The sequence below is a fragment of the Legionella nautarum genome, assembly GCF_001467895.1.
Classification (GTDB): domain Bacteria; phylum Pseudomonadota; class Gammaproteobacteria; order Legionellales; family Legionellaceae; genus Tatlockia; species Tatlockia nautarum.
Map to the genome: position 1 here is coordinate 23599 of NZ_LNYO01000027.1, position 52383 is coordinate 75981.

Genomic DNA, 52383 nt, shown 5'->3' on the forward strand with positions numbered 1-52383 from the left:
CTTGGATTTTTAGGGATAAGCCCTTCAATGCCTAATGCTCCGGAACTTGCGCTGTGACGCAAAAATGCAGCACAAATTTATTGCCAATAATACTTTATTAAGTCAAATACTGCGTAATATGCAGGTGGTTTAGTATTTTGCTTCGCCTAAAACTGGCCTCAATAAGCCTGATTGAGTGAGATATAGAATATCGGTAATCCCCCCATCTAATTTATAATGCTGACCATTTTCTATCTGCCAGTGGCCTCTAATAGGATTTTACAGATATTTGTTTATTTTTCATTCTTATGATGTAATTTTTTACTCTTTAGGAAAATAAAGAGATATCATGACTAAATTTGCGTCTATTCCAACCAAATCCAATTTACAAAATTCCCCTGCTCAAGACACTAGCAACGAAACAGAAAAATACGAATATCAAAATATTGTTCTAAAACTTTCTAATTTAACTAAAAAATACCAAGACAATTTAAATAAAGAAAACCTTCAAGAAAAGCAAATTAATCAAATACTTCAAAGACTACTTATTAACTTAGAAAATCCCAGTACAACTGACAAAACCAAAATTCGAGAGTTCTACGATTTTTTGAATTCCCGCCATCCTAAGGCCGGAATTAAAAATATAGATGTTATTCAGCAGGATGAAAACATTTCTGCCTCAAAGTTTATATTGGGGACTTTTTTTATTATGGCCAGTATTATGACCGGTGTATTTCCTTTTATTCTTATTGTTTCTGGATTGGTATACCTTGCCACGGATAGAAGTCTTTTTGATATATTTAATACAAACGGTGAGCAATATGCAAAGGAAGTAACTCTGGTGGAAGCGCGAGATTTGAAGAAATATGGGGTTTTCTTTAACCCAGCGCCTCCTACCGAAGAAGAGGAAACTGATTTACCCTTTATGGGCATAAAGATATAACTTTCTTCTAAACTTCGTCAGTAGTTGAAGTAATAAAATATTCAATTATCTTGTGGCGATTTTTAAACTAAACCGCCATAAGATATAATGAACTTGCATTGACCTTCCCCCCGAGTTAGTACCACTTTTTCGATGAGATTTATTAGCTTATGCTACCTGCTTAGCGTATTCAACAGGCGGCATATAATTGAGTTGATAAGACGAAGTATCTTTCCATTTTGCGGGTACAAGAGAAGTCCCCGTTGTGGTATTTATAAAATTAACATTTTTTTCAATCAACCACCCTGACCAATACAATTTTTCTTCAATCATCCATGACTTAGAAAACCAATGTTGCAAGCCTAAATAGCCAACGGGGGCTTGAATAATATTTAAGGAAAAATTAGGAGTGAACGCATTGTCTAAAGAACTAGTACCATACCCATAAGTATTCACACCCGTATAGAAAGCCAAGGTTAGATAATTGCTAGAGTTAATTTTATAATAAAGCCCTAAATCGCCAGTGTAATTTCTTCCTTTTATCTTATTAATTTGATTCCCTCTCTGACCAATAAAAAAATCAAGTTCACCAAGCTTGTTGTACTCTAGATTAATTCCCAATCCAATGGCTAAACTATTATTGATTTGATAACTCAGAAGTAGACCACCCCGATAATAAAGAAAATAAGTTCTTGTTGAATTATTCCTAAGAATTGAATTTTTTGGCCATTCTAAGTATCCATACACACTTGGCGTGATATTGAGTCCTATAACAACGCGTTCATTTAAGCGATAAGAGGTTAATAGAAAAGGCAGTGAATCATGAACACGACTTTTCACTTTTCCAGTGCCAAGGGTGGTTTTTCCTTTAAAATAGAGGTGCGGCATCATAAAAAGATTACCACCAATCACCTGAAAATGTTCTGTTTGTTTTAATTCGGCCGGATTGAGAAAAAAATTCAAAGGCTGATCAACTGCACCATATACTCTATTAGAGATAATACTTACATGGCTTAATAGAAAGATGACAAGAAAGGATAAAAAATTAGTTCTCATTAAAGTCCGTTTTTGGTCTTTACATCGATGCAATAAGTCGGTTTTTAATTAACAAATAAGTCTCTGCTAACACTTCTAATAACTGCTGATATAGTTTTTCTAAGGAATGTGAGTGGCCTGCTTTACGATACCGTTCGAGGTATTGACAGGCATATTGCATTCGTATGGTACCTACATAAGAAGCACCTCCCTTCGCTTTATGAGCTAATTTTTCAACTTCGTTCCAATCTTTAGCTTCATGCGCTTTTTGAATATCGCTTTGAATTTTGGGGATTTCAATAAGCATTAATTGTAACATTTCATTTAAAACACTCTCATTTGACATTGTTTCTATGCCTTTAGCGAGATCAAATAAGGGAAACTGCTCAAGCTCAAACAATTCTTTCTCGGTGTTAGGTAAATCTATCCCTAATCCTTTAGGAAAGGTAGGATCTGTATTGTCTTGAGAAACCGAAATGTTTTGCACATTTCTTTCAGTATCAGTAGATTTAAATAGATATTCATCAAAAATTTTCCCTAAAAATTCGATGCGTAAAGGCTTTTGGACTACTTTATCAATTCCAGAATTGACACCAGATGCCTCCACCTCTCGCTTAGCATGGCCTGTTAACGCAATGATAGGAACCCGCTTCTTATGATGACTTTTTTCCCACTTTCGTAAATGTTGAGAAAACACCAAACCAGAAATATTAGGTAGACCGATATCGGTAAGAATTAAGTCAAATACATTTGAAGTCGCTAGAGCCAACGCTTCGGTACCATCCATCGCTGAAGTAAAACGACAACCGGTTTCCTTAATCATTCCCTCAAGGACTCGTAGAGCGACCAGGTCATCTTCGACTAAAAGAAGATGAGGCCTATGATTTTTCTTCATTAACCCTATTTTTTCTTTAATGCGACTATTTACTGAAGTGAGTGAAGCTGCGCTTTTATCAACAGGCACAGAATCAGGATTACCTATTTTAAAGGGTAAATCAAAAGAAAAAGTGGAACCTTTATCAACTTGACTCGTTAAGTGAATTTTTCCTCCTAAGCGCTTTACATATTTCTTTACAATGTGTAACCCAATACCATGCCCCTTGTACATTCCTTTATAGGAAGGGCTTGCTCTATAAAATCGTCTAAAAATTTTCTCTCGAGCCTCATCAGGGATCCCAATTCCCGTATCGATAACCATAAAATTAAGCTTTACTTTATGAGTAGCTCGCTGAATCACTTTAATATTTATTTCAACATAGCCTTTTAAGGTAAATTTAATCGCATTGCCTAATAAATTAAGTAAAATTCGATTGAGTTTGACGCGATCTCCAATCAGATAAGTAGGAAGTTCATTATCAATGTTCACTTTAAACTGAAGATCTTTTAACTTAAGGGTTGGCATTTCAAGCGCTACAATGGCTTCAATCGATTGACGTAAATCAAAACATTCTTCATGAATATCGTCTTCAGAAATGTTCTCAGCAGAGATAATATCAAGCACTCCATTGAGCAAATCTAATAATTGTTCACCACTTTCATTAATTAAATGAGCATCTTCTTTGGCAATTGCATCTTTAAGATTAAGTTCTAGGTTTCTTGCCATACCAATGATACCCGTTAGGGGAGTCCGAACGTCATGACTCATGTTGGCAATAAATTCTGACTTTGCGCGACTTGCTATCTCTGCTTGTTCTTTCGCGTTTTTAAGAGCTGTAATATCTGTAGAAATACCGGCCACCCCAATGATTTCACTATTTTTATTTCGTAAAGGAACACGGCTTGTTAAAAAATGAAAAACAACACCATTGGTGCCGGGTAAAGGGGGGTCTTCAATACCGTAGATTGCTTTACCTGTCTCAAGAACGGATAGATCATCCTTTTTTAATTTATTAGCTAATCCCTCAGGCCAATCGCAGAGAACAGATAATTCTTCATAGGTTTTACCCCGAAATTGCTCAATGGTCATACCAAGCATAGTCAATACGTTTTGATTACAACCAAGCATGAAACAATTTTTATCCATCCAATAGACATTACAAGGCATGTTTTCAATAAGCGTTTCCATTTGGTAAATGGCATTTTTGTTTTCGCTTTCTGAAAAATTAACAGTCTTAAAAACATGAAATAAACCCTCTGGCGTTTCAACGGAAAACGCTTGCCATTGGTATCGTGTGTTATTGATGATAGTGTCAATCGTTTGATTAAAGGTCTGAATATGCATAGGAACACGCGCATAATCAGAAATAAAGCAAGGAATCAGCGCCTGGTGGCAAAGCGTTTTAAATGACTTACCTTGCGCTTCTAACAGCGTGCAATGAAACAATTTTTCAGCACCTTGATTCAAAATAGAAACATTAAATTGCTCATCCAAAATCACAAGGATTTCTTGCAGTTGGTTTGCGATTGAAAGAAGTAAGGGATTTTGTTTTATAAAATTAAGATAATTTATGGACATTCTGGTATCATATCCTATCATTGAAACATCATTTGCCCACTTTTTATTATGGATCAAACGTGCTATTTAATTGGCGAAGATAGCCTCTTAATCCAATGTGGGAACCTACTTCTCTCTAATCACTATAATATTAGCCTAGTTATTTCCCCAATCAAATCCATTCACCGATGGGCAAAAAAAAATAAGATTTCGGTGATTAAAGCTATTGATGAGCTGGATTTCGATAAAACACCTCAGGTTGATTATATTTTTAGTATAGTGAATAGCCATCTTTTATCGTCTTCCTTCCTAAAATTGGCTCGTAAGCACGTGATTAATTACCATGACTCTCTACTACCCGATTATGCAGGCCTAAATGCAACAAGTTGGGCTTTAGTCAATGGCGAGCGGCAACATGGCATTACCTGGCATATCGTCAATGAGCAAATCGATGAGGGAGATATTCTTATTCAACGCTCTTTTCCTATCGAAAACAACGCTACAGCATTAAGTTTGAATTTGCGTTGTTATGAGCTTGCCATCGATAGCTTTAGTGAGCTACTCCATTCTCTACAATCTGAATCTTATGTGACTCAATCGCAATCTTTAGCCAATCGGCGCTATTTTTCAGCGACTCATCTTTTGCCTGAGCTTGGTTTTATTAATTGGCAAACCATGTCAGCCGATTTCATTGTGAGGCTGCACCATGCATTACTACTCGGACACTACAAAAATAATATTGGACTATTAAAAATCTATCTAGGGCAAGATTTTTTAATTGTTTTAGACGCGCAGCTTATTAATAAGCCAGCCGATAGAAAAAATCCAGGAACAATCTTAAATGTCAGTTTAGGCGAGATGCAAATCTCAACCTGTCAGGGCATTGTTAATTTGCACTTTAAACTACCTAGCGCTAGAAAAATAACAACGGAGATTATTGCTACCTATAATTTATTGCCTGGAATTGAACTTCCTTCGTTACCCGAAAACTTAATGGCACTGCACACTAAAAGCTATAAGGATGCCTTAACCCATGAGGGATTTTGGATAAAACAATTACAATCTTCAACCGAACATAAGCATTATGCGTCTTTTTCTCATCAAGAAAGAGAATTTGAACAAGCCGTTAGTGTTTTACAATTGAATCAATTACCTCTTAACTCAGCCATAAAAGACCTTTTTATCCTATTATTAACAAGCTTTTTAATTTATTTTTTTCGTCTCAATAATTATGAAAAAACCTCCTTGCACCTAATTCCTAATACTCGCTCCTCTTCACAAAAGAATCTACCGAGTCTTTTTCCGTCCTTTCTCCCCTTCAATTGGCCAGAGCTTGATGAAGCTTATTCCTTAGAAAAGATGATGAAGCGTGTAGAAAAAAAATACCAAAAATTACTCCTCCATGTGGGCTACCTAGGGGATATTTTTTTAAGACAGCCTGAACTCGAAGATTATGTTGCCCCATCCATTGCCATCAGTTTTTCACCAATTGAGTTATATCGCCTTCCTAGCAGCATCACTATTTACATTCAGGTAGATGAAATAAAGGGGAATATCCATAGTTACCATCGCCTAGATGAGGAACATAATAAAACGGAGCTGCAATCGTTTCGCTATTTCAACAGCCATATTTCAAAGATAATCGAGATTTTGATTAATAGTCCTAAAACTCCTATTAACGAGTTTTGCTTTCTTAGTGCGAGTGAAATAAATATTTTAAACGAATTAGCCACAGGGAAAACATATCCTCTCCCGCCAGATTCGCTCACTACTTTGTTTGAAAAGAAGGTCAATGAACTACCTCACGCCACCGCCCTATTAATGAACAATAAGGCTATTTCTTATTTACAACTTTGGCAAATGGCTGAAATTATTGCCGATTTAGTCCGAACCACGGTTCCTGCACAAACGTTTATTGGCCTTTATACTTCTCGAAACCCTATTATGCTAGCAATGATTTTCGGGATATTAAAAGCAGATTGTGTGTATGTCCCTTTAGATATTAAATACCCTCTTGGTAAAATTGAATTAATTGCTAGTCGTGCAAAATTGGACCTAATCTTCACCACAAGCGAATTTACCCAACCATTAATTGATTTTTTTAAGACCCAAAGCCTTTCAATTATTGATATTGAAAAGCTATTAGACAACAAAACACAATCCTTAAAAACCTTCAACACACCAATTCTGCGTCCCGCTGAAAACCGTCTTGCTTATATCATGTTTACCTCAGGAACAACCGGTGAACCTAAAGGCGTTATTATCAGCCAAAACAATGTGATTAACTATTGTTTTTGGTTCATGGAAACGACCCAATTTAACGCCGAGTCAGTAATTGACTTCTCATCCTCAATTGCTTTTGACCTATCCGTTCCTTGCACTATTGCGCCTTTACTCGCAGGAGGAACTATCGCAATTTGTACAGAAGAAGAAAAATTTAACCCCAAATTATATTTAGCGCATCTACTAAGGTATAGAGTCACCCATACTGAACTCACTCCTGGTTATGTCGAGCTACTACTCAACCACCCTGAAATGATTCAGAATTTAAGTCAACTTAGATATCTTTTGCTCGGTGCAGATACAGTGCATACCAATGAAGTCAATCATTGGCTATCACTCTGTCCTCACACACAAATAGTCAATGAATATGGACCAACCGAAGCAACCGTTTCTGTAACGTCCTATTTTGTTACCCCTCATTCACCCCTTCACACCGCCACAATCCCAATTGGTAAACCTGCTTTTAACAGTTTTTGCTATGTACTCGATAAATTTAATAATTTATGCCCTTTTGGCATGAAAGGCGAGCTTCATGTGGCCGGCAATCAAATTGCTCTAGGGTATCTCGAAAAACCTCAAATTACCGCTCAAAAATTTATTTCTTTATGTTTCAATGACAAGGATTCGATTCGTGCCTATAAAACCGGTGATGAGGTTTGCTGGAATGCTGATGGGCAATTGCAATTTTTTGGTCGCAATGATTTTCAAATCAAGCTTCATGGATATCGAATCGAACTTTCTGCTATAGAAGCCTTATTAATGCAACAGGATTCAATCCATCAAGCCGTAGTAAGGCTTAAAAAGCAGAATAAAGAAAAATCCTTATGTGCCTATTTAGTGGCTAAACCTAATAAAACGATAGTATTAGATGAGTTACAACATTATTTAGCTAATTATCTGCCTTCATACATGTTACCTAAGGATTTCTTCTTAGTGAAAAGTATTCCCTTAAAGGAAAATGAAAAAATTGATCTTGAACGATTAGAAAACGAAATGGATAAACAACTAATCGCTCCTCCCACTATGCCCTACAATAGCTTAACGTCAACGCAAGAATACTGCTTAAAAACATGGCAGAATGTTTTTAAAAAGACCGTGCTAATTGAGGACAATTTTTTTGATTTAGGTGGGGACTCGTTAATTGCACTACAAATTATAACTGTTCTTAAAGCACATTATTCAATTCCTCTTTCCCTAAGTTGTTTATTTGAAAGCCCAACCATTTTGTCTCTTTCAGCGCAAATAGATAGGCTTCTAAAACAGCACTCCCCTCAAAAACTTATCCTCAATTACTCCAACACATTAATTAAACTGTCTACTGGTAGCTATCCTACTCCTCTTTTCTTAGTCCATCCGGTCGGCGGCTCGATTTTTTGGTATCAACAATTAGCAAAGCAACTAGAAGGCAAATACACGGTTTACGGTATTCAAGATCCCAATCTTGAAGAAGAGCAATTTAAATTTCAAAATATTGAAGAAATGGCTGCTTTTTACCTACAAGCAATCTCGTCTGTTTATCAAGGAAATCAGTTTTGTTTAGGAGGTGCATCATTTGGAGCAACAGTCGCCTTTGAAATGGCTTATCAATTACAACAAGCCGGTTTTAGCATTCCATTCTTAGGCTTATTAGATGGCTGGGCACATTACCCCTCTAGTCTAATGAAAGAAGATTCATTAAACCTAATTTCCCAAAACAACCAATATATTACGGAAGAGCAACGGCTTCGTCTTTTAAGCCAAGAGGAATACAGGAAAAAATTGCTTAATCAATATGCTATCCCTACCCTATCGGCCAATGTCTTATTATTCAAAGCGCAGAAATTATGGAAAAGTTTTGCAGAGATTAATGATACTTATAACGGATGGCAAAGTTATGTCCACGGAAAAATTACTGTTCATCTTGTTCCAGGGGATCATGAAAGCATGTTCTTTCATCCTAATATCGAAAAATGGGCTCATTTGTTTTTTACTATTTAATATATTAATGGCTCACTATCAAAATTCACTTCACCAAAATTAACAAATAGCTTTGGGCCGCTTCTTCATTCAGACTAAAGTGCCTTCCCCGTATTTGTTTTAAATCTAGGTTAAATTTTTCACAATGGGTAAATCAGTCCACCGTGTGGTATAGGCTGGTGACTTAAGCTCAGCCCGCATCGCCCATGGTTTAGAAGCCCCTTCTGATGCTAAGTGAATCGTTTCGCGCCCAAAACGTGCATTAATGGCATCAAAGGTTTTCAATAGCTTGTCTTTTTTTTCTATTTCGCTATCTGATAGCTGATTAAAGAGGTCGATTTGTTTAAATTGTTTAGGAATAAGCCCTTCAAGGCAAACTCCGACTTTCTTATAGCAAAAGCCTGCTTTAAATAATTGTTTCAGGCAGCGTTTGGCAATTTTAGTAATGACCATTAAATCATCGGTAGGATTAATCAGTTTAAATTGCAGGCTTTGACAATATTGCGCTAAATCATGACGAAAGCGATTGGTTTGTACAAACACATAAACATATTGGGCGACTAATCCTTCCTGCCTTAATTTTTCATAAGCTCTCGCACAATGAGAACTTATCGCTTCGGCAATAACCGACAATTCAGTTTGCATGTCCCCAAAGGATTTAGACGACATGATGGATTGTTTAGGCTCCCTTATTTCTAATTCGTTACAAGCAATGCCGCGTAACTCCATGGCTGTTCGCATCAAGACCACATTAAATTTTTGTTTTAAGAGATGCGGATTTAAATGAGCTAAATCTGCCGCAGTCGCCACCCCTCGCAACAGTAATTTAGTTGACCATTGACGCCCTATTCCCCAAACATCCCCTATGTCAATTTTATTTAGCCAATGGCGCTCATGAGTGACATTAAAAACAGGGATTTTTAATACCTTCTTACACAGATGATTGGCAATTTTAGCCAGTGTTTTAGTTGGACCTATGCCGATGGAGGTAGGAATGCCGGTTTCTTTTAAAATACGCTGTTGCAAATTCAAGCAAAAACGGTCGTGCTCTAATTCAGGCAGCGAACTTAAATCTAAAAAAGCCTCATCAATGGAATAGATTTCCACATCCGTCCAGTTTTCAAGAATAACGGACATCACCCGATGCGACATATCGCCATAAAGGGTATAATTCGAAGAAAAGACGTTTACTTTGTGTTGCCGGCAAAGCGCTTTCACCTCAAAAAAAGGACAGCCCATTTTTATACCGAGCGCTTTAGCCTCATTCGAGCGCGCAATCACGCAGCCGTCGTTGTTGGACAAGACTACAATGGGTTTATTGCGCAAATCAGGACGAAATAGACGCTCACAGCTCGCGTAAAAATTATTACAATCAATCAATGCGTACATGAGTCACCCAAAGGTATGAATGACATGAATAACCACACCCCAAATCACTAAGTCTTGTTCATCAGTGATATCGATAGGTTTGTATTTATCATTGGCTGGCAAAAGCTTGATACGCCCATTGACACGGGAAAGCCGTTTCACGGTGAGCTCACCATTAATCGCTGCAATCACGACTTTACCATGAGTTGCTTCAATACTTCGGTCGACAATCAATAAATCCCCTGATTGAATACCCACATCAGTCATGGAGTCCCCTGAAGCCCTCACCATGAAGGTGGATGCCGGATGATTAACTAAATACTGATTTAAATCGAGAAAGTCTTCGATGTAATCATCAGCGGGCGATGGAAAGCCTGCTCTGACGGTACTTGAGTACAAAGGAATGGGATAAGGCATTGAAGGTTGATGCTCAATGAGCTTTATCACCTCGTTGATGCGTGAAAGAGGAATGCGTATCGCTTTAGTTTGTTCTCCATATTTGCCCTGACCTTTTGGTCGTCCAGCACCAGGTCTTTTTCCGCCTCGTACCATGATTTTTTATTCTATGATTGGTGTACATCAATCAATAGTAGAATAAAATGAAAGCAATTGTAAGAAGAATTTCCACCTAAATGGTCATATTTTGAATTATTCCTATTAACTCATAGAGTTACTTATACAAAAGAGTTAGCCTACTTACCCACAAATTCTGTGGATAAGTTACTAGGCCGACACTAACCATTCTTAAGGATTACCCTCCCCTAGACTAGGCATTATCCTCTATCCTCAGGCACAGCGCTTTTCTTCCGCTTCAATTTCTTGCTCAATGCGACGTTGTTCAGCCCATAAAGCCTCAAGCTCTTTTCGATGCAATCGAATACGCTCACGAATGGTATTTATCACGTCCTCGTCTGAGTGTTGATAAATACTGTTCGTCAGCTCATCAATTAAATCGTTCTTTTCTGTCATTTGAGCCTCCACTCGTTGAAGGCGCTCATCGTTTACAGTCTCAAAGGCATAGGCTTTTTGCTTCATTTCCTTTTCTTTTTCCCGAAGCCAGCGTTTTTCACGCAAGTCTTCTTTGTCTTTAAACGATTGACCTAAATAAAAATGCTTGTAAAACCCTTTAGGCGTTCGCCAACTGTTGTCGCGAATCATTTTGGACAAAATGTTATTTCGATGTCTTAAGCAAGAAATCTTAGGTAAGTAAAAATCAACGTTCAATAAAGCGAATAAGTATTCAGCTGCTAATTGTTGAGGCGATGAGAACTCCTTTCGAGACTTAATGATTAAATTGAAAAAAGTGCCTGCAACTAAATTTTTGATAGCGTCTGGAACTTCTTCCTTTACCTCTTGTGAGAGGAACTGTTGGACTGAATCAAAGGCTTGAGTCAACCGATGAAGGGTTGGTTTATCCACAGAACAGGTTTTACCAAAGCTAATAGTATTAATAGGAGAAGAAATATAAAGATCTCTTATATAAGATTCCCTCAAAATGAGAGAATCAATTCTCTCATTTTGTTTTAAATCAAAGCGGTCTTGATTTTGCTTATCTCCTTCTAACGGAGTTTCTTGCTCAGATCTCCTATTATCGTCGTTAGTACTATTGTTAACAGGCGCAGGAGCAACTACGGCTGGCGCTGGTGAAATTTCAGGTTCAGTCTTAAGCTTTGCGAGCAGTTTATCGGTCACATTGATATAAGCGCCTATCGTTGAATTAAATTCCCCATCTTTTTTTGTACGACAGTATTTAGAGCGCCTGCGCTCAATAAAACCCTCCTCCTCTAATTCTTTGATATAGCGGTGGAGAGTGCTTACGGGAATATCAGTGTCTTGTGCAATTTCTTTATAGGGCTTCATAAACCATTTATTAGTAGAACCCTTTAATTTGTAAGTGCTGGTTTGCCAACCAAGTAAAATATAATCCATCAACTGCGCCTTACGAGCCAATGGAATGACTTTGCGGAGACGTTTAAATCTCGAGTGAAAAATTGAACAAAGGTTCCCCATAGATAATATCCTTATCTTTATTGTTTTTTTTAGGGAACAAAGCTAAAATATAACTGGATTACTCAAAAAAATATTAAGAAACTGATCCCTTTATATTTTTTTGAATTTAGCTTCGTACCAAGCTGGATTTACAGTTATGGAGAGTTGCAGCTCTTCATAACTGGCTTCACACATCAATAGAGTTTTACACTATTTCCTCTCTTTATTTTCTTATTCTTCTAAATCATTTGTTATAAATAACCTAATTATTAAGATTATTTAATTCATTCATAACCTTTAAAATACGATTTATACGTGATCGAAAGATTATTTGTCAATACTCAATACAAAAAATAAATCAATCATATTTTATTCATCTAACATCCTGATTTTATGCGGGATAGCAATGTTTTTCCCTTCAAGATTTATTATTGAAACAATACTCAATACGGTATTGAAAATAAGTTGTAAATTCATTATTTTTACGATAATGTAATTGTAAATTTTTAGCTTATGGAGAAGATATGCCTACAAAAAATCCTAAAGTGTTAGTTGTTGCGAATAATAAGGGTGGAGTTGGAAAAAGTCTTATTAGTCAATTGATTTCAACCTATATCGCATTCAAGAAAAATAAAAAAGTCTTGGTTCTTGATTTTGATCCGCAAGGAAATATGTCATATAGATTCCTCAGAGATACCCGCATAAGAGAAATGTCTAATTATAAGCCTCCTTTACATCCTGATTATGACCCTAATAATCCCGAAGATGATGGATGGGATGGTCGCTCTTCGGCGTTAGATATGTGGACGGAGAACCCAGTCGTTCCTTACCCAACAGATTTAGATAATTTAGATATTCTTCCAAGCAATGCAGCTCTTATAAAAGGTATCGAATCTTTTGAATATTCAGATACCCTTGAAAGTATCGTACAACGCCCTTACGATTTTTTTGCCATGGATGAATTTATATCTTGTGGGTATGACTTGATCATCATCGATACCCCGCCTGCAAAAGGCCCCTTAACACAAAGTGCTATCAGAGCTGCAACACATGTTTTAATACCTTTGGAGCTCAGCAATAAATCTCTTCAAGGTTTAGCAGGTATGGTTGATCTTGTTAATCGCCAGAATATCTACCGTCCAGCTGATGTACAGGCCAAAATCATTGGATTATTGAAAAATAAAGTTGACTACAATAAAAGAACGCCTCAGAACCGAATCATAGATACAATAAAAGATAATCCGATGTTAAACACGTTGCTTATTGAAGATGTTGAGATTCATGATTCTCCAAGAGCAGTGGATATAGATGAAGATCAGGCTCCAATTACTGCACCTTATACTGAATTAAAAGATAATGATAGGTTTGCTATTGAAGCTGTCGCATTAGGTGAGTTTGTATATAACAAAGTCTTAGGAGAAAAGGACCATGTCACTAAAAAAGAAGATAATCACGAGTTCGCTAACATCTAAGGCAAAGAAACCGGATACAGTTATCCGTGCTGGAATTACCGCAAGCTTAAAATATACACGTGGAAAACAACTTGTCGAACACGACCCTTTTTTGTTGATTCCTGATCCGCAGAATCCTAGGCCAGGAGAGGTCATCGATGAGGCATGGTTAAAAGAATATTTAAAATTAGGAGAGGAGAATTCTCTTTGTAGAGTTAATCCTGAAACGGGAGAATATGAGATTCCAGAGTTTTCAACGTTACAGAATATTGACGATGATAGAGCAGAGGATAGTTATAATTTCTTAAGGGATCTTGCATTTTCCATAAGAAATGATGGGTTGATTGAGCCAATTGAGATTTTTTTGGCAGATCGTCAAAATGATCTAGAATATTTTCGTAATAACAATTTGGAGTTTGGGTATGTAATTTTAGAAGGACATCAGCGCCGTCTTGCTGGAATGATGGCTGGTGTTCCTACGCTTACTTGTATTGAAATCACTGATGAAAGTATCCTTGCGAAACTAAAAGTAAAACATAGAAAATTAAGAAGACAGTTGTCTGAGAATAACTTAAGAAAAGGATTAACTGTTTCACAAAATTTTCAAATTATTCAAGAAATATTGTCTGATCCAAGTACTAAATCTCTAACTAAAAAAGAATTGTCCTCTATCATTGGGCTTAATGAGAGTATAGCGAGTGCTCTGCGTACTATTTGTACAAAACCAAATAATTATCCACCAATTTTCTTTTCTATGATTAAAGAAAATAAATTAACTTTTAAGATGATTCGAACTCTTGTTCCTAAGTCATATACAGATATTGAAAATGCTTTAATGAACAATTCTAAATTACCAGAAGAGCCATCCAAAAATAAAATAAAGGCACGTGGCAGAGAGGGTGGTGCCAAAAAGAAATATGCTACTTTTAAAGTAAGTGATGAACGGGAGTCTTTTATCTTGCAAAAATTTCTACTATCAAGATTCCCTGAAATTAATCAAATTACTAACGAGATGAATTTCAAAAGTCTAGAAAATATATTAAATAAAGTTAAAGAGATAGCGTTAACTGAAATAGTGTGACCCGGGTCACTATTTGCGTAACTTATTGTTTTTAAATAATAATTTAATCATTTTTGATTTTTTTGATTTAACAGGATCTCTTATGAATGAGAAAAGAAAGAGTAAAAAGTTATTCTTTGCGGTTCCGCAAAAAAAAGAAAAATGGCTTGTTTGTATTCGCTTTCCTACAGATATAAAAGAAAAATTAAGAAAGCAAGCAGACAAGGATTACACTGGTAAAGGAAAGCAATCTAAATTAGTAGATGATGCTGTGAATTACTATATATACACACTTTCAGAAATTAAATGGGGGGAATATGAAAAGGACCCTGACTATGCAGAATTAATAGATGATATCTATGAGGGCTTAAATCAAGAGCCTTTAGAAGGAGCTACCCAAGTGTTTTTCACAGAAGAAACAAAAAATAAAATTCTTGAAATAGAAAAAAAGGTTAAATTAACTAAACCACTAATGAAGGATGTTAGAACTGGTTTAATTAGAAAAGCTGTATCAATTAGACTTAGCTTAGGTGATAAAATGTTTTTTGATTCGATAATGAGTAATTCTGGTGATTAGATTATATTACAGACTGTTTGATGCTGTATGTTTTCTTAGAATAGAAAATATAAATCTAGTTAATGATATTTTAAATACAACTGATTACAATTACTTAATAATAAGTGTGAGCAAATTAAATGGTAAGTAGGTGGATGAATTTGGGGAATTGTACAATTTTCACTATGTAATTCAATTTATTCCTTGTTTATTATCTATATCTGAAATTATTGGTGCCTCAAATTTATTATGAAGTGTTTTGAGTGATTTGTTGTAAGTGTACCGGCAAAAAACTGAATTTTAGAATGTCAGATTATGAGATTAGTATGATAAAATCCGTCAAAAAAATTAAAAATATAAGCAATTTTTTGCAGGTAAAAAACTTTGTTAATTTATCATGTATATAAAATATAAAATATAAAATATAAAATATAAAATATAAAATATAAAATATAAAATATAAAATATAAAATATAAAATATAAAATATGGAATTGGATAGGTCATGAATTACACAATTGATTTAGAACAAATAAGAGAATATAACACGCACCACTTTGTAATAAATCCAAAAAGAGCAGCATTGATTGTTATAGAAATGCAGAATGTATTTCTAACAGATTTAAAATTAATATCTGATAGACAGATTAACAATATTAAATCAATAATTGAGGCATCTGAGAAAGCCGGAGTAAAAACAATTTATGTGCGCCATAATGATAGCTCTGAAATTTCAAAGTCAATGATAGAGTGGTGGGGTGGTGATAAAATTGAATATGGCAGCGAAGGTTGGAAAATGCTCGAAGGATTTAATACGACAGGAAAGACTATTATTGATAAAAATCAATACAGCGCTTTTTTCAAAACAAATTTAGATAACATCCTTCAGGAAAATAATATTACAGATGTAATTGTAGTAGGTGTTATGGCTAATTGTTGTTGTGAAACAACAGCTAGAGATGCTTTTATGCATGGTTATAAAGTATTTTTTATTAGCGATGCAACATCTACATTAAACGAAGATTTACACCTATCTGCAATAAAGAATTTATCTTTTGGCTTTGCATGTATAAAGAATACAAGTGAGATAATTAACGATTTAAATTATGATAGAAAATGATTTATCGAAATAAGAAAATAGCAATATTATTTGCTTGTATAACTATAATAAATAATACGCAAGCGACTGAAGTTATTCATACTGATTCTAAAAAAATTGTTAATGTAATTGCATTTTATGGCTTTTTGGAAGATCAGAGAATTAAAAATGCAGTAGAGAGTCAATGTAATGTAAATTTCTCACATGATTCTTATTATACAAATGCAGAATTCTTACATACTTTTTATAAACAAAGAAACTACTACGATGTTATGATTTTCAGCAACATGGTTTATGGTAGTATAAAAAATCAACTTCCAAATATTGAAAATAGTAATCTCTGGAAATCATCTAATGATTATTATCCATATTTTAAAAACTATTATCGGACAAAAAATTACACAAAAAACACGGCTTTTTTTACCCATTCAATAGTTGGATTTATGTATAATCCCGAGTTAATCAATATTACTCCAGATCAAAAAATGAGTGATATTTTTAAATCAGCTAAAGAGAATAATGTAATTTTAGTAGATGACTCTGGGGAAATAGGAAATTTATTGACAATTGGCTTCAGTAACGATCAAGCTATTCAAAAAAATAGTGATGGAACAGTTTCATTGACTTATGAAAATTTAAAGCGAATGACTCAAAATAGTAAGGTCTATATTACCAGCGATTTTAATAGAATTTATGACAGTAAAAATTTTGCGCTTAGTTACATCTGGTCAGGGGACGCATTGTTGTATATTAAAAAATCTGGAAAACCTTATAAATTTGTGATTCCATCAAATGCTAGCTCCATTTGCACAGATTTAATTGTTCAAATGAAAGATACGCCCGAAGCAAATTGTGTAGCAAATGTATTGCAAAATCAGTCTACCTTAGAATATTTTGAAAATAACACCTATTTTTTTTCCCCATATTTTAAAAATCATATTAATGATAAATCGTATAGAGAATTATATGAAAAGACAAAAAAGACTTTACCAAAGTTACGAATGATCCAACCAGTAGAAAACTTCGAGAAAGAATATAATGATAACTGGAATAAGATAAAACTTAATATCAGTAAAAATAACTTTGATTAATTATGATAAATAATTCCCTTCAAAAGTTAATTTTGTATATTACAAATGTTACAGACATAGATTCTTATAAAAGAGTAATAAATCATTTAATGACATTTTTGATTGTATTTGGATTATGTATAAGTTTAATAGCTATGTATACAAGTTATTATAGATTTGAAAAAAACTCAAAAAAGGTCAATAAAGAATTACTCGCTAATGCCAATTCGATTCTACAATCAAATATATCAGAAAAACTAAGTATAATTGTAAATAATCAAGACTTTGTAAGTTATATTAACGAAGGTGAGTATAGTAGAAAATTGAATGCTGTTAGCATGATGTTCCTATTCAATAAGTTTATTGATAATGATTTAATTTCAGGTTTAAAAGTCTATAAGAATGATAATGGAATAATTCTAGATATTGGAAACAGTGATTCTTCTTTTCATGTAAATCTAAACCTTTGTTACTTAAATGGACAGATAAATAACCGTTATGGGAATTGTTACGCAAGAATAATTATTTTTATCTCAAAAAATTCATATCTTAATCGTCTAGCTAAACTAAATTCAAATATAAAACCTTGTGACTATAAAAATAGTAAATGTGATACATTTAACCCTTTTTTTTTTGGAAAATTTGGATCATTCTCTATAGTTAATTCTTCAAAAGAATTAGTTTCGATAAAACAAACTACTCCTAGTCGTTATCAATTATTCATACCTGCAATTATAATTTCTATTATTTCAACCTTTGGTTTATTAATTGCTCAGAGGCTAATTAAATTATTAACTAATAAATATCTTGCTAATCCCATTAAAGAAATTGAAACAAATCTAAAAGATAATGTCCCTTTGAAAAATGAATATATAAAAGAAATACATTATCTTGCCAAGGAAATTGAAGAATATAAAGAAAATAAATTTGAGATCGAAATTGGAAAAAATTTAGCTCAGGTTGCTCATGATATGCGTTCTCCACTGCTAGCGGTCGATTCATTTTTTCGATTGGTAGAAAAGAAGCTAGATGAGTCTGAGCGATATTTCGGAAGAATTGCCATTAGAAGACTAGATGATATTGCGTGGAGTTTACTTTCAAAATTTAAAAATAAAAATATAAATGAAGACGAAAATAATTATGTTTTTCTACATTCTTGTATACAAGAGATCTTATCAGAAAAACGCATGGAATATGCTAAACAAAATATAGAATTTGAATTTATGGTTAGTCCTGGTGATGCCTTCACCTTGGTTTACCTTAATTCGATAAACTTAAAAAGAATGTTATCTAACATTATTAATAATGCTGTTAACGCTATTATGCCAAAAACTGGTTTGGTAGAAATATGTCTCGAAGTTAATTTTGCGGGTGCCTTAATTTCAATTAAAGATAATGGAAAGGGAATGAGTCCAGAATTTATTAAAGAAATTTTTGCTAATTGTAGAATGGAGAAAGCCAAAACTAATTTAGGGTTACCTCATGCAATTGAATTCGTTGATCAGGTTGATGGTAAATTAGAAATTATTTCAAATGAAGGGAAGGGAACTACAGTGAATATTTCTCTACCACCTTGTGATACTCCATTTTGGTGTATAAGTGAGTATCATGCACTGAGCGATGAACTATTAATTTTTATTGATGATAGTAAAGCAGTACACGATGTTTGGGATGATATGCTCAGGAATTTTAAAGATCTCAATCCTAAACATTTTTATAATGCGCAAGATGCATTAAGCTTTATGGTAGCTGAGCAAAAAAAATTAGTGATTTTTTGTGATTATGAATTTTTTGATGAAGATAAAAATGGACTTTATATTTTAGACAAAGCGCCTAAAGACGCAACAAAAATTTTAGTCACAAGTTGTTTATATAATCAAAAAATAATGAAGGAAGCAATTGAAAGAGGATTTAAGATTTTACCAAAAGATCTAGTACCCTATTTTAAAATACGGAAAAAAGTTCAAACTTCTGAAAAGCAAATTAGCTTGATATTTATTGATGATGAACCTAGAAATACCCAATCTTGGGAATTTTTTGCGAAAACTAAAAAACTAAAAATTGTAACTTACAATGATATTCATGCGTTTTTAGTGGATGCAAATAATTTTGAAAAAGATATTCCTATCTACATTGACTTAGATTTGCAGTCCGAACGAAGTGGTATTGATTACGCGAAAGACATACATAAAAAAGGTTTTCATAAAATTTATATTACTACTGGTGCAATTGATTTTGAAATTGAAAACGCAAAGTATCCATGGATTACTGAGATACAAGAAAAGAGGTTTCCGTTTATCTAAAGTTTTTCAAATCTTCGCTTTCTCGATATTGTTTTGTTGGGCTTCTTTATCTAGTGTAAGTAAATATTTTTCTATTAAAAACGCGTTGTTTTCAGCTGCATCAAGCAAATTTTTATGATCAATTGCACTTTTCACACTACGTAGAAGTGTTATCTGGTCGCTTATATCTCGTATTATAGGTAAGAGATCATGAGGTACATTTTTAATAGTTCTAATTGTCATATTAACCCTTTTTCTATTTTTCTTTCCAAATATATGGCTACCCCGAGCAACTGATCTCCCTTTCTAAAATCAAAGCAATCATTTTCATTATAAATTACTAAATTTTTTTGATTGTATTTTAATTTGCCAATAAAGATCAATTTCTTATTTTTTATAAATGCAATTCCAATTTTTCCTGCCATATCAATAGGTAACAGTGTGCTGAAAATTAATAAATCGTCTTTGATTATTTGAGAGTTTATACATTCTGTAAGCTCATAACCAAAAAAATAATACTCATCTGAAATTATTGATGGCCAGGTTTTAAAGGTAAGGTGCTTAAGATCTTCAAATGAAGATAATCCATCTGATAAAGATTTTATAAATTTTTCTGTTAGAATGGGTATGTTTATTATTTTATCAAATTCAACTAAAGACTCTTCCATCCCTAAAATTTCAGCTATCTTAGGCAAATATTGGCTTTTCTCTTGTTTTTTGGCAAGAATTTTATTGAGATGTTGTGGACTTATACCTAATTTTTTTGCAAGATGGACTTGCTTAATCCCTGTTTCTTTTATTTTTTTTTTTATTTGATCACTAGGAGTTTCAGTAGGAGAGGGCACTTATTCTATTACTCTATAAATAAAAACAGGTTGTCTATAAGCTAAATCATCTTGTTAACAAAATCAAATTTAAAAAAGTCATATGATTCATATCTTGATCTGCAATTCGCCAAATTATAAAACCTAACATCGATATTGGCTCGAAATTATTTATCCAAAATCTACCCCCTATCTCTCCTGTCAATTAATAGCTGATTAATTAGAGCATTAATATAAATCACTATCGTGTGTGTTGTAAAAATAAATACCCTAAAGTAGTTTATATTTATTGACACTTAATTTTTTTAAGGCAGAATAGTTTAAAAAAATAAACCATTTCGATTTAAAGCTTTAGGATAGGAATTATTAAATGGAAGACATTAAATTATACAATCTAGCGAGAGAACAAATTGAAAATCCTTTTATCGGATTACCTTGTGCTTCGAGTCGTTTAATTCAATTGTTGATAACTAGAGCAAATCCTTCTACAGGTATAGTGGATAACCTGACATATCGGGATCTTGCTACACTATTAATTGTTGACCATGCGCCGGGCAGAAAGGGAGCTGGCATACCTAAAATTGAAACAATAAGAAGCTATTTAAGAACTGTTGCTAAATGCTGTTCAAACGACTTTAGAATCATTACTGATGGCCAAAAGCTAAAATTCCAATTCACTAATATGCCAAAAATTTACGCTCTTTTTTTCGATAAAAAAGAAGTGTACAGGGAAGAGGAAAGTGGTGAGAGCAGGAAAAAAAATACAATAGACTCAATAAATAAACCCGCTCTCTTAGGACTTTCGAACACCCAGAAAAACGAGGAATTAGCCACAGATGGCTTTTTCCAAAAGCCTGTAAAGAATATTAATATTATTAACAAACAAAACAAACTAACAACAAGTGAGGGCGTTTTAAATCACAAAAAACCGATTTCAGCTGATTTTTCCCCAAATCAAGAAACGATAGAAATCGCTTTAAGCAGAGGTCTAAACCAGGTATTAAACTCCGAAGAGCTTAAAAAATTCGTCCACTACAACTTAGCCAACGGCTGCCAGTGGGTTGATTTTAATCCGATTTTTATCAAATGGCTTGAGCGCGAAAGAGAGTACAGCCAATTAAAACAACGCAATAACCAACCAACACAAGGAAAAGCAAGGAGTCGTGTGAATGAATATTCAGCCTATACCAACAGCTATGAATCAGCAATGGCAGCAGTCCTTCAAGCCAACGCCGATGCCTGTCCACCATGCAGTCCAAGTTTCACAGACTCATTCGACGAGAATGAATCTTTCTCCGTCGAATATCTCGTGGCTATGGCAACAGCTAACCGCCATATACGGCCAGTTGTTTATTAATAAATTTGGAACACATGATGCAACTGGTGTTTGGTATGAAACACTTAAAACCCTAACGCCACTAGCTTTAGAGAAAGGGCTAGAGCGACTGAGCAATCTATCAACGGGACACAAGTTTTGCGAATTTCCACCTAACTGTTTGCAATTTAGAGCGCTGTGTTTGGCTTTTTATGAAGAGCAGAATCTACCTGGTATGGACGAAGCTTATCGCGAACTCACAAGCTTAGCGTATAAAACCAAAGCCCATGGGGTTCACCCGTTAGTGAAAGTGATTGCTAAGCGATTGCCACCCGAGTATTTCGATATTGAAGCGGACTATGTTGCCTATCCTATTTTTAAAAGTGTTTATGAACAGGTGTGCTCGTTAGTGAAACAAGGCCATGAGTTGGTTGAGCCTTTTGAATTGTTTATTCCTAAAAAACAATCCGATCATGCTATTGCTCGTCACTATCTTACACAAATCAAACTTTGTTTAGGAGTTAAACCATGACTGAACCACTCGCTTTAAAAGCGTTTAGTGCGCTTGAGTTAATTCACTTGCTCTATGATTGTGCTTTGAAATTGGATTCAGCGCACCAGGCGCTTGAAGAAAAATCGCTTCATGAAACCGCAATCGAAGCTTTCAAAGCCTACGATTTTCTCTTATTTCAGCTGCAGCAAGAGCAGTTAGCGTTTACCGTACACTAATTTTAACTAAAAGGGACTTCAATGAATCAAGTTATTCAAGAAAAAATTGCTGCACTGACGAAACCTTTAGCTAAATATGGGATTGCAGGTTTTAAAATGAAACTTTTATTTAGTGATCGAAGCACTTTCGAATTGGCTAGTCCATTGAAAGAGGGCGTTCCTACAGACTCACAAATATCTGTTATTGCGATTGAAAGACTTCATAATGAATGTTCTTTTATATTTGAAGGTATTGGAGTCGGATCAAGTAGTACTCACTCTCATTGGCGAGAAAAGGATAAGGATAAATTTGCGCTTTTTTGTATCCAGTTTGTTGATGCGATGTTGGATGTGATTATTGAGAAAAATCCAGATTATCGCTTTTCATTCATTTTAAACAATAAAAGACTTAGAGATGCCGTGATACGTCAGGAATATCTTGATATGGTCACCTTCTCTGAACGTGAGCAGTTATGTTTACTTTTAGCAGCTCAAGGTAAAAAGACCAAAGTGATAGCAAAAGAACTCAATATTAGTCCTCACACTGTAGAACAATACTTAAAACGAATTCGAACGTCATTAAACTGTGACAATTTGATTCAGGCGATGTTTGAGTCCATTCAACGCGGCCTTATCGGTAAAATAAATCCTATTTCCATAAATCAATACCAGCAGTAAGCGCGGGGTGTTTATCTTTCATTTTTCCGCTTTCTTTTCTATCCCTTTTATGCCAGTTCTATTCGAAAAGCTTGGAATCAATTTTCAAGTATCTTCTAAGTTATATTGTCACCAAAAATTAAAATTAACTATCACAAATAAAATTAAAAAACAATCCCCAAATTTGGGGATTATGTGGAAGATTTTTTATGGAGAAAATACTGAAAAATAATAATGAAAGGTGGTGGTTTTCCATGACCTATAAGGAAAGAGGGGTTCAGCAAATTAATAACCAAAAGGGTGCTCATACAAAGGTGGTCACTGAGATAGAAAGAGGCATTGGCCAAAGCTTCATTATCAATCATGAGATAGAAATTATGCTCTGCGGTATGCATGAAGATTTAGTACGGTTTGGTATTGAAGGGACTGAGGATAGCGTCATTCAATTGGATTTAAGCCCAACTAAATAGAGAAATATAATTTAAGGGAAGGAAGAAAACGATGTTGATTTTATCAAGACGTATAGGTGAGGCATTAATGATTGGGACTGATATCAAATTAACAGTCGCTGGTATTAAAGGAAATCAGGTTAAATTCGCCATTGAAGCCCCTCGAGAAATTCCTATTCATCGGCAAGAAATTTATAACAAAATTGAAGAGGATGCACGAAATAGTTCAGCTCAAGACAATAAAAAGATAATAAAGATTGTTGGCTGTAAAAATCACTGATTTACTTAGGTAAATAAGTTTTATTCTCTTTCATAGATGGAAATAAGTTTAAAAAAATTTCTAGCTATGATTTAAGCACTCAGCTTAGGGATTTATTTAAAAAATAAATATTAAATTAAGGATGAAATATGACCGAAAATCGGCGATATAAACGTCTCTATACTGTGTTACTCACACTAGGATTAGGTCTTAGTTCCAATTTAGTGTTTGCTGATGACATTGACCCTTTTAATAAGGCGTCTGATTGGTTAAGTAATATATTAATAAGTTTGTCGTTATCAATACTGGCACCGGTCATTATGTTTAACTTGTGGCAATTTTATCAAGGCCATAAAGATGCAAGAGAGGTCGTAAAACCCATTTTAATAACGGCTTTGATAGTAGGAACACCTGCTGTTGTTCTCTTGATTAAACAGGTCCTTCAGTAATCATGAGCGAACAGGTTCGATATTTAGAAAAAGATATGCTTGCCAAAGGCATGACAAGAAGCGCTAAGGTACTAGGCGTCCCCATTAATTTTGTGATCCTAAATATTGGTTTTTTTGTTGTGCTGATGTTGATAGCTTACCTTAGCTCTCAAAGTGTATGGAGTATCTTTATTACCTTATGGAGCATGATCATTGTTCATCTACTGATGATGATGCTATCGCTTAAGGAAGATAAGGCCATACAAATCTTATTATCGAACTTCAGTTTATGCCAAAAAACACCTTTCGATGAGGTGAATGGTTATAGCCCATTAACGAGTTTTTTAAAAAAAACGAAACTTAAGGAAGTTTCCAGTAAAAAACATCTTCCCTGGTCACATCTTTATGATAAGCATACCGTCGTCACGAAAAAAGGAGAGTTACTGCAAATACTCACTTTGGAGGGAATGCCTTTTCATACGGAAGATGATTTTTTCTTAGATGACAGTAAAAAAATTCGCAATCGCGCTCTGTATCAAATGGCTTCTCCCCAAATTGCGATTAGTTTTTATACAATTAAGAAACCTCATCACGATTATCCACAAGGCACTTATCCAGAAGGTTATGCCAAAGAGTTCAATCGTCGTTATCAAGAAAAATTAAAAACGGAAAAGCGCTATCAAAATTTTATCTACATTGTACTGATGGTTAAAGCACCTATTTTAGCAAGGACGAATAAAAAGCGAGCACAACATAAGCCCAATGAAACGCATAAAGAACAACAGGCGTATTTTAGTCAAGGCATCAAAACGCTGAATGAACAAAGCTCGCGCTTAATCAGTTTATTTAAAGCCTACGGTTGCAGACGATTGGGTACACTTCAAAAGCCCTTTGCTCATTCTGAAGTGCTGTCATTTTTATCCTATTTAGTGAATCTTAAAGACCGTTTTGTGAACGCACCGATTCAATCCTTAGATAACTATTTAGCTTATGAATCACATCATTTTGCAAGACGAAGAGGGGTGATTCAGATTAGGGATGTCAGTGGTCAAAGTCGTTTTGCGGCGATGTTGTCGTTAAAAGAATATCCCGAAGAAACCCAAGCTTGTTTAATGGATACCTTATTAAATGCCTCTTGTGAATTGATAATGACACAATCGTTTTTCTTTAAACACAATCAACTTGCCATCGATGCGTTTGAACGACAGCAACGAAAAATGGAGCAAACCGATGATTCGGTCTTACTGGCCGACAAAATTAATAGTGCCGTAGAAGAATTGAAAGCAGGCATTGCCTCTTGTGGTGAACACCACTTAAGTCTTTGTATTATCGCTGATGAGCTAGATTCCTTAAACAAAGCCATTTATGACATTGACGCTAAATTAAATCAAGAGGCAGGGCTTGGCATTGTCCGAGAAGAGCAGGGGGTTGAATTAGCGTTTTGGGCGCAATTGCCGGGGAACCAAGCCTATCGTATTCGTCAATCATTAATTAGTAGTTTAAACCTAGCAAGTTTTGCCAACCTACATAATTATCCTTTAGGAAAAGCGTCAGGCAATCATTGGGGAGAGGCACTAACCTTACTGGAAACCCTAAGTGGTACGCCGTTTTATTTTAATATCCATGTTGGGCAAGTGGGGAACTCCATTTTTATAGGGCCAATGGGCAGTGGAAAAACACTCTTACTGTCTGCCATTTTAGCGTTTTCCCTCAAGTTTGGTGGCTGGCGATTTGTATTTGATAAAGACCGAGGAATGGAAGTTATCACTCGTGCTCTAGGTGGACAATATAATCAAATGGAGCCTGGAAAAGCCTCTGGCATGGCTCCTCTTCAATTAAAAGATAGCCCTGAAAATCGAGCGTTTAATATTTTACTTCTTAAAAAAATCCTAAGCCTTTCAAAGCCTTTATCTACTCAGGAAGAAAAACGCATTGAAAAAGCCATCCATGCGATGTATGAACTGAATGAATCAAGTCGCAGATACCGTCACTTAGCTCCCTTTTTAGGAGTGGCTGAACCGGGAAGTTTAAGAGAGCGGTTTGATCGTTGGCATTCCGATGGTCAACATGCATGGCTTTTTGATAACGAAAAAGACTCCTTTACGTTCAATAATAAAATGATTGGTTTTGACATTGGAAAGTTACTGAATCAAAGCTTTATTGAAGTGAGCACCCCGGCATTAATGTATCTATTTCATCGCATCAGTGAGTGCTTAGATGCCTCACCAACGATGGTCTTTATTCCTGAAGGTTGGAAAGCCTTAAGCGACCCTTTCTTTCAAGAGCAGTTAAAAGATTGGAGTAAAACACCGCGCAAAAACAATATGGCGATGCTTATGGATACACAAAATCCTGAAGATTTAGCCTTAAGTCCTGCGGGTTGCTCCATTGTTGCCGAAGCAAGAACACAAGTTTTTTTTGCGAATGCTCAAGCCAAATGGCAACACTATAACCAATTTAATGTGAGCGAGAGGGAATTTGAAATTATCAAAGAAGTGTTGCCTGCCATTGGCGGACATTATTTCTTGTTAAAACAGGGAAAGATCAGTGTTGTTGCGCGTTTAAACTTAACCGGATTAAACGAGGATATCTCGATTTTATCGAGCAATTTAGCGAGAGCTTTGTTACTGCAACGAATTACTGCGCGGGTAGGGGACCTCATTGAGGCCTGGCTTCCTTACTATGTGAAGTTAAACGCCATACTTGAACAAAAACACAATAATTCATTCCCTGATTTTGAGGTGCATCTCGATAGTTACTGGGAGCAGTGTCAATGAAAAAAAGACAAATCCTAATAACGCTCGTAGTCTTTTTCTTTAGTTCAGTGATCTATGCCGACCTATTAACGATTGTTGAAGACGCCAAATTGTTAGATGCAACCCTTGAGCAAATCAAGCAAATAAAAGCGATTCAATCAAAATTGAAGAATCAATTAAAAGTGCTCGATAACCAAAAAAAATTGCTAGAGTCCAGCAATAAGGCAATGACGGGTCATTACAATTACGGAACTATCGATAATCCACTGCTTAAAAATTGGCAGCATTCGGGGAAAAATTGGGACAGTCTTTTAGAGGGTACAGACAAGGATGCCTTGACCCGATTAAAAAAACAAATTGCCAGTGAATTTCCACTCAGCGATGCGAATAAACTTTTCACCCTACAAAATTCAGAACAAACCAAACTCTTTAATTTGTTGTCAAAAGCAACACTTGCTTCAAGAGCAAGTCAAACTCTAGCCTATAACAGCGTTGATGATGAACTTCTACTGCTTGAACAACTGCAAGAACGCATTGAACAAACCCCGAATCAAAAAGCCATTCTCGATTTAATCGCCCGAATTCAAATTGAAGAGGCAAAATTGAGCGCTTACCAAATTAAAGCGAATGCAGTGAATGCCCAATTGAGTAGTCTACAAAGTCAACAAGAACTGACTGATGCGAAATGGGCCAATGACTTTTTTAAATGGCATAACTAATTAATAACAAAAGGAGAACAGCCAGGTGAAAAAAAAGATAAGGAATCGTTTATTAGGTCTTTTGGTTGTGAGTTTAGCCCTTTTAGCCCTGGTGTTAGGGGCAACCCCTCTTTTAAAAGCGCAAAAAGAAAAACAACAACTCGCAGAAGAAGAAAAAAAGTTTGCCGAATTTTTTGCGTGGAGAAACCAATGAGACGTACGTTAGTAGTGATTCTCAGCTTGCATTTATGTGCCTGTGCAACGCAGCGACCTGAATTGAAAGCTCCTTGCGACCCTTTAAGGTGCATCAATCGGACTAATGTGAATACTTGGTATAAAGGATAAGTCGTGGATTTTAAAGTAGCTCCTGAGACTTTTGTGGATGATATTATTCGTATTATCGATGGTTTAACGGCTGAGTTTATAAAAACCGGATTTAATACCATTGCAAATCATTGGTTAAGCTCAGGCCTACTGGATTCTATTCTTACGCTTTATGTTCTTTATTTTTTATATCAAGCTAAATTTTACAACACCCCTTTGGCTGATGCGACAAGGCATCTTGTTAAAGTCGTTTTTGTTTTTATACTCAGTACCAATTGGAGTGTGTTTTACATTCTTATCTATAATGTGGCCACCAACGGACCCTTGCAGATCATTAAATTGTTGCTCCAAGGGCAAGGAAATACTCTACCCGATGGTTCTTTAAATGACACGTTTATTACGGGTATTAAACAGGCCATGGGGTTACTCGCTAACATGCCCATTTCGTTTAAAGGGGTGGTTTGTTCAGTGTTTGCGGCTTTCTTTCTTATCCTAGCGACCTTTCTTTTTACCTTAATCGCGCTGGCTATCATCATTATTTCAAAGTTTTACTTAGCCGTTTATTTAGCCTTAGCGCCTTATTTTTTAGTGATGTTTCTTTTTAATGGGACTCAGGGATTATCAGAAAGTTGGGTAAGAGCCTGCCTAAGTAACGCTTTAATACCTATCTTTGTGGGCTGTGTTTTATTACTGACGACCGTTTTAGCTCAAAGCTGCATGAATACGGCTTCATTTACGGGCGGCAAAAGCCCCGATTTTATTGGCATTATTCTTTATTTTGCCACCGCCTTAATCAGTGCTTATCTCATCAAAGTGACGCCTGAAAAAGCAGCCGCTTTAACCTCTTCATTAGCCATTGCCTCTGCCGGGCAGATGGCTAACTACGGGAAAAAATTAAGCTCTAGTCTCTCGCAAGCGGGTTCATCACTGAAAAAAGGAGGCTCTGCAGCAAAAGAAGCCTATTCAACTCGCCAAAATCGACTTCTTGAAGAAACGAGGCAACGGTCAGAACAAAGACGCCAGCAACTGGAAGAACAACGAGAACGCCGAGCAAGAGCAGGTTATTAAGAAAGGCTAATGAGATAAATCATGACAATAACTAATCCAATAAACACACAAGATGAGACCTATTTTCAAGAAGCACGTAGCTGGTATGAAGATATCTACACCATTAAGGAAAAGCAAATAACACTCTATCGCATGCTCTGTATGGGATTATTTGCACTTTTAAGCCTTAGTTTGGTAGGTCTTACGTCCCTCATCACCCGAGAAAAAGTACAACCTTTTTTAGCGTTGGTAGATAAACGCACAGGGGAAGTAACCACACCAACCCGTTTAAACAGTGAAGACTTAAAAATTAATTGGAAAATGGTTCGCTTTTGGGTCACTACCTATATCAATAACCGCGAATCGTATAATTTTCTTAATATTAATGAGCCATACCATAGGGTGATTGCGATGTCGAATGACAAGGTAGGGACTCAAGTGGATAAAGAACTCCGTCCCGATTTGAATGCTAAAAGTCCTATCGTTGTATTAGGTAAACATCATTACGTGACCGTCACAATTCATTCCATTAACAAGCTTAATAAAGACCATTTATTGGACATTCGTTTTACTACGAACACCATCGATTGTGAAACCCACAAAGTGGTGCGCAGTAATGAATGGCGAACTACGATGAAATGGTTGCTCTTAAATAAAAAACGAAGCTTAGATGAATGGGATAAAAATCCCTTAGGTTTTACGGTGATTTTTTATGATAAACAACCCATTGTTGCCTAACGATAAATAAGAGGTCCTTATGTTTATGATTTTAAAGTGTTTTATTGTCTTGCTTATCACAAGCTATACGCTTTCGAGCGTTGCCAATCAAACGCCTAGGGGGTTAATGACTGATAGTCGGATCAAGATAGTTAGCTATGATGAGGATGAAGTGGTCCAGGTGCGTACGACCTTTGGTTATGCCACAACCATTGAGCTGCAAAAGGGTGAATACATTACCGATAAACCAGGTACGGGTAAGGCGGAGGGCTGGTATGTCGTCTCTGAGAATTTTTCAAATCTAATTAGTATTAAACCCAAAAAAGCAAACAACACGACCAATCTTAATTTTTCGACTAATAAAGGCCGCAGCTATACCTTTCTTTTAAGCGCTGAAGAAGAATCTAAACATCCTACCTTTCGTATTCGTTTTGAGTATGAAGACAGTCACCATTTAAGCTCACCTCAAAAAGCTTATCAATTAATCAGTCATTTCGACAATCCTACGGAGGTGAATGCCAATTATAGTTTTTGGGGCGATAAAACGATCGCACCCATTGTGGCTAAAGACAATGGCAATTTCACCTTATTGCGCTTCAAACCAGGCGCTCCAATTCCTGCCATTTTAGCCGTCGATTTAAAAACAAGACGCGAATCCTTAGTGAACTACCGATTACAAAGTGGCTATGTGGTGGTGGAAGGAGTCTATCCTCAATACACCTTTCGTCTTGGAGAGCACGTCACTTGCCTTTTCAACGAAACGGCCATTAAAGAATGGAAAAACGGCATTTAAAGAGACGAGACTTTCTTATGAAACCTGAACAACCAAACCAGCAAGAGACGAAACTCATTGACGATGAGCCTGTACTTAAAGACAGCAAAGGGCCATCGAAAGGGCTATGGATGGTCGCCGCTTTCCTTATCGTGCTCGCCGTCATTACGATGCAGTTCGGCGCCAAATTTATCTTTCATCGATTCACTATTAAGCCTCCATCGTCAGAAAATATGATTTCTGATGAAGTCAAAGAGTATAAAACGCTTCCCATGCCTCAAAATAAAAAAAGTGCCGAGGAAAAGAAAGCGCCTGGGCTCGTGGCTCACAATGAAGACTTTGATGTGATTCGTTACTTACAAAGCAAACAGCGGCCAATGCCTACTGACCGGGACAATCTGAAAGCATTAATTAAACGGCAAGAAGAAAAGCAGCGGCATGACGATGAACTAAGAATGCGTGAAAGTCCTGTCTTATTATCCATTGGGGTAGGGAGTCCAAACCGCGCAGGAATGAATCAACGAAGCGCTAATCCTCAAGCTGATTTTCAACCTAATGCGAATCTTGCTTATTTAAATAGCATCAGTAATCAACCGATTCAAGAAGTCAATGCCGGTCTTTTTGGTGATTTACGTTTTCGTATTCGTAAAGGAAAAGTGTTGCGTGGTGTGACGGAATCAGCCATTGATTCGGATTTACCAGGCATGATTCGTGGCCATTTGACTCAAGATGTTTATGGTGATCAAGGTGAAATTCCTCTTCTTCCTAATGGGGCAGGGCTTATCGGCGAATATCGCTCAGGAGGAATAAGCAATGGGCAGATAACCTTATTCGTTGTGTGGACGCGAGTTCAATTATCAAATGGTATTTATGTCACGATTGATTCACCCGGAAGCGACCCACTGGGTAGGGCGGGGATGACAGGGGAAGTGGATCATCATTACCTTCAACGTTATGGCTCCTCCCTGTTAAGTTCTTTATTTAGTGTCAGTGCAGCGACTCTAGGTGTGAACTCCACCGATCGCTTTAATTCAGAAAGCGCTTACCGCCAAGGCTTATCCAATGCTTTTGCGCAACAAGCCAATCAAGATTTTCAACACTATTCATCCATACAAAACACGATAAGACCACCTCAAGGCACTGAAATCACTATTATGGTGAATAAGGATATCTCCTTTGAAGACGTGCTTACACAAACGGAGGATTTGGCATGAGCTTAGCCCTTGAGAACTACTTAAGCCCACTTTATCCCTATCTTCATCAGAATCAAGTGTCTGAACTTTGTATCAATAAACCCGGTGAGCTTTGGTTAGAAGAGCAGGGTAAATTTTCTTTAGTTCGCTTGGAGGCGCTGACAGAAAGATGGCTTTTAACGCTTGCGGAACTGATTGCTGAATTTAACAATAAATCCTTATCCGAAACAAAGCCCTTATTATCGGCGACCCTGCCTCAGGGTGAGCGCTGTCAGATTGTTTTACCACCGGCTTGTGAAAAAGGGCAATTTGTTTATTCCATTAGGAAACCCAGCATTCTCAGTTTAACCCTTGCTGATTGGGAGAAAAAAGGTGCTTTTGACAAAGTGAAACATCATTTTATTGCGCGTGAGGCTAAAATTAAAGCAACTTTGCAGCAACTTGCCAACCAAAAGCAATGGAAAACACTCCTTTCTTTTGCGGTGCGCTCTAAGCTTAATGTCATTATTAGTGGGGGAACTTCTTCAGCTAAAACCACCTTACTTAACTCTTGTTTAAAAGAAATTGACGTTCAAGAACGCTTAGTGACGATTGAAGGGGTAAGGGAAGTCAAAACCACGCTCCCTAATTGTGTCCATTTACTTGCCAATGAAGACAACGACGAAGGGCATTCGGCCTCGATGTTGGATTTATTAAAAGTTTCTTTTCGATTACGTCCTGATCGCATCTTTTTATCCGAATTGCGCTCTCATGAAGCCTATCCTTTCTTAAGGGCTTGTATTTCAGGTCACCCAGGTAGTTTAACCACGTTGCATGCAGATTCCATTGCAAGTGCAAAAGAGCAGCTTTGTTTCATGCTCAGTGAATCGCCTTCTTTGCAAGGAGCAAGCGTTAACCGTTTAAAACAATTAATTCGGACAGCCATTCATGTCGTGGTCCAGATGCGGCGAGATGAAGAGGGGGTTCGTTTGATTGAGGATATTGATATCGGAGGAGTAATCGATGATTTTTAATGGTGCTGCGTTCCTCCTTTTTTATTTCTGTCTTTATAAAAGCCTTAACCCTAAAGGACAGAGGAAGTTTTTAAGCTTAAATCTTTGGATTATGGGCGCTGTTGTGGCCCTTTTTATTTTTACAACACTTTGGTCTTTGATTTTTTTCTCTCTAATGAAGCTTTCATTAAGACTTGTTAGACCCTGGTCAGTCCTTCAATTAATCCCACAAACAAGGGATTGGGACCTTGTTACTCAGTTTTATTTTTGGGTCTTTCCCACTTTGTCTCTTAGTTTAATTGGGTTTGGCAAGCTTAATCAGCTATTGGAACCGGCCTGGAAACAATTATACGGGAATGCCCATTGGGCAAGCCGTCACGAGATGAAAAAGATGGGCTTTCTTAAAGAAGAGGGTAATGTGGTCGTTGGCAAATTAGGTGCTACTTTGCTGCGCTACTCGTTAACCAACCATCTTTTAGTCTTTGCTCCTTCGCGCTCAGGAAAAGGGGTCTCTCTGGTGATCCCTAATGCGCTTCATTGGCAGGGCTCACTATTAGCCTTGGATAATAAATATGAAATATTTGATTATACGAGTGGTTATCGGGCGCAATCAGGTTCTGAAGTCTATCGTTTTTCACCGGCACAAACTCACTATCAAACGCATTGTATTAATCCCTTAGATTATGTGGATAGGGTAAACCCTTGTAAACGCGTCACCGACCTACATCTTATTTTAGATATCTTGATTGCCCATTCAGATTCTGAAAATAAAATGTGGGTAGAAGAAGCACGTTCCCTCGCTTTAGGTTTACTTTTATGGCTCATGCAAAGTGAACGCAATTTTGCGTTAAGTGAACTATCAGCCCTCGTGAAAGGCGGTCAATTAGAATTATTTTTGCAGCAAGTCATACAGGATCATACCATTGCCGATAATTTAATCAGTATCGATCCGCCAGCTTTTTTAGCGATCCAAAACTTTTTACAAAAAGCACCTAAAGAACAATCAGGGGTTAGAACTACCTTAGCGTCGATGCTAAGACTCTGGGAAGACCCTCTTATTTGTGCGGCCACCAATCGTTCTGATTTTGATTTTAGAGATCTGCGAAAAAGACCCATTACGGTGTATTTATCTTTTGGAACCCATCAAATTTCACGCCTTGCTTCCCTGATTAATTTGTTGGTGCAGCTTTTTTTAAACGTCATGTTGTCCCATCTGCCCACTGAAGAGGAGCCTTACAAAGTACTTTGCTTGCTCGATGAGATTAATCGCTTTGGTCGTATGGATAAACTGAAAGATGGCTTTGGCGACTTAGCAGGGTATGGAGTTCATCTTATGCCAATTATTCAGAATGTGGGTCAATTTTATTCGATTTATGGTGGACGGGATCAAAGCGATATTTTTTTCCAAAACACCGACTTAAAGATAGGCTTTCGCCAAAATGCGCCAACGGATAAGGAATTTTTATCCAAAGAACTGGGCAATCGCACTATTCGCATTAAAAATCGAAGTTATGCGACGAATCGAGAGGGCAGTAATTACAGCGAAAGTCTCATTGAACGACCGCTGTTATCACCAACTGAAATTGGACGCCTTTCTAAGCGGCAACAAATTATAATCACCGGTGACGGCGTGATTCGCTGTCACAAAATAACCTATTACAAAGACAGGCAGTTTAAACGCAAACTGTTGCCTGCGGCCATTATTCCTACTGTTAAACCTCAGTTTCCCATTATTGATATTAAAAAAGAAGCGATGGAAGAAACCCTCGATGAAGACAATAACGAGACCAATTTTAAGACAAAAAAAGATACTAAAAGCAAATATAAGCCCTCAAATACAAAGACTTTTCTGAGTGATACCAGTCACCCCTCTAAAGCCGATGGACAGACCAGCGAGCTCATTGAATATTTAGCCCAATCATTTGAAGAAGAAGGAATTGAATAATGAAATTATCAAGAACAAGCCGATTAGCCCTTCGATTAGGGATTAAAACGAAAGAATATCATGATTATATTCATGCTAATGAGGAAAAAGAGCGCCATCAAAAACGACGCGACCTGTTTTTATCTCAACCGCGTGAGCGGGTTATCAACGACTATCCTGAACTTAAGCCTATTTATGAGGTACAAGATAGCGCGCTACGTTTTTTCAATGATGTTCTTATTGCAACACCGCAAAGTCTTAATACGAATCGTCGAAATCAGCTACGTGCCCAACATCTTGCGTTTGAAGCCTTTGATTTTTTAGATAAGAATAAACCCGTTCCTTTATTTTTCCGAGAAGGGCGCTCTGAAGAAGCAAGTCTCCTGCGGGCCGAAGAGCTTCGCACCTTAAGGCATGAACTTAATTTAAGTTTTGATGACAATGCGCGGGTAAATTCTGAACTACGTCAGGAAGCGCACGCGCGCTATGCGAAGTTTAGTCATTCTTTTTTTAGCAACGAACAAGAAGCCGTTAAGCAATATCCAGAGCTCGCACCCCTTATGAAAGTAAAAAAACAAGCAACTCGTTATTTTAGTCAATGGGTTATTGAGGAAAAAAGGGATAAGGTCATTAAAGATTGTTTAAACCGAGCGATTAAAGACATAGCGCGTCATATTCCGTTGCCAAATGCCGAAGAAATTAAAGCAGAAGCATTGAGTTTGCGAAGCTCCTGGATAGGTACGCAAACAAATATTCCGCAAGCAAAGGGAGGTGCTCCATCAAAAACCTATCAATACCAAGGTGTTGATTTTATGAAACAGTTGATTGGCAAAAATGGGATTGCTCAAGGTTGGTGGCCCTACAATCCTGATTTATTAGAAGCAACGAATAGAATTAATGATATCGATAATGAGATCTTAAAAGAGCAATGGATAACCTCGTTTAATACCCTCCCTAAAGAAGAGGTCTTAGAAAAATTCCCAAAACTGACTGTGATCTATAATAAATTGGATGCAGCACGCCTATTTTATAATGAAAAAATAGCAACCCCTTATGCCGAAGAGGCGGCCAAGACGATAGTCACTCTTGATTTTGATTGCTTATTAAAGAATGAACCCATTAAAGCCATTAGTGAAACACCAGCGAAACTGCATGAGCAACTGATTCAACAAATTCAATATCAACTTCAAATTGAGGGAAAAGAAAAAAGTCTAGTCACTGCGGCCAAACCCTTTAACCAACAACTGAAAGTATTTCACCGTATTCAAGAGTCAACCTTTAACGATCTTGATGCCTCAAATGAGAATTTTCCCGATGAATTAGCACCCGTTCTTGTTCCAAAAGTACTGGAGTTACCCCAAAAACCACTAATAAGTTTAGAAAGTATCGCTGAGCAAATCAGAGACCTTAAAGCGCAGATGTTAGAAGCCGGTCTTTCCCAACAGCCCTTAGATAAGCTATTGCAAGAACAGCTCAATCTCTCTCAGGACCCCGTTGAACAGGAGCTTAAGGCCTCCACTGACACTCAGTTATTCCTTGAAGAGAAGACAATTCAACCCACGATCAGTTTGAGTTCGTTGCATTCAACCGCAGCTCCTTTAGACCTTGATGCTATTTTGAACTCCGATCATCGCTCAAAAACCATTGAGGGGGATGAATTTTCTCGTTGGGATATCCCCTTATTAACGGAAGCACTGAATAAACGAGGTCGAGAATTTGTAACTGCGCTTTTAGGTGAGCCGCGTTTTCAAGACAATCAGCAATTGCGTTTTGGAGCTAATAAGGGTTCATTAATTGTCACGATCGCAGGTCCTAAACAGGGTCTATGGTATGATCATCAAACCGGTGAAGGCGGTAACCTCATTCAATTAGTCCAAAAAGAAAAAAATCTAAACTTTAAGGAAGCGCTCGATTATATTGGCAATTATTTAGACTTTTCACCCGAAAAAAGTGTTTCAAGTCAAATCGATGTCAGCGATTTACCCAAAACATTGACTGATGATCAAATTAAGTTAGTCCGCTATGCCAGACAATTAGCGAATAGTTCACAACCCCTTGAAGGGACTCTTGCTGAAACTTATCTTAAAAGTCGGGGTATCGATACCTCCGTGTGTAGCCCTTATGTTCGTTTCTTACCTTCGGTTAAAGAAAAAGAAACAGGTCAAATGCATCCCGCGTTATTATTGATTGGAAAAAATAAAGCAGGCAAGGTGCAATGTGCACAAGTCACTTTTTTATCTAAAGAGGGTAAAAAGCTCTCTATCGAAGAGCCGAAGCGCACCTTTGGATTACCTAAAGGGGCTCTTATTCCTGTTCATGTCGGTACTAGCAATCTTTATGGGTTAGCGGAGGGTGGCGAAACCTCTCTTTCTGTAGCCTGTGCCCATAAAGAATTAACAGTGTTTGCATCCCTCGGTAGTTTTACCAATTTTGCCCACAGTGCACTCAATGGCAATGGCAATACGCTTATTGTCTTTGCTGATAATGATTTAGCCGCTAAGGCGTCTATTTCTAAAAGAAATAAGGCCTTCGAACAGCTTCAGGCCCAAGGATTTAATCTTTTAACCTGTAAACCTAAAACGCTTAGACAAGATTTTAATGATGTGTTGCAAGAAAAAGGGCTTGAAGGCCTTAGGCAAGAATCATTGCAATTAACGCTTTATGCTTCAGAAAAAAAAGAGTCGACTAGACATCAAGAAAATCAGTTTTCACGACAATTAGAAAAGAAGAAAACCCCTGAACAGGAGCTCGATTTTTAAACCTGCCTACTTCGCTAGTCAACAACAACGACTAAACAATTAACCTAACTAAAGAGACTTTGATAATGACGCAAATAAAGGTGTTCACTTTGCTTTTGCCAAAATTTGGAAAAAAGCAAGGGTTTAAGAAAAACAGCAATCAAATTGTTTCAAAAAAGCGCAATAAAAGAGGCTCAAAATTAAAACATTTGGCCTTTTTTGCCCTGCTTTATTTCCCTATGTTTAGTGCTAATGCGAATTCAAACTTTGCGTCCGTTCAATTCGTTGTGGATGTGGCAAATGCATTAAGAAAGGAATTTAATGTTGGGTTTCAAGCCATGCAAACGCAAGTTAATAATGTGTTCAATCAGCTTTCTACCAATGTCAGCGCCCAAATTACAAGTATTAACCAAGAGCTAAAACGAGATTTAGAACCGCTTAAAGAGCAAATCAACAATCTGCCCATTAGGTCTCATCACATTGGAGATAGGATTGAGGGCGGTGTTGTTTTTTTTGTGGATGCCTCCTTACAACATGGATTAGTAGCCTCTTTAGACGATGTGCATGAGGGCATTGAGTGGCGTAATGGGGAAAGTGGTGATCGCTTAATTAATGCAGCTGGTCTTGGAGTAGGTGCCGGTGAAACAAACACTCGCTTAATTATTGCACAGCAAACGGTCGACCAACAAGATGGCCAATATGCAGCCCTGCTTGCGGCAAATTATCAAGTCACTGCTCAAGGCGCTTCCTGTTCAGCACTTTCAAACCATGAACTTTGTTATGGCGGTTGGTTTTTACCTTCGCTGCAAGAGTTATCTCTTTTATTAACCAACCTTAAACAAACGCCAGTTGGACATAGGCCTGAGGGAACTTACTGGAGCTCCACCGAAGGTAATTTTACTCAATCTTGGGCGCTTGATTCTAATCAGGCAGAACCCTTGTTATTGGATAAAGCAGTGCTTGGCAAAATTAGAGCAATTCGTAAATTTTAAATGAAATGAGATCTCAACATGAAAAAAATATTGATGACGCTGTTATTGCTGTTTATTAATTACACAGCAAGTGCCGGACCAGGTGATGATATTTGGCAAAACATTACTACAATTAACGCACTCCTTGCTGTGATGAGGGAAGATATTACCAGTTTACAACAGGAGAGTACGTCAACCACGATTGCTGTTTCGCAATTGCAAACCGGCTTAAAACATTTATCCGAGGTGATTCAGGCGCTAAGTAGCGACAGTAATCAATCGCTAGCAACAATGAGTAATGAGGTGGCGAATGTTAAATCGGCGCTCCCTAAACCGCATGTGATTGGCGAATACTACCATGGGGGAATTGTTTTTTATGTGGACGAAAGTGGGCAACATGGATTAATTGCGAGCAAAATTGATTGTAATGAAGAAGGGATTGAATGGCGAAACGGTTTATCCGGAAGCAAAATCACCAATGCCAGAGGGGATGGCCTCGGTGCTGGTGAAACGAACACGCTATTGATTATTAGTCAGCAAACCATTGATAAACAAAAGGGCAGTTTCGCAGCCCTTCTTGCCCATAATTTCAAAGTGTCTGAGGATGGAATAACCCCCTGTAAGACGCCTGTTACGCCCGATGCTCGATGTTACGGCGCTTGGTATTTACCCTCATCGTTTGAATTACAACTCATTCATTTGAATTTACATCAAGCAGGCTTTGCATCCTTTGTACCTGAGTTTTATTGGAGTTCGACGGAAATTAATGTGGCAAACGCCTGGTTAGTGAATTTTGCAACCGGTGAAACCATCGCGAGCAATAAATCAAACACCATAGGCCACGTTCGCGCGGTCAGTCGATTTTAATCATTTATAAAGAGGATAAATTATGAAATATTTAGTTTCTATATTGTTTTTTTTAAGCACAACGGGAAGCTTTGCATGTTGTGAGGAAGATGTCAGTCATTGGTATTTAAATGGTGCTTTTGGTTATGCATCCTATGCTAATCATAATGGTCATACCAGCTTAGGTCGTCTAGGATTAGGTTATCTCTTACCAGGAGTAGGCTATTTTCAAGTGGGATTAGAAGGAGGCATCCAAAATGGACATACGATGCGCCCTTATTTCCCTGTTGCAAGTATTAATGCCTTGGGTGGTGTTCCGGTTGAGTTGCAATTAAAACCGATGCTTGATTTATTAGCGGTAGTAAAAACCGTTCCCTTAGATGCCATTCCTGTATTTGGTTATCTAAAAGCAGGAGCGTTATATCAACAATTACATATTGATAGAGAAACAGTGACTCCTGTAAAGCGGTTTCGCGGAGTTACCCCTGAGCTAATAGTAGGTCTAGGTTATAAACTAAATGATCAAGCATCGATTAATATAAGCTATCAATATTTTTGGGGTAGAGCTCCTCAATTAGTAGTTAATGAATTAACGCAGACTGCAACCTTAAGAAATATTCCTTCGCGACAAGCAATAATGCTCGGTTTCAGTTTTAATTTTTTATAAGGCGAGCTAGATAGCTCTTTCTTAAGCTTAAATAAGAACGAAGTCTTACACTTCTTTACTTCTTTATAGAGTGTAAGACGTTTAATAGCAAAGTCGTTAATAAAAGATAGAGATGAATTGCGTAAGTAGGGCAGGGGAGAGACTGAAAGTAGGCTAATGATCAAAATTTAACAGATGATTAATCGGTTTCTCCCAGCCCTAGATCCCTAGAATTTTTATTTAATTGATTTTTCGCAGGGTATAAGCCTAAAAAGTTGGAATCCTTAGTCAATGACGAGGATTTCGCTATGAATTTCTCTTTCAATAATTCGTCTTTCGACATTTCCGAAGGAAAATGCTTTGAAAAATCCAATAGCAATTTGGCGGTCATTAGACTGTTATCTTTATTGGGCGAATCCGCGTTTTTAGTATGTTGTTCAAACAGTTTTTTAGCCGTCTTATAAAAACGATTTTTAACGGCATGATTGCGTAATTGTCTTTGTTCTTTACCCGTATCGGCTGATTGCTTAGAGAGAAGCTCTTCTTGGACTCGTTTTGCTAAGGCTTTATCGACTGCGGGTATGACATTGCGATTTCTCATCTGAACTAAAGGTGATTTTAAGGACTGGCCTGCAAGTCCTCTTTCAAAGCGACGGCTTGCCTCAACCATGAGTCCATGTTCGCGGCACTTTTTAGCAAAGTTTTTGCGCAGCAAATGAAGGTATTGTTTTCGTGGATTTAATTTATAACCTTCTACAGAGCGTAAACAAATCACTGAATGGATATGTGGGTGTTCAGTATCATTATGAGCTACAAATAAATAATCATGCTGACCGCCGAATTCTTCTTGTAAAAATTCTCTCGTTAGTTGTTTAAAACGATCGCGACAAGTATTAGGAGGCGCGCTTAATACCATATGCATCGTATTACGTGAATTTTTATGATGATCAAAATAGATAGCATTCCAAGAAGATAATAAATCATTCGATTCTTCTGCTGAATGAATCAATGATTGTTCTTGATCTTCTGCTGGCAAATCAAAATCACGAGTAATATAAGCTAAGTGTTTATAGATTTTATCTAGACCCTTTCCAAAGCTTGTAATTTTTAAAATCGCTTGCTTATATCCTGAAGCAATGCGAATGAGATCAGCCGTTGATAATTCGTACTGCGAAGAGTTACTGGCTGTATGATAGCCATACTTAATTTCCTTAGTAATTCTCGTGCGTTTCTGGATCGTTTTTTTAGATGATTTTACAGAATGAGCATTGTCGTTTTCGTTATAAGCATGCGAATGGATAAAACGTCGAGATTTACCTGCATCATCTAATAAACCGTCTTCTAAATCATCATTCATAGTGATCATGATTAACCGCTTCCTGATATCTGGTTATCGTTCGCATAATATAGTTTTTTAGACTAGCATTCACTTCTTTTACATGAGATAAGACATCCTGTAAATAGTCATTGGAAAAGCGATTGTTAAGTTGATCATTTTGATGCAGTTTTGTAGTAATTTGATTTAAGTTTCTAGCAATCCCTGTGAGTTGTCTTACTGCTTGTCTAAACTCGTTTAATTCTTCATGAGTTAAATCAGGACCAAAGCCAATATAATCTCGTAATAATTTACGGATTAATCGACTTTTATTTGTCTCACCAAATAATAATAAACTGACAGATTCAGCCTGTGTCCATTCTTCATCAGTTAATCGCACACGAATCGATTTAGTTTTGTTCATAGTCTATTTGTGTCCTTCTAAAGTATTTAGACCGCAAGCCGAAAGGTTGAGGAAATAGTCGCGTTTTGCGACTGGCGATGTGATATTTTTTTAAAATGTCCCACACTTCGCCTATCCCGCAAATACTTAACTTATGCCACTGAATATATTATAATAGTTATAGAAAATTTGAGCTAGAACTATCATCTTTTTTAAAATTAGTTGGCTGAAATTAATTGATAAAACAGGAGGGTTAGTGCAATGGATAATTCACAGAAAACCGATTTAGAGCAAATTTATAAAACCCCCTATATTGATAGGCCTGCGCCAGGATACTACCCTCTAGTAAGAGCTAAAAAAAATAAGCTATCCCTTCCTTATATAACGGATTTAAGTATCTATTTTTTTAAGGAGCGATTATCAATTGATACCGTAATTAAAGAATTAACTTTTGCATTAGTGGCCTTAGCAACCTATCTTTTCATGCAATATACAGGTCGCCTCACTTCACTAAAAGGCTTTGGAACTTTCATTGGTGCAATGCTAGTATTTTCTCTCTTTTATAACCTCTATAAAGCTGCATTTAAATCATTGGCACCAGGATTAATTTGTATATGCTTTGGTCTTTCCTTGTTAACCACCAAGTTACATCAACAATTTTTTATTTTTTTATCAAAAGAAACGATTGAATATATTATCGGAGGAGGGGCTTTTTTTGTTGCATTATCACTTTTAAAGAGTGAAGTTTATTGACGTTTAAACATTATAATTGTATTAAAAATTAAACGATGAAAACATCAAGAAATAAAGAGGTCATGTTATTCTATAAGAGTAATAGTATTTAGTTGCTGCTAACAACCATTCATCGAATTGTTAGCAGCAGTACAGTATTCAAATCAGCAAGCCGTAGCATTTGTATTACCCCTAGCCGCTACCGCAATCGAGTCCGTAATTTCGCACCAACTAGGAAATCATCTTTTGCTAATCTATCCCGCAGCATTTTTTCAAACTATGATGGAGTTGGATTGATTAGCATTTCAATTTCAGTTTTCTCTATTGATTAAAAAATAGTAAAATGTTTTGAATCGCTAAACCAGAGATGCAGTCGGAAATTTTAATCTATAGCTCAAAATACAATAGTCAATGATTAACTAACCCTACAAAATAAGGATGCCAATGATAAAAACACTTTGTAGTGCCCCATTTGTAATTGCAATCACAATTATTCTTCTATTCGTTTTTTATTTAACAGGATTAGAATCTAATCCTCAAGACATCCTGGCCACTGCTTTCAAACCACTATTGGTTGGGTTCATGGGGCTGTTTTCCCTACAATGTTCGTATATTGGACCGCTTCATTTTTCATCAATCGACTGTAAAACTGAATTTGTTTTAAGTAGTTACAGCTTGGGCCTTGCGCAAACCTAGGGATATTTAGACCTTCGGGTTGAGTGGGGCTTAGGGATTATTGGCACATCCACTAACCTGTTTGGAGAAAAACACATTCTGATTACTATAGTTAGATCTAATACCGTAGGTATTTGCAGTCTAAATAAATCTAAAAGCCCCGAAGGGCTTTCATTTTTTTTAATTCTTTTCAAGAATTTTTAGACTTGGTTTAATAAAATGCTCATAACTGAATGCTGCGTTTAAGGTAAATTTTCGCACCCATGCATTATTTCGATTTCGTGAAAACTTAAATGCTTTTTCTTTTAGGAGAGTTCTAATTTCCTCGCTTGGCTTGAAACCAAAGTGAATGCAAATCTTTTGATCGTCACTAATTGTTACCTTAATCCCATTTTCAAACTCATCATCTATCGTTTTAGAATTTGTCTTTTCTACCTCCGCTATTCTTTTTTTATAACGATTAATATTAGCCCCTAAATTTTGCAATTCCCATCGTTTAAAACCTATAATTTTTCCATAATAATTTGGTTCCAATAAGTCTGCTATTTGTATTTCATTTAAATTGAATTCAGTGTGTAATAGGTTTTTAAACTCTCCTAGATTTTCTGGTGATATATCTGGACAACCATTTTTAAAATACTTTCTGATCAGCTTGTTGATAGCCTTCATTTCTTCACGTTGGGCTTCTAATTTCTCAATTTTATTGTCGATTTTGTCACAAGCGTTTGGATCGTCTATCTGGATTGATGAACCGTCACCATAAGGCAAGACAAATTTTAAAATATTTTTGATGGATTTTTTTCTAAACTCATCAATTGCAGTCAGCTTAGCATCAGCATAATTAGAAAGTTTTTGATTTCTTGCAACTGGAAAGTTTGCGGGTCCAACGATGAAACTTGATGCAACCTTTGCATGAGAGTGTAACCAGGAGTTATAGCAATCACATAATTTTTCCCGATGTGATTTAAACCATTCATCGAACATAACACCAAAATCTTGCCGCACTTCCGCCCCTCTTTGCGAGGATTTAGAAATCTCATCCAGTACCTTGATCTTGTCTTCAAGAAGGGCTTCTACGTACTCAGCCCTTACATTTACACCTCTTTTTTCTGGCGAGAAAGAGGTATTCATAAAGGCTCGCTCTGCTATTTCTTGGCGAATATCGTTAAGAAATGTTGAAGCCTCTGGTAGGCTTTGAATCAGTTCATTTTCTAAATTTTTTACGTAGTTCATCTTTTTAGATCCTTATTTTGTTTTCTGATGTTCTTAATGAACAGGATTATTATTACAAAAATCCGATATTAAGTCAACAAAAAACAACTTTTTAATAGTTGTTTTTTGTTGACTTTTATTGTGGTGCTATTCCATAATTCGACAATCAATACCTTGGAAATCGACCTGATGAAAAAAGTACTCCGCTTTGAAATGAAGCAAAATTTACGTAGACCAACACGTATTTATGTGAAATCACCTGATCTGAAAACCAGCTATGGCTATTTTCATGCGGACAATCCTTCATCGTTTGATGGATGGAGCCAGCTCTCCGAAGAGCAGACCACTGAATTGGTTTTGTTTATTCAAAACATTGAAGCAATCAATGCCTTGTTAGGGAGTGAGGCCAGTAATAAATTGATGGATTTTCGATTTCGCCTACCTATTGATTTTGTAGCAACCTTGCATGAATTGACATCACTTTTTAATCACCAGAACATTAAATATAATTTTTTTGAGGCAGCCTTAACTGGAATCATTCAACAGATGAAAATGGCCACCGTGCAACTAAATGATGAAAAAAAACAGCAAGCATTAACCTTATTGGATAAAATAGGACTGGCCACCTATAAAAAGCTCGATCTCACCTCGCCTCTTCAGGCTGTCTTTTCTGAGCTTTTGGCAGTTCATAATAAATCTGAAAAACTACACAAGAAAGCCTTAGCCCTATTTGATAAAGATAAAAGTTACTCGCCTAAAGCCATTGAAGGAATGGCCAGTGGTGAATCACAACCTGCAAAATGGTTAGTAGCCTGTGCTATTGATGTATTAATTGAGGAACGCTTACCAATTTTAGAAAGGTGTTTAAACGACAATGAGTTGTTTTTATTATGGGCAAAACCGCTTTTAGACCACCAATTTAATCGGGAGTTATTGCTCAACAAAATACGCGCCCTTAGCTGGCATAGCATGGAACAAATCGTAGTCTCCTATCACCCCAAAGCCCATCCATCATGAACACTACTCAGCTTTCGCTTTCCTATCAATATTATGGAATAACCTATTAGCCTCAGTCGCGTTAATTTGTTTCATTCTTATTTTAAATTCAGATTCGCTGAGTCGTTGACCTTGATCCAATTCAAATCGGCTCACAGTAGCAGCGGGGCGAGTAGTATCCGCCTTTTCCCAAGTGACCCTCAAAAGGTATTTGTCTCGTATTTTTGTATAGATAATATGCGCATACAGAGTATCATCATTAAAAAATTTCCTATAATCGATCCAATCTTGTGAATTTTTATCAATAGACCAGCAAAATGATTTTATCTGACACTCTTTATAACGACTTTTCCCCTTGAATAAGTCATTTAAAAAGTTTTTAAGCCCCTGATTTCCAAAATAAGTATGCCCTTCATCACCATAATGTTTAAAAAACAGTTCTGATAAGCGTTCTGTTGGACTTTTTTCAGTCACAAAAAAATAAGGCCAAAAAATGGGCTTGAGAATCAAATACCGCTTGAGATCAGGTCTTTTAAGCAGTAAATCCTGGTTATAATAGGTGTTAAAACGCTGGAAATTGAGAAAGCTCTTGATAGAATAACTTAAGGTAATTAATCCTCCAACCACATACAACACTACCAAAAACTCGCCTACGCTTACATCCATTACCTACCACCAGGATTCTAAAGTAAAAAATAATCAAAGGATTTGAAATGATGGGCTATTATAACATTTAGGAGCAAATGACGTACACTGCGATTCAGTTACATAGTGCATTCTGTTAAAATCACACCCTATGGCAAACACCAACAATTCTCCGTATTTGATTTTGAGCACAGTCGGGTTATAATATAACTAACCATACCCGCCACGCCTCTTCACAATGCGGACCAGGGCGGGTTATTTATTTTATGCATTTAAAAATGGTTTTTAATGAACCACCTCTTTCCATACCAGAACAAATCCATCATTTACGACAGAAAGGGCTATTGCTGGATGACGAACAAGAAGCCAGCCATTATCTAACAGTCATTGGTTATTACCGCTTAAAGATTTATTCTAAACCCTTTCTCATAAGCTCTGAGACAGGCATCAGCCAATTTAAACCCAACACGCGATTTTCCGATCTTTTAAATTTGTATGTCTTTGACAGAGAGTTGCGTTTATTGGTTACCGATGCCCTAGAGCGAATAGAAGTCTCTTTTCGTACCGCCATATCTAATGCGATGAGTCTGAAATACGGTGCGCACTGGTATCTGTGCGCTGATTTATTTTCTTCAATCGAGCAGCACCAAATGTTTCTTGAAGAAGTCAAATCACATCTAAAACGCTCACACGAAGACTTTATTAAAACCTATTATGCCAAATCCCATGAACCCGAACACCCACCAAGCTGGATGGTCATGGAATGCATTTCTTTTGGTACGATATCCAAGCTCTATGCCAATATTAAAGACCGAACTATCAGAAAAGAAATTGGCGATACGCTTGGGCAATATAGCGAAATCATCAAATCATGGATGCGCTCACTGACCTACACCAGAAATTTATGCGCGCACCATTCTCGCTTATGGAATCGATTCTTCGTCAATAAACCTAAAGTCCCAGAGATTAGAGTATCTTTTAATCACAACGAGAGTCCTTTCTATCTGCAAGCCTATATTATTCACTCGCTATTAAAAAACAGCGCGCCAGGCAATCACTGGCGAGATAAATTACTTCATCTTTTTAAAAATAATTCCTCTATCCCCTTTGCAAATATGGGATTTTCAGAAAATTGGGAACAAGACGGCATATGGGGGTTGGAATAAATAATATGAACCCCAATGAATCAAGTCTCCTAACACCAGAAAATGACATCCGCTGGGAACATCCAAGACCTCTTTTGCCCGCATTGGAGCCAGAAACACATTATCCCGCACAAGCGCTTCCCTCTATCCTTGGAAAAGCGGTAACCGCTTATCAAGGTTACGGTCAGCAACCTACAGCATTGGTTGCCTGCAGTGCTTTAGCGAATATTTCACTGGCTTGCCAAGCGCTTGCCAATGTCGCAAGAGATAAGTACTTAATAAGCCCTGTTTCTCTTTATTTTTTAGTAGTTGCCCAATCAGGCGAGCGCAAGAGTGCAGCCGATAACGTGTTTTCAAAACCCTCACGATCCTGGGAGTTAGAGATCAGAAAAAATCGCGAACCGGATGTTCAGACTGCATTAACCTTACATCAAGCCTGGCAAATGGAGCGCGATGGTTTGTTGAATCAGATTAAACGCGCCATGATGACGGGTGAAGACACTACTTTTTATAAAGACCTTTTGGCACGACTCATTCGCATTGAGCCAGATATTCCATTATTACCAACTCTCTATTTTGAAGACGCAACTCAGGAAGCCCTGGCCATCCATTTAGCTCGTGGTTGGCCAAGTGCTTCATTGTGGTCTGATGAGGCAGGTATTGTATTGGGCAGTCACAGTATGCAGTCAAATCCTGCTCGCTTTGTTGCTCTACTCAATCGTTTATGGGATGGAAAAGCCTTTACGGCACACCGCAAAACCACAGACAGCTTTACCCTGCAACATCGGAGGCTTACCTTAAATCTCATGATGCAACCTTTGTTGTTGCAAACAATGACCAATCAGCATCAAAATATTAGCCGACAAAGCGGTTTTTTACCCCGTTGTCTGCTCGCCTACCCTAAAAGTGCCATGGGTGTTCGATTCTATCAAGAGCCACCTGACTCAAAAGCCTACCTCGATGGCTATGAAATAAGAATTACTGACTGCCTGAATCAATCGCTAAATTTAAACAGAAAAGGATGTCATAAGCTCCCCGCCCTTTTTATGAGTATTGAAGCAAAACGAACCTGGGTGCAATTTTTTAATGCGATTGAGTCTGGGCTAAATTATCAGGGGCAGTGGGCAGGACTTCAGGATTTTGCTAGTAAAGCTGCTGAAAACGCAGCACGGCTTGCCGCTCTTTTTCATTTGTTCGAAGGAAAAATAGGCGATATTGGTTCTGAATCGATGGAGCAAGCCATTGAGATCATTCATTGGCACATGAAAGAAACAAGGCGATTATTTGATGCAGGAAATCAAACCAATGAACTGGCCGATGCACAAACACTGTTTCAGTGGCTTAAGGATAAGGGATTGAATCAAATCACCGCACGCGATATTCAACGTCTAAGTCCATTACGTAATATTGAGCGCCGTGATAACGCTATCGGTATTTTGATTGAACATCAGATGGTACGATTAACCAAAGAAGGAAGCAGAATCATACTGGAATTAAATCCCCTTTGTTTTCATAATTGAAATCCGATTATCATTAAATCTGCGACACCGCGACACTTGCGACACACCAAGGCGTAATGGGTAAATTCTTTATTAGAGATTCATAATATTGACCGATGGTTTATTTATGCGGCATGCAAAACAAGTTCTATTGGCGATGGTCAAAATCCTTTTGATAAAACCCAAACACCCAATTTTGAGCAAGATCTATCCGTTTTGAATAATGAAGCTCATTAAATAATTTGTGAATTGTTATTACATCGGAGATAATGCCAAATCAAATGGACTTAAATTTTGCGACAGCTTGCGACTTAAATGATTAAGATACACCGTTTTTCAATACAAGACTAAAGTAATGTTGGGTTTTTAGTGCATATCCAGACTAAACTGGCAATGTCGAAAAAAAACTTTAAAAATTAACACAAATTATAAATGCTAAGGATTAAATTTGTAGATCTATAATCTGATTCGTTATTCTTAGAGCCATTGCTGACGCCTCGAAACAGCTAAATTATAAACATTCATTACAAATGATGAATCAAATTATTGTTCCATTGCCAGTTTAGTCTGGATATGCGGAATCAGAACAATATGACCTTGCAATTATTGTCATTTACTATGATTAATATGGAAAAGTAAAATGAAAAGCTATTACTTTGATTCATTAAAAAAACTAATTCCTTTTTTAGAAGCTCTTTCGGGACGGGGGTATTTTTTTCGAGGTCAACGAGATGCAATTCAATGGAAAGTAATTCCTAGTATTTTCAGAAAAAATCGACTTGATGAGTATATAAAAAAAATACAAGTTCCCGCTTCTTACTATTCATATCCATTTAATGAATCTGTAGTAAAAAAATGGTTTAATTGTAATGAAATTCTAGAGTTTGTGAGCTTAACTCTTTATAAGAATAAAAATAAAATTCGATGTTTTGAGCAATTACCCCTCAAAATTCAGAGATTATTTGAATTGGGGACAATCTTATTAAGATATAATTTTTATCTTGGCCTCTATGTTAGTCAAAATCCAAACAATCATCTCTTTGATAAGAATACTTCATCTCTTTCTGAAATTATTCCTTATCAAGTTTGGGCGACAAAAGATAAATTCATTGGCTATATTCAATATGCTCTACCCATATTATTAGATATAAATTTGCTGGATGGAACTATCTACCAAAAAGGGAGCCACGATAATGTTATCACCGGTTACAATCAAACATTCCCCCAACACTACGATTTTCCAACAGCAGCAGTAGACGTAACTACATGCTATTTGGTTGCTCTACATTTTGCTACTGATGGTGGAGATAAAATCGACTCTACATGTTTTTCAGTTTATGCTTATAAACAACTAGATCTTTCTGATGAGGCTCCCTGCTTTCTTTATAATAATGATGAGCTTAAATCTAATATACGTGCTCAAGCACAAAAAGGCTCATTTCTTTTTTTCAGAAATCCCTGCACTCATTATTTAGAAACAGGAGAATTTCCAAGTTTGGATATGTTAGTTAATCACTGCATAAATAATCACCTACAACCTTTTGCAGATGTAATTAAAATTAATGTCCCTTATTCAAATTATGTACTAGCTCCTCTGCGTGAGCTCTTGATAACTAATGACATTAGTAATAAAACGTTAAAACCTGATATTGCTAATATGCCCGTATTGATTTAAGACAGGGGTTCAATTATGTAACACGAATCAGGGAACTCATCGTTTGACATAATTTTGATTGTGGCCTGGTGTGTCAGACTTCCAAAGCTAAAAGCAAAATTTTAAATACTGTTAATTTATTTTTCAAAATAACCACTATCTAAGTCATTTTTAAAGTCTAGTGGCCAGTTAGTTCCATGCCCAGTTTTATATTCTCTTTCTTTGTGACTTGAATTTTTAGTGATCGATATTATTCCCCAATCAAAGTATTCTCCTGTTTGTGGATGAGGAGGAGAAGACGTATCTTTATAATTTAAGGTAAAATCTTTAATATTGAACTGACCCTCAATGGCACATTTAAAATCTCTCATAACATCATTTGGAATATTCATTTATATCTCCTAATTATCATGAGTATTTTGAGTTACGTTGTTGAAATAACATACGGTAATTAAGTAAATAATTCTTCTATAGTAGACTGGATTTCATCTTGACTCGGTTTAGCATAACGAAAAATTTCTTTAATGGAAACATTACCACTTAACTCTTGCGCAAAATGAACCCCATGCTTATCGGTTACTTTTTTTAAAAAGGTATGTCGCAATTTATGTGGAGTAAATTCAAACTTTTCATGTTCCGGTAAAAACGCCAAAGCCTGCTTTAAAACCCGTTGGCAAATCCGGTACACATCCAAAGTTTGTAGACGCGTACCATACCTTGTTATAAATAACGGTTCATCTTGTTGGGCTTCTCTTTTTTCAAGATAGTGATCTAAGTACCCCCTACTCTCTTGGGGTAAAGGAATTTTTTGACTAATGCGTTTTGACTTATGACGTAGAACTTCACACAAACCTTTTTGTCGATACTGCCCCACATTTAAAGAGACGATTTCAGATTCACGAAGTCCAGTGCCAAGCAACAGATAAAATAAAGCGGTTTCCATTAGTGGATTTTGGTTTTTGCGGGTACAACTTTTAATTCGTTGCTCGCAAGCAGACTTTAACCTCATTAATTGGCGTGAAGTTAGGCCATTCCAATCAGGCGCATCAGTTTGTAAATCTTTAACTTGAGCAAGGGGGTCCCCTGCTAACAAGGGTCGTTGTTGATGAAGCCATCGACCTACGTGACGAATAGTTGCCATCGTGCGATTAATAGAAGTTGCTTTGTATGGTTTTCCGGTTTTTTCAGAAATTGTCTTAGATAAATTTTTTTGGAAATGTTTGCTAACTGCCGGTGTCCAACTATCAACCCAATCATGCCCTATTTCGTTTTGGAAAAAATGAATAAATTTTGCTAGGTCTTTCATTTTGGCTTGTTCAGTTTTTTCTGGAGCACCTTTCACATGCACTGAGTAATAATAGGACAACCACGCTGAAAGTGAATTGGTGTCAAAATGAACATCCAAGGGATGGAAAATCTTATCTATCACAAACTTCCGATTTTTTTCATTTTCATTCATTTGTGGAACCCAATGAATTCCTGAGATCAATAATTGGCATTTTACCTATTTTTAATGGTTTGTGAAAGATAAGGTAAGTTATCTATCTCAAAATAATAATTTTCAATCTGACTCTGTTTCTTATTGAGAGTCTGTGATATATTTAAATTATATAAAATCTTGTATATTTAGTTAATGAAACCTATAATTTGGTTAGGCAGCAGTTATAATGACATATTGGACTTTCCTAAAGAAGCAAGACAATCTGCAGGATATAATCTGGATAAAATTCAAAGAGGCCAAGAACCAACTGATTGGAAACCCATGACATCGATTGGGCAAGGTGTTAAAGAAATCAGGATTCATTGTGACAATGAATATCGAGTCATTTATTTAGCCCAGAAAGATGAAGGCATATATGTGCTTCATTCCTTTGTAAAGAAAACACAAAAAACAAGTAGCAAAGATCTTGAGTTGGCTAAAAAACGATTTAAACAAATACCCTAACGCAGTTAGGAGGAGAAGCAATGATGAATCATACAACTACAGGTAGTGTTTTTGATGATTTAGGATTTAGTGAATCTGAGTCAGAAAATTTAAAAATTAGAGCAGCATTAATGCGAGCAATAGAAAAATATATTGCTGATAAAAAATTGACACAATCTCAAGCAGCAAAATTAATGCATGTATCACAGCCACGAATCAGTGATTTGATTCGTGGTAAAATTCATCTTTTTACTATTGATATGCTCGTGAACATGCTGGCATGTACCCATGCATCCATTTCACTTGTTGTTAATGAACAAGTAGCTGCATAAATGGGAGCCATCAAAACTGACGTTGTCTAATAGATCTGTACACGCCAGTTAAGAGATAATGTACTTAACTGGAGAAAGTAATGATGATAAGAAAGAAATACCCC

General features: G+C 36.6%; 48 protein-coding genes. 35 read left to right on the forward strand and 13 right to left on the reverse strand.

All coding sequences use genetic code 11. The features are described from left to right. Positions 1-328: 328 nt before the first annotated feature. Entirely contained in the window at positions 329-922 is a 594-nt protein-coding gene (locus Lnau_RS15540; protein WP_058506061.1) for a hypothetical protein, read from the forward strand. 147 nt (positions 923-1069) lie between these two features. Here the strand turns inward: Lnau_RS15540 and Lnau_RS15545 are convergent, their stop codons facing one another. Further along, entirely contained in the window at positions 1070-1957 is an 888-nt protein-coding gene (locus tag Lnau_RS15545) for a hypothetical protein (protein WP_058506062.1), read from the reverse strand. 19 nt (positions 1958-1976) lie between these two features. Continuing rightward, a complete protein-coding gene (locus tag Lnau_RS15550) occupies positions 1977-4391 on the reverse strand; it encodes an ATP-binding protein (RefSeq protein ID WP_058506063.1) in 2415 nt (804 codons plus the stop codon). 192 nt (positions 4392-4583) lie between these two features. On the opposite strand from Lnau_RS15550, the gene Lnau_RS15555 reads away from it, so the two are divergent. After that, positions 4584-8630 carry an amino acid adenylation domain-containing protein gene (locus Lnau_RS15555; protein WP_162263210.1) on the forward strand — a complete coding sequence of 1349 codons (4047 nt, stop codon included), beginning with the start codon at positions 4584-4586 and terminating at the stop codon, positions 8628-8630. Positions 8631-8735: 105 nt separating this feature from the next. Here Lnau_RS15555 and Lnau_RS15560 read toward each other — a convergent pair whose 3' ends face one another. The 3 genes from Lnau_RS15560 to Lnau_RS15570 all read right to left on the reverse strand — a co-directional run bounded on the left by Lnau_RS15560 (position 8736) and on the right by Lnau_RS15570 (position 11906). Further along, on the reverse strand, positions 8736-9998 hold the full coding sequence (locus Lnau_RS15560) for a Y-family DNA polymerase (RefSeq protein WP_058506065.1): 1263 nt from the start codon (positions 9996-9998) through the stop codon (positions 8736-8738). A 3-nt stretch (positions 9999-10001) separates the two neighbouring features. Beyond that, positions 10002-10529, reverse strand: coding sequence for a LexA family protein (locus tag Lnau_RS15565; RefSeq protein WP_058506066.1), 528 nt, complete (start codon positions 10527-10529; stop codon positions 10002-10004). Positions 10530-10763: 234 nt separating this feature from the next. Further along, the gene (locus Lnau_RS15570; RefSeq protein ID WP_238586000.1) at positions 10764-11906 is read right to left on the reverse strand and encodes a helix-turn-helix domain-containing protein; all 1143 of its coding nucleotides are present in this window, start codon (positions 11904-11906) and stop codon (positions 10764-10766) included. A gap of 584 nt (positions 11907-12490) precedes the next feature. Between Lnau_RS15570 and Lnau_RS15575 the strand changes: the two genes are divergently transcribed. From Lnau_RS15575 to Lnau_RS15600, 6 genes are all read left to right on the forward strand, one after another. After that, positions 12491-13438 carry a ParA family protein gene (locus Lnau_RS15575; protein WP_058506068.1) on the forward strand — a complete coding sequence of 316 codons (948 nt, stop codon included), beginning with the start codon at positions 12491-12493 and terminating at the stop codon, positions 13436-13438. Beyond that, positions 13395-14498 (forward strand): hypothetical protein, encoded by a 1104-nt coding sequence (locus tag Lnau_RS15580; protein ID WP_058506069.1) that lies wholly within the window; start codon positions 13395-13397, stop codon positions 14496-14498. Before Lnau_RS15575 ends, Lnau_RS15580 begins: the two co-directional genes overlap by 44 nt. 82 nt (positions 14499-14580) lie before the next feature. Further along, positions 14581-15054, forward strand: a complete 474-nt coding sequence (locus Lnau_RS15585) for a hypothetical protein (RefSeq protein ID WP_058506134.1) — start codon at positions 14581-14583, stop codon at positions 15052-15054. A 483-nt stretch (positions 15055-15537) separates the two neighbouring features. Continuing rightward, a complete protein-coding gene (locus Lnau_RS15590) occupies positions 15538-16152 on the forward strand; it encodes an isochorismatase family protein (protein ID WP_058506070.1) in 615 nt (204 codons plus the stop codon). Further along, positions 16149-17222, forward strand: coding sequence for a hypothetical protein (locus Lnau_RS15595; RefSeq protein WP_058506071.1), 1074 nt, complete (start codon positions 16149-16151; stop codon positions 17220-17222). The genes Lnau_RS15590 and Lnau_RS15595 overlap by 4 nt, the downstream gene beginning before the upstream one ends. Before the next feature lie 2 nt (positions 17223-17224). After that, positions 17225-19504, forward strand: a complete 2280-nt coding sequence (locus tag Lnau_RS15600) for a sensor histidine kinase (RefSeq protein WP_058506072.1) — start codon at positions 17225-17227, stop codon at positions 19502-19504. A gap of 6 nt (positions 19505-19510) precedes the next feature. Here Lnau_RS15600 and Lnau_RS15605 read toward each other — a convergent pair whose 3' ends face one another. Both Lnau_RS15605 and Lnau_RS15610 read right to left on the reverse strand, forming a co-directional pair. Beyond that, positions 19511-19726 carry a hypothetical protein gene (locus Lnau_RS15605; RefSeq protein WP_058506073.1) on the reverse strand — a complete coding sequence of 72 codons (216 nt, stop codon included), beginning with the start codon at positions 19724-19726 and terminating at the stop codon, positions 19511-19513. Continuing rightward, positions 19723-20328, reverse strand: a complete 606-nt coding sequence (locus Lnau_RS15610; protein ID WP_058506074.1) for a helix-turn-helix domain-containing protein — start codon at positions 20326-20328, stop codon at positions 19723-19725. Before Lnau_RS15610 ends, Lnau_RS15605 begins: the two co-directional genes overlap by 4 nt. A gap of 349 nt (positions 20329-20677) precedes the next feature. Between Lnau_RS15610 and Lnau_RS15615 the strand changes: the two genes are divergently transcribed. From Lnau_RS15615 to Lnau_RS15710, 20 genes are all read left to right on the forward strand, one after another. Further along, positions 20678-21664 (forward strand): DnaT-like ssDNA-binding domain-containing protein, encoded by a 987-nt coding sequence (locus Lnau_RS15615; protein ID WP_058506075.1) that lies wholly within the window; start codon positions 20678-20680, stop codon positions 21662-21664. Beyond that, positions 21654-22154, forward strand: a complete 501-nt coding sequence (locus Lnau_RS15620; RefSeq protein ID WP_238586001.1) for a hypothetical protein — start codon at positions 21654-21656, stop codon at positions 22152-22154. The genes Lnau_RS15615 and Lnau_RS15620 overlap by 11 nt, the downstream gene beginning before the upstream one ends. Continuing rightward, a complete protein-coding gene (locus tag Lnau_RS15625) occupies positions 22151-22351 on the forward strand; it encodes a hypothetical protein (RefSeq protein ID WP_058506077.1) in 201 nt (66 codons plus the stop codon). The genes Lnau_RS15620 and Lnau_RS15625 overlap by 4 nt, the downstream gene beginning before the upstream one ends. A gap of 21 nt (positions 22352-22372) precedes the next feature. Further along, on the forward strand, positions 22373-23008 hold the full coding sequence (locus Lnau_RS15630; RefSeq protein ID WP_058506078.1) for a helix-turn-helix transcriptional regulator: 636 nt from the start codon (positions 22373-22375) through the stop codon (positions 23006-23008). Positions 23009-23196: 188 nt separating this feature from the next. Continuing rightward, entirely contained in the window at positions 23197-23457 is a 261-nt protein-coding gene (locus Lnau_RS15640; RefSeq protein ID WP_133134935.1) for a hypothetical protein, read from the forward strand. A gap of 31 nt (positions 23458-23488) precedes the next feature. Continuing rightward, positions 23489-23716, forward strand: a complete 228-nt coding sequence (gene csrA / locus Lnau_RS15645; RefSeq protein ID WP_058506081.1) for a carbon storage regulator CsrA — start codon at positions 23489-23491, stop codon at positions 23714-23716. A gap of 128 nt (positions 23717-23844) precedes the next feature. Beyond that, positions 23845-24144: a hypothetical protein gene (locus Lnau_RS15650; protein ID WP_058506082.1), complete on the forward strand. Its 300-nt coding sequence runs from the start codon at positions 23845-23847 to the stop codon at positions 24142-24144. A gap of 2 nt (positions 24145-24146) precedes the next feature. Beyond that, a complete protein-coding gene (locus Lnau_RS15655; protein ID WP_058506083.1) occupies positions 24147-26900 on the forward strand; it encodes a VirB4 family type IV secretion/conjugal transfer ATPase in 2754 nt (917 codons plus the stop codon). Continuing rightward, the gene (locus tag Lnau_RS15660) at positions 26897-27598 is read left to right on the forward strand and encodes a type IV secretion system protein (RefSeq protein WP_058506084.1); all 702 of its coding nucleotides are present in this window, start codon (positions 26897-26899) and stop codon (positions 27596-27598) included. The genes Lnau_RS15655 and Lnau_RS15660 overlap by 4 nt, the downstream gene beginning before the upstream one ends. A 25-nt stretch (positions 27599-27623) precedes the next feature. Continuing rightward, on the forward strand, positions 27624-27791 hold the full coding sequence (locus Lnau_RS16505; protein ID WP_157070667.1) for a hypothetical protein: 168 nt from the start codon (positions 27624-27626) through the stop codon (positions 27789-27791). A 134-nt stretch (positions 27792-27925) separates the two neighbouring features. Beyond that, a complete protein-coding gene (locus Lnau_RS15665; protein ID WP_058506085.1) occupies positions 27926-28969 on the forward strand; it encodes a TrbL/VirB6 family protein in 1044 nt (347 codons plus the stop codon). Between the two features lie 21 nt (positions 28970-28990). Next, positions 28991-29686, forward strand: a complete 696-nt coding sequence (locus Lnau_RS15670) for a VirB8 family type IV secretion system protein (RefSeq protein ID WP_058506086.1) — start codon at positions 28991-28993, stop codon at positions 29684-29686. A 106-nt stretch (positions 29687-29792) separates the two neighbouring features. Then, positions 29793-30458 carry a TrbG/VirB9 family P-type conjugative transfer protein gene (locus Lnau_RS15675; protein WP_162263211.1) on the forward strand — a complete coding sequence of 222 codons (666 nt, stop codon included), beginning with the start codon at positions 29793-29795 and terminating at the stop codon, positions 30456-30458. A 17-nt stretch (positions 30459-30475) separates the two neighbouring features. Continuing rightward, entirely contained in the window at positions 30476-31651 is a 1176-nt protein-coding gene (locus tag Lnau_RS15680) for a TraB/TrbI/VirB10 family type IV secretion system protein (RefSeq protein ID WP_058506088.1), read from the forward strand. After that, positions 31648-32643 (forward strand): P-type DNA transfer ATPase VirB11, encoded by a 996-nt coding sequence (gene virB11 / locus Lnau_RS15685; protein ID WP_058506089.1) that lies wholly within the window; start codon positions 31648-31650, stop codon positions 32641-32643. Before Lnau_RS15680 ends, virB11 begins: the two co-directional genes overlap by 4 nt. Next, positions 32633-34567, forward strand: coding sequence for a type IV secretory system conjugative DNA transfer family protein (locus tag Lnau_RS15690; RefSeq protein WP_058506090.1), 1935 nt, complete (start codon positions 32633-32635; stop codon positions 34565-34567). Before virB11 ends, Lnau_RS15690 begins: the two co-directional genes overlap by 11 nt. Then, complete coding sequence (locus tag Lnau_RS15695; RefSeq protein ID WP_058506091.1) at positions 34567-37305, forward strand: DUF7146 domain-containing protein; 2739 nt, start codon at positions 34567-34569, stop codon at positions 37303-37305. Before Lnau_RS15690 ends, Lnau_RS15695 begins: the two co-directional genes overlap by 1 nt. A 65-nt stretch (positions 37306-37370) precedes the next feature. Next, the gene (locus Lnau_RS15700) at positions 37371-38276 is read left to right on the forward strand and encodes a hypothetical protein (RefSeq protein ID WP_058506092.1); all 906 of its coding nucleotides are present in this window, start codon (positions 37371-37373) and stop codon (positions 38274-38276) included. An 18-nt stretch (positions 38277-38294) separates the two neighbouring features. Then, positions 38295-39122 carry a DUF1566 domain-containing protein gene (locus Lnau_RS15705; RefSeq protein ID WP_058506093.1) on the forward strand — a complete coding sequence of 276 codons (828 nt, stop codon included), beginning with the start codon at positions 38295-38297 and terminating at the stop codon, positions 39120-39122. Positions 39123-39144: 22 nt separating this feature from the next. Further along, positions 39145-39768 carry an outer membrane beta-barrel protein gene (locus Lnau_RS15710; protein WP_065240311.1) on the forward strand — a complete coding sequence of 208 codons (624 nt, stop codon included), beginning with the start codon at positions 39145-39147 and terminating at the stop codon, positions 39766-39768. 178 nt (positions 39769-39946) lie between these two features. Here Lnau_RS15710 and Lnau_RS15715 read toward each other — a convergent pair whose 3' ends face one another. Beyond that, positions 39947-41113 carry a relaxase/mobilization nuclease domain-containing protein gene (locus Lnau_RS15715; protein ID WP_058506094.1) on the reverse strand — a complete coding sequence of 389 codons (1167 nt, stop codon included), beginning with the start codon at positions 41111-41113 and terminating at the stop codon, positions 39947-39949. Next, on the reverse strand, positions 41097-41486 hold the full coding sequence (gene mobC / locus Lnau_RS15720) for a plasmid mobilization relaxosome protein MobC (protein ID WP_058506095.1): 390 nt from the start codon (positions 41484-41486) through the stop codon (positions 41097-41099). The genes Lnau_RS15715 and mobC overlap by 17 nt, the downstream gene beginning before the upstream one ends. A gap of 240 nt (positions 41487-41726) precedes the next feature. Between mobC and Lnau_RS15725 the strand changes: the two genes are divergently transcribed. Next, complete coding sequence (locus tag Lnau_RS15725; RefSeq protein ID WP_058506096.1) at positions 41727-42218, forward strand: hypothetical protein; 492 nt, start codon at positions 41727-41729, stop codon at positions 42216-42218. A gap of 834 nt (positions 42219-43052) precedes the next feature. On the opposite strand, the gene Lnau_RS15735 is transcribed toward Lnau_RS15725, so the two are convergent. Then, positions 43053-44105, reverse strand: coding sequence for a hypothetical protein (locus Lnau_RS15735; RefSeq protein ID WP_058506098.1), 1053 nt, complete (start codon positions 44103-44105; stop codon positions 43053-43055). 168 nt (positions 44106-44273) lie between these two features. Here Lnau_RS15735 and Lnau_RS15740 point away from each other — a divergent pair, with 168 nt between their 5' ends. Further along, positions 44274-45101: a hypothetical protein gene (locus Lnau_RS15740; RefSeq protein WP_058506099.1), complete on the forward strand. Its 828-nt coding sequence runs from the start codon at positions 44274-44276 to the stop codon at positions 45099-45101. A 3-nt stretch (positions 45102-45104) separates the two neighbouring features. On the opposite strand, the gene Lnau_RS15745 is transcribed toward Lnau_RS15740, so the two are convergent. Continuing rightward, on the reverse strand, positions 45105-45746 hold the full coding sequence (locus Lnau_RS15745; RefSeq protein ID WP_058506100.1) for a hypothetical protein: 642 nt from the start codon (positions 45744-45746) through the stop codon (positions 45105-45107). 245 nt (positions 45747-45991) lie between these two features. Between Lnau_RS15745 and Lnau_RS15750 the strand changes: the two genes are divergently transcribed. From Lnau_RS15750 to Lnau_RS15760, 3 genes are all read left to right on the forward strand, one after another. Beyond that, positions 45992-46891 (forward strand): Abi family protein, encoded by a 900-nt coding sequence (locus Lnau_RS15750; RefSeq protein WP_058506101.1) that lies wholly within the window; start codon positions 45992-45994, stop codon positions 46889-46891. Positions 46892-46896: 5 nt separating this feature from the next. Further along, complete coding sequence (locus tag Lnau_RS15755; RefSeq protein WP_058506102.1) at positions 46897-48390, forward strand: YfjI family protein; 1494 nt, start codon at positions 46897-46899, stop codon at positions 48388-48390. Between the two features lie 619 nt (positions 48391-49009). Beyond that, complete coding sequence (locus tag Lnau_RS15760) at positions 49010-50044, forward strand: FRG domain-containing protein (RefSeq protein WP_058506103.1); 1035 nt, start codon at positions 49010-49012, stop codon at positions 50042-50044. 116 nt (positions 50045-50160) lie between these two features. Here Lnau_RS15760 and Lnau_RS15765 read toward each other — a convergent pair whose 3' ends face one another. Then, positions 50161-50415: a hypothetical protein gene (locus tag Lnau_RS15765; RefSeq protein WP_058506104.1), complete on the reverse strand. Its 255-nt coding sequence runs from the start codon at positions 50413-50415 to the stop codon at positions 50161-50163. A gap of 59 nt (positions 50416-50474) precedes the next feature. Next, the gene (locus Lnau_RS15770; protein WP_058506105.1) at positions 50475-51482 is read right to left on the reverse strand and encodes a tyrosine-type recombinase/integrase; all 1008 of its coding nucleotides are present in this window, start codon (positions 51480-51482) and stop codon (positions 50475-50477) included. A 174-nt stretch (positions 51483-51656) separates the two neighbouring features. Between Lnau_RS15770 and Lnau_RS15775 the strand changes: the two genes are divergently transcribed. Both Lnau_RS15775 and Lnau_RS15780 read left to right on the forward strand, forming a co-directional pair. Further along, on the forward strand, positions 51657-51968 hold the full coding sequence (locus tag Lnau_RS15775; protein WP_058506106.1) for a type II toxin-antitoxin system RelE/ParE family toxin: 312 nt from the start codon (positions 51657-51659) through the stop codon (positions 51966-51968). A gap of 20 nt (positions 51969-51988) precedes the next feature. Next, positions 51989-52279: a helix-turn-helix domain-containing protein gene (locus Lnau_RS15780; protein ID WP_202972588.1), complete on the forward strand. Its 291-nt coding sequence runs from the start codon at positions 51989-51991 to the stop codon at positions 52277-52279. Positions 52280-52383: the final 104 nt, after the last annotated feature.

What these genes read in the sequence shown, in the direction of transcription:
- Lnau_RS15540 (WP_058506061.1), top strand. Translation starts at nt 329, where the DNA reads ATGACTAAATTTGCGTCTATTCCAACCAAATCCAATTTACAAAATTCC.
- Lnau_RS15545 (WP_058506062.1), bottom strand. Translation starts at nt 1,957, where the DNA reads ATGAGAACTAATTTTTTATCCTTTCTTGTCATCTTTCTATTAAGCCAT.
- Lnau_RS15550 (WP_058506063.1), bottom strand. Translation starts at nt 4,391, where the DNA reads ATGTCCATAAATTATCTTAATTTTATAAAACAAAATCCCTTACTTCTT.
- Lnau_RS15560 (WP_058506065.1), bottom strand. Translation starts at nt 9,998, where the DNA reads ATGTACGCATTGATTGATTGTAATAATTTTTACGCGAGCTGTGAGCGT.
- Lnau_RS15565 (WP_058506066.1), bottom strand. Translation starts at nt 10,529, where the DNA reads ATGGTACGAGGCGGAAAAAGACCTGGTGCTGGACGACCAAAAGGTCAG.
- Lnau_RS15570 (WP_238586000.1), bottom strand. Translation starts at nt 11,906, where the DNA reads ATGGATTATATTTTACTTGGTTGGCAAACCAGCACTTACAAATTAAAG.
- Lnau_RS15575 (WP_058506068.1), top strand. Translation starts at nt 12,491, where the DNA reads ATGCCTACAAAAAATCCTAAAGTGTTAGTTGTTGCGAATAATAAGGGT.
- Lnau_RS15580 (WP_058506069.1), top strand. Translation starts at nt 13,395, where the DNA reads ATGTCACTAAAAAAGAAGATAATCACGAGTTCGCTAACATCTAAGGCA.
- Lnau_RS15585 (WP_058506134.1), top strand. Translation starts at nt 14,581, where the DNA reads ATGAATGAGAAAAGAAAGAGTAAAAAGTTATTCTTTGCGGTTCCGCAA.
- Lnau_RS15590 (WP_058506070.1), top strand. Translation starts at nt 15,538, where the DNA reads ATGAATTACACAATTGATTTAGAACAAATAAGAGAATATAACACGCAC.
- Lnau_RS15595 (WP_058506071.1), top strand. Translation starts at nt 16,149, where the DNA reads ATGATTTATCGAAATAAGAAAATAGCAATATTATTTGCTTGTATAACT.
- Lnau_RS15600 (WP_058506072.1), top strand. Translation starts at nt 17,225, where the DNA reads ATGATAAATAATTCCCTTCAAAAGTTAATTTTGTATATTACAAATGTT.
- Lnau_RS15605 (WP_058506073.1), bottom strand. Translation starts at nt 19,726, where the DNA reads ATGACAATTAGAACTATTAAAAATGTACCTCATGATCTCTTACCTATA.
- Lnau_RS15615 (WP_058506075.1), top strand. Translation starts at nt 20,678, where the DNA reads ATGGAAGACATTAAATTATACAATCTAGCGAGAGAACAAATTGAAAAT.
- Lnau_RS15625 (WP_058506077.1), top strand. Translation starts at nt 22,151, where the DNA reads ATGACTGAACCACTCGCTTTAAAAGCGTTTAGTGCGCTTGAGTTAATT.
- Lnau_RS15630 (WP_058506078.1), top strand. Translation starts at nt 22,373, where the DNA reads ATGAATCAAGTTATTCAAGAAAAAATTGCTGCACTGACGAAACCTTTA.
- Lnau_RS15640 (WP_133134935.1), top strand. Translation starts at nt 23,197, where the DNA reads ATGGAGAAAATACTGAAAAATAATAATGAAAGGTGGTGGTTTTCCATG.
- csrA (WP_058506081.1), top strand. Translation starts at nt 23,489, where the DNA reads ATGTTGATTTTATCAAGACGTATAGGTGAGGCATTAATGATTGGGACT.
- Lnau_RS15650 (WP_058506082.1), top strand. Translation starts at nt 23,845, where the DNA reads ATGACCGAAAATCGGCGATATAAACGTCTCTATACTGTGTTACTCACA.
- Lnau_RS15655 (WP_058506083.1), top strand. Translation starts at nt 24,147, where the DNA reads ATGAGCGAACAGGTTCGATATTTAGAAAAAGATATGCTTGCCAAAGGC.
- Lnau_RS15660 (WP_058506084.1), top strand. Translation starts at nt 26,897, where the DNA reads ATGAAAAAAAGACAAATCCTAATAACGCTCGTAGTCTTTTTCTTTAGT.
- Lnau_RS15670 (WP_058506086.1), top strand. Translation starts at nt 28,991, where the DNA reads ATGACAATAACTAATCCAATAAACACACAAGATGAGACCTATTTTCAA.
- Lnau_RS15675 (WP_162263211.1), top strand. Translation starts at nt 29,793, where the DNA reads ATGACTGATAGTCGGATCAAGATAGTTAGCTATGATGAGGATGAAGTG.
- Lnau_RS15680 (WP_058506088.1), top strand. Translation starts at nt 30,476, where the DNA reads ATGAAACCTGAACAACCAAACCAGCAAGAGACGAAACTCATTGACGAT.
- virB11 (WP_058506089.1), top strand. Translation starts at nt 31,648, where the DNA reads ATGAGCTTAGCCCTTGAGAACTACTTAAGCCCACTTTATCCCTATCTT.
- Lnau_RS15690 (WP_058506090.1), top strand. Translation starts at nt 32,633, where the DNA reads ATGATTTTTAATGGTGCTGCGTTCCTCCTTTTTTATTTCTGTCTTTAT.
- Lnau_RS15695 (WP_058506091.1), top strand. Translation starts at nt 34,567, where the DNA reads ATGAAATTATCAAGAACAAGCCGATTAGCCCTTCGATTAGGGATTAAA.
- Lnau_RS15700 (WP_058506092.1), top strand. Translation starts at nt 37,371, where the DNA reads ATGACGCAAATAAAGGTGTTCACTTTGCTTTTGCCAAAATTTGGAAAA.
- Lnau_RS15705 (WP_058506093.1), top strand. Translation starts at nt 38,295, where the DNA reads ATGAAAAAAATATTGATGACGCTGTTATTGCTGTTTATTAATTACACA.
- Lnau_RS15710 (WP_065240311.1), top strand. Translation starts at nt 39,145, where the DNA reads ATGAAATATTTAGTTTCTATATTGTTTTTTTTAAGCACAACGGGAAGC.
- Lnau_RS15715 (WP_058506094.1), bottom strand. Translation starts at nt 41,113, where the DNA reads ATGATCACTATGAATGATGATTTAGAAGACGGTTTATTAGATGATGCA.
- mobC (WP_058506095.1), bottom strand. Translation starts at nt 41,486, where the DNA reads ATGAACAAAACTAAATCGATTCGTGTGCGATTAACTGATGAAGAATGG.
- Lnau_RS15725 (WP_058506096.1), top strand. Translation starts at nt 41,727, where the DNA reads ATGGATAATTCACAGAAAACCGATTTAGAGCAAATTTATAAAACCCCC.
- Lnau_RS15735 (WP_058506098.1), bottom strand. Translation starts at nt 44,105, where the DNA reads ATGAACTACGTAAAAAATTTAGAAAATGAACTGATTCAAAGCCTACCA.
- Lnau_RS15740 (WP_058506099.1), top strand. Translation starts at nt 44,274, where the DNA reads ATGAAAAAAGTACTCCGCTTTGAAATGAAGCAAAATTTACGTAGACCA.
- Lnau_RS15745 (WP_058506100.1), bottom strand. Translation starts at nt 45,746, where the DNA reads ATGGATGTAAGCGTAGGCGAGTTTTTGGTAGTGTTGTATGTGGTTGGA.
- Lnau_RS15750 (WP_058506101.1), top strand. Translation starts at nt 45,992, where the DNA reads ATGCATTTAAAAATGGTTTTTAATGAACCACCTCTTTCCATACCAGAA.
- Lnau_RS15755 (WP_058506102.1), top strand. Translation starts at nt 46,897, where the DNA reads ATGAACCCCAATGAATCAAGTCTCCTAACACCAGAAAATGACATCCGC.
- Lnau_RS15760 (WP_058506103.1), top strand. Translation starts at nt 49,010, where the DNA reads ATGAAAAGCTATTACTTTGATTCATTAAAAAAACTAATTCCTTTTTTA.
- Lnau_RS15765 (WP_058506104.1), bottom strand. Translation starts at nt 50,415, where the DNA reads ATGAATATTCCAAATGATGTTATGAGAGATTTTAAATGTGCCATTGAG.
- Lnau_RS15770 (WP_058506105.1), bottom strand. Translation starts at nt 51,482, where the DNA reads ATGAATGAAAATGAAAAAAATCGGAAGTTTGTGATAGATAAGATTTTC.
- Lnau_RS15775 (WP_058506106.1), top strand. Translation starts at nt 51,657, where the DNA reads ATGAAACCTATAATTTGGTTAGGCAGCAGTTATAATGACATATTGGAC.
- Lnau_RS15780 (WP_202972588.1), top strand. Translation starts at nt 51,989, where the DNA reads ATGATGAATCATACAACTACAGGTAGTGTTTTTGATGATTTAGGATTT.